Below are 57,671 nucleotides of genomic sequence, written 5' to 3' on the forward strand. Positions count from 1 at the left end.
CTCCTCGGTCCGGCTGTCGCGCACCGACAGCGTCAGCCCGGGCACCAGGAACGCGGTCTGCCGCAGCCGGACGTGGATCTCGTCGAGCGAGACCTCGGCCTCGGGCAGGAAGATCTGCCGGTCGGCCCAGAACCGCACCCGCGTGCCGGTGACCCGCGACCCGAGCGGCCCGCCGTCGCGCAGGCCCGACTTCTTCTTGAACTTGGCCGCCGGGCCCTCGCCGTCGAAGATCCCGGGCACGCCGCGCCGAAAGCTGATCTCGTGGACGCGGCCGTCGCGGTCGACCTCGACGTCGAGCCGGGACGACAGGGCGTTCACCACCGAGGCGCCCACACCGTGGAGGCCGCCGGAGGCGCCGTAGGACCCGCCGCCGAACTTCCCGCCGGCGTGGAGCTTCGTGTAGACCAGCTCGACACCCGGCAGCCCGCTCTTGGGCTCGACGTCGACCGGGATGCCCCGGCCGTCGTCACGCACCTCGATCGACCCGTCTGGATGGAGCTCGACCTCGATGAGGGAGCAGTATCCGGCCAGCGCCTCGTCGACGCAGTTGTCGACGATCTCCCACAGGCAGTGCATGAGCCCGCGGCTGTCGGTCGACCCGATGTACATGCCCGGGCGCTTGCGGACGGCTTCGAGACCTTCCAGAACCGACAGATGACGAGCCGTGTAACCCGTCTCCGCTACCGTCACTCCAGCTCCCACGCTCAACAGTCGAACACGCGTACGCAGCTTAGCGCTAGGCGTGGTTTTACGCCTACCAGCTTGCCAGCTGCCGAGGGGTTCTCGTTACCTGCGGTGTGATCCACGTCACCTTTCGGAACATTCCGCTCTCGGCGTAGTCAGGAGGTGATTGGGAACGCCCTCATCCGGTTAGATGTTGTCCCAAGTGACTGTGACGCCAACATCCCCGGTCAACGGGGTGACCCGAAAGGCGATACGTGACTGGAGCTCTCGCCCCCACCAAGCCGCTGACCGCCCTAGACCGCTGCGACCGATGCGGCGCTCAGGCCTACATTCGCGCGACTCTTCCGGTAGGCGCCGAACTCCTGTTCTGCGCACACCACGGCCGACAGCACGTGGCCGCATTGCGCGACAAGGGCGCTGAGATCCAGGACGAGTCGGCCCGACTCAGTACGACACCCGCCTCCGCCGCTCCCGACGAGCGGTGATCCGGCGGCCGAAATCGACGACGACGGCGTGACCAGGCTCTCCCTGGTCACGCCGCCGTCTTTTCTTCCGTTACGGCCCCGCCCACCCCGGCACCGCCCGCCGCACCGGGAACACCCGCATCCGGCGCCACCCGGCCGCGCCGCTCCCCCGCCGCAACGACGTGCCACTGGCCTGGGGTTTCGGCCCTAGGCTGGGCGGGTGCTGATCCTCCTGCCGCCCTCGGAGGGCAAGGCGGCCTCTGGCCGGGGGCGTCCCGTCGATCTCGACGCGCTGAGCTTCCCCGAGCTGACCTCCGCCCGTGAGAAGGTCCTCGACGCCCTCGTCGAGCTCTGCCACTCCCCCGAGCAGGCCCACCAGGTCCTCGGCCTGCCGCCGGGCCTGGCCGGCGAGATCGCCCGCAACCGGGGCCTGAGATCAGCCAGGACGGTCAAGGTCGCCGACCTCTACACCGGCGTCCTCTACGACGCCCTCAGCCTCGCCACGCTCGACTCCAAGGCGAGGGCCCGCGCCACGAAACGCCTGGTCGTCTTCTCGGGGCTCTGGGGCGTGCTCAGGCTCGGCGACCGGGTCCCGCCCTACCGGCTCTCGATGGGGGTCCGCCTGCCGCCCGTGGGCGGCTTGGCCGCGTTCTGGAAGCCCAGCCTCGCCCCGGTCCTCGACGAGGGCGCGGGGCTGGTGGTCGATCTCCGGTCGTCCACCTACGCGGCGGCCTGGAAGCCCAGGAGGGAGACGGTCGCGGTGCGGGTCCTCCGGCAGGACGGCACCGTCGTCAGCCACATGGCCAAGCTGACCCGGGGTCTGATCGCCCGGTCGCTGGTGGAGAGCCCCGCCCCGGCGAAGGACGCCGGCGAGCTCGCCCACCTGCTGACCAGGCTCGGTCATGCCGTCGAGCTCCACCCGGGCAGGCTCGACGTGGTGCTCAGTTCGTGATGACGTTCAGTTTGCCGCAGGCCCGCTGAAACTGGTTCTCCGGTTCCCCGCCGAGGTGTGACCACGGCAACCTGCTGAACCGGCCGCCCGTCCGGGTGAGATGTCCCCGCGCCGGACGTCGCAGGTCGGACAGGAAGAAGGCGGCCCCGAATGCGTTGTGGGCCTCTATCGATCGGGGGTGGGCCGGGCCGATCCGGCGCTGCGACCACCGGCCCGCCGCGGCGACGATCTCCCGTTGGGCATCGAAGCTGAACCAGCCGCCACGTGACATGGGAGTGCGTTCGGCGGCGACGTTCTCGAAGTGGGCCAGCGGGATCAGGGCCGGCAGTGGGCTGCCTTCGGGCGCGTTGGCGACCACCGTACGGGCGAATTCCATCATCTCGGTCGCGGTGCCGCCCCAGCCGGGCGACAGCGTGATCAGCCGGGCCACGTTGGCCGGATAGAGCGTGGGCCAGCGGCGGGCGCATTCGTACCAGACCGAATCCTTGTCGGTCCGGGGCCGTTCGAGGCCGACGGCGAGCCAGAGCATCGACTCCCACGGGACCGGATCGGCGGGCATCAGCCCGGCGGCGGTCACGAGCGGCTGGCGGGCCGACTCCATGGCGGAGTGGTAGGCCTCCAGCCGGCGGGCCTGCACGGCCCGCGCTTTCACTTCGGGTTTTATTTCGAACGCTTCCTCGATTCTGGTTCTGCCGAGCCACAACCACAAATCGGGATTCGCCTGGTCCCGGGCGATGAGGCTTTCGATGCCGCGGCTCATTCCGACCGCAGCGCGGGAGAGGGCCTCGACCCGCAGGGCACGCACTTCGGGATCGCCCCTGGTGGCGGCCAGCAGGGGGATGGCCGCCTCGACGTTACGGCGCTGAACAGCCAGAACGGCCTCGTCCAGCATGATGTCCGCCCATGGGCGGTCCGGGATCACTCGTGGCCCCCGAGCACGTGCTCGATCCACTTCGATTACTCCCATGGGGCGGCAGCATAGAAGTGACGAGGAGGTCACGCGCAACTATCGTGTTACGCCCACGTAAAAACAGAACGTAAATACGGCCCGGCGCGCAATATCGCACACCGGGCCGTATTTACGGATATCCGTTAATCGAGGTAGTCGCGCAGCACCTGCGAACGGGACGGGTGACGCAACTTCGACATCGTCTTCGACTCGATCTGGCGGATGCGCTCGCGCGTCACGCCGTAGACCTTGCCGATCTCGTCGAGCGTCTTCGGCTGACCGTCGGTCAGGCCGAACCGCATCGAGACGACGCCCGCCTCGCGCTCGGACAGGGTGTCCAGAACGCTGTGGAGCTGCTCCTGGAGCAGCGTGAAGCTGACGGCGTCGGCCGGGACGATGGCCTCGGAGTCTTCGATCAGGTCACCGAACTCGCTGTCGCCCTCCTCGCCGAGGGGGGTGTGCAGCGAGATCGGCTCGCGGCCGTACTTCTGGACCTCGATGACCTTCTCGGGGGTCATGTCGAGCTCGCGCGCCAGCTCCTCAGGGGTGGGCTCGCGGCCCAGGTCCTGGAGCATCTGGCGCTGCACGCGGGCCAGCTTGTTGATCACTTCGACCATGTGGACCGGGATGCGGATGGTCCGCGCCTGGTCGGCCATGGCCCGGGTGATCGCCTGCCGGATCCACCACGTGGCGTAGGTCGAGAACTTGTAGCCCTTGGTGTAGTCGAACTTCTCGACGGCGCGGATCAGACCGAGGTTGCCCTCCTGGATCAGGTCCAGGAACAACATGCCGCGGCCGGTGTAGCGCTTGGCCAGCGAGACCACCAGACGGAGGTTGGCCTCCAGCAGGTGGTTCTTGGCCCGGCGGCCGTCTTCGGCGATCCACTCGAGCTCGGCGCGGACGTCGACGGGGAGCTGGTCACCGTCGGTGCCCAGCTGCTCCTCGGCGAACAGACCCGCCTCGATGCGCTTGGCGAGCTCGACCTCCTGCTCGGCGTTGAGCAGGGGGACCTTGCCGATCTGCTTCAGATAGTCCTTCACCGGGTCGGCGGTGGCGCCGGCGGCGGCGACCTGCGCCACGGGGGCGTCATCGTCGTCGTCGGTGAGGATCAGGACCTCTTCTTCGACCTTGGCCACGACCTCGGCGCCCTTGGGCTCCTCGGTCGTCTCCTCTTCGGAGTCGCCCTCGCCCTCGGACTCGTCGGACTCGACGTCGACCTCGACGTCTTCGATGTCCTCGATGTCGAAGTCTTCGATGTCGACGTCTTCGATGTCGTCGTCGTCTTCGGACAGGTCGGCCGACTTGGGCTTCGGCTCGGCCTTGCCCGCTGGGGTGGTGGCGGGACCCGTGGCCGGTGCGTCGGCCTTGGGCTTCGCGGCGGGGGCGGTCTTCTTCGCGGACGCGGTGGGCTTCGCAGCCGGGGCGGCCTTCTTGGCGGCCGGCTTCTTCGCGGCCGGAGCGGGCGCCGGATCGGTCACCACGGCGGTGACGGTCTCGGGCTGCGACTCCTTGGCGGCGGCGGCCTTGGTGGACGTCTTCTTGACGGGCGCGGCCTTGGCACGGCTCTTCGCGGGGGGCTTCGCCTTCTTCGGCCCCGCGGAGTCTTCGGCGGTGAGCCTGACGATGATGCCCTCTTTGCTGAGGCTACGCAGGATTCCGGCGACTTGCGGTACCGGAATGTCCGCTTCCTCGACGGCCCGGCGGACATCCTCGGCTTCGAGGAAACCCTGCGAGCGCCCACGCTCGAGGAGCTGCTGAATCACTGGCTCGTTCAGCTCCGACGGCTTCGAGCGAGTCGAACTTGCAGGCGACACGAACACCTCTCGAACGAACGCATGGCGAGAATGGACCCAGGTGGTTGCTTCTTTTCCGATGGCGAGGCCGCGCGGAGGGCGACAAACCATTCTGGCACGCCGCGACACCCCGTACGGCCACCTCCGGCCGGTTGCCCTCCACCCTAGGCCGACCGAGACACTGGTGCGTACGGAAGCCGGTCACCGATACCCGAAAGCAACCGTTATGACTGATTCATTCAGTCACTCTTCGTGGCAGCGGGGACATGAACCGCAAGCACCGTGACGTCATCATCCTGTTCATACCCGGACAACATCCGGTCCACCAGGAAATCAAGCAACATATGGGGACTTGTCAAGATCTCCTCAGGGGCCTCGGCGACGACCGCGGAGAGCTCCCGCAGGCCCGCGTCCAAGCCCCGCTTGCGGTTTTCGACGAGACCGTCGGAGTAGAGCACCGCCGTGTGGCCGGGCGGCACGGCGAACCGGAACTGCTTGCGGCTGGTGGCCCAGCCCAGAGGGGTGCCGGGCTGGTCGCTCTCCTGGAGGATCGCGGTGCCCTGCGGGGAGACCAGCAGGGGCGGCGGGTGGCCGGCCAGCGCCAGGGTGCCCTCGCCCGTGGTGGGTTCGACGACCATGTAGGCCAGCGTCGTGACCTGCTCCTCTTCCTCGGTCGCCTCAAAAACGCGGTCGAGGCCGGTGAGCACCGCCGCGGGCGGCGGGTTGGTCAGCGCCAGGGCGCGCATCGCGTTGCGGATGCGGCCCATTCCGGCGGCGGCCTTCACGCCCTTGCCCATGACGTCGCCGACCACGGCGGCCACGCGACCGTCCTGGAGCACGAAGGCGTCGTACCAGTCGCCGCCGACCTGGACGTGGCGCGAGCCCGAGCGGAACCGCTGGGCCAGCACGAGGCCGCGCACGACCGGCAGCCGCTCGGGGAGCAGGCTGCGCTGGAGCGTCTCGGCGGTGCGGTGCTCGCGCTCGAACAGGGTGGCCCGCTCGACGGCCAGCGCGCACTGACCGGCCAGGGCCTCCAGGAACACCCCGTCTTCCTGGGAGATCTTCTGGGGGCGGGTGAAGGAGAAACGGAGCGCTCCCAGAGCGCGTCCGGCGGCCAGCAGCGGCAGGCCCACCCAGGCCCGCTCCTGGGTGTGGGCGAGGAAGCCGTTGATCTGGTCGGTCTCGCCACCGGCGTCGGTGAGCTGGGCGCGCAGGCTGTCGGGCGACTCGGCGAAGACCGGCCGGCGGCTGTTCACGGCCATGGTCATGACGCTGGAGCGCGACAGGGAGATGTCCTCCCCGGGGGCGCCGCCTGCGTCGGGGATCGCGCCGGAGTTGATCACCTTGAGGGTGCCGCGGTCGGGGTCGAGCAGCGCGACGGCGGAGTGGTCGGCGGCCAGGGCGGTGCGGCCGACGTCGATGATGACCTGGACGACCTGCTCGACCGTGAGCGCCTCGGCCAGTATGGCGGTCGCGCCCTGGAGCCGGGCGGTGCGCAGGGCGGCGGCGCCGAGCTGGTCGGTCAGGCGGCCGCGCATCTCCTCGGCCTCACGCTGGGCCGTGACGTCGGAGTTGGCGCCGACCCACTCGACCACGCGGCCGTGGCGGATGATCGGGACGGCCCGGACCTCGAAGTCGCGGTAGCCGCTGGCGCGGGTGCGGACGCGGTAGCTCCACTCGAACATGGTCCGGCCGCGCAGGGCCTCGCGCCAGGCCTCCTCGGCGGCGGGGCGGTCGTCGGGGTGGACGGCGTCGAGCCAGCCGTGGGCGAGGTACTCCTCCAGCCCCTGGCCGGTGATGGCGCGCCACTGCGGGGCGTCTTCGACGACGGCGCCGCTTGGGGAGGTGATCCAGACGAGCTGCTGCTGCGACTCGACGAGCGAGCGGTAACGCTCCTCGCTGCGGCGCAGGTCTTCTTCGGTGGTCTGGCGCTCGGTGACGTCGACGCCGAACAGGGAGGTGCCGATGGCGGCGCCCTCGTCGTCGTGGAGCGGGAAGAACGAGATGGTCCAGTGGCGGGCGTCGCCGTTCTCGGCGCGGGTGCGCAGGCGCTGGTCGGTGACGGGAAGACGGTCGTCGTTGATCCTGCGCAGCGCGGAGTCGATCACAGTGGCCAGGTCGGCCGACAGGATGTCGGCGGGGAGGCGGTCGATATGCCGGTCGACAGCGATCCCGGTCAGCTCGGTAAAGGTCGAGTTGACACGGACAAAACGGCCAGTGGTGTCGAAGAAGGCGAAGGCGTAGGGAGCCTCCGACATGAGGCCCTTGAACAGGGCAGAGTCTGAGATGTCCAAACCCGACTCCCGGGGACGGGGCACGGAGGTTTCGGCGCTCATGGTCGGCACCTCCGTCGCGTGCCAGGGTCTCCCACGAGGCACATCTCCATAACTGTATTGAGTAGCGCAGTTCTGCCCTACATCATCGGCGATGGGCACGCGCGGACGGAAGCCCCGCCCGGCATGCGGTCAACGCATCCTGTCAAAAAAGCGCCACCTCGCGCAGCAAGATCTCACTTACTTTTTGGCGGCCTTCTTCGCTTCCTGCTTGGTCGCCCGCACTTTGGCGAGGCTGCCGGCGTCGACCACGTCGGCGACCGACCGGAACGCCCCCTCCTCGCCGTAAGCCCCCGCGGCCTCGCGCCAGCCCGGCGGCTGCACGCCGAGCTGTTTGCCCAGCAGCGCCAGGAAGATCTGCGCCTTCTGTCTGCCGAACCCGGGAAGGCCCGTCAGGCGGCGCAGCAACTCGGCTCCGCTGCCCGCGTCGGCCCAGACCCGCTCGGCGTCGCCATCGTAGTGGTCCACCAGATGGGCCGCCAGTTGCCTGATCCGCCCGGCCATCGAGCCGGGATAACGGTGCACGGCCGGTTTCGCCGAAAGTATCGCGGCGAAGGCCTCCGGGTCCATCGCGGCGATCTCGTGGGCGTCGAGGTCGTGCCCCATCCGCTCGGTGATCGTGTAGGGCCCCTGGAAGGCCCACTCCATGGGGATCTGCTGATCGAGCAGCATTCCGACGAGCAGGGCCAGACCACTGCGCCCGAGGAGTTCGTCGGCCTCGGGACGCTGTGTTAGCCGGATGTACATGTTTCCAGCTTCGCACGCGTCACCCTGGTGTGTTTGGCTCATGTAACAAAACCACGCGGAGGGTTGACACCAGCGCGGAAAGTTATGGAATGAGAGACGGCACTTTCGCCCGACAACCGGTGCCCCACCGAGCACCGGAATTCCCACATTCAGCGAGGATGCCTGCCTCTATGCCTACTCTCGCCACGAGCTCCACAGCCGCCACTACACGCGCTGGAACACGTGAGGCCGTCGCCGCCCGGCTCGCCGAGGAATTCCTCACCGTCCCTCTGGTCACCGTCGAACGGTGCGTCGACGACGTCTGCGCGTGCACCGAGCACCTCGGCGTCGACGTCACTCCCGTGAGCATCGAGCGCATCGCCCGGGAGCACCTTCTCGCCCTGGTCAACTCCGCTCCTCCGAGCAGGAGATAAATAACGGGGTAGTCACCGGGCCGCGTTACGGTGCCTTTTGGCGTCGTAATGCGAGAAGGTAGAACAGTGAGTCGAAGACGGAGACGAGATCCCCGGGAAAATCCGCCGGACGACGTCTTCGCGGAGATGCTCCTCGCGGCCCGCGAGCTGCTCGCCGTCAGGAGTCCGCTGGACGCCGAGCTCATGGTGTCCGACATGCTGGGCGCCTGGTGGGGGAAGCGGCTCCGCGGCGGCGACGTGGAGCAGATCCTCGGAGAGGGCCTCGTCGACTACGCCGCCAAGGCGGGCACCCCCGCCGCGCTCACGCTGCTGATCTCGGTGGCCTACCTCGGCACCGCCCGGCAGGCCGCCAAGGCCGAGGGGGCCGCGCTGGCTCTCATGGAGTCCGACGTCGCCCGCCCCGGCTGGGCCGACCGCGTCGGCGCGGTCAAGCCGCAGGGCTGCTACGTCTCCCGCGACATCTACGGCGACCAGGACACGGTGGTCAGCACCTTCGCCTACAACGGCGACGACACCCACGCGCTGGTGCTGGTCGTCGACTACAACATGCGCGGCATGGCCCGCGACGCCTGGGTCTCCACGCAGGTCGACAAGCTGCTGGAGCAGGCCGGTCTCGAGGCCGCGGGCAACCCGATGTTGCGGTTCGAGGAGATCGAGCCGCAGCAGGCGCGGGCGCTGCTGGAGTTCGCCATGAAGGCGGCCAGGGAGGAGGCCTACGACCGCAAGGCGCCCAAGGTCGTCAGCGACAGCTACTCCGCCTACCACGCCTTCGCCCGGTCGCGGATCAAGGCGCTGCCCCCCGGACGCAAGCGGCCGGCCCCGGCCCACTCCGAGGCCCCGTACACCAGAGAGCGGCGGGCCATGCTCGGGGCCGAGTTCCTGGCCAGTGACGCGGCCGAGAACCTGAGCGACCCGTCGGCGGCCTCGCGCTGCGCCGACCACATCATCGACTACGGCTGCGACCAGGATTTCGGCCGTCCCCATCGGGTCAGCCCGGCCAAGTGCGAGACGTTCCTGCTCGACTGGCTGCCCCGGAAGATCATGCTGACCCCGGCGCAGCAGGACGCCATGCCCCACGTGCTGGCCGCCTGGGTGCGCTTCGCGGGCTCCCGCATCGGCCTGCCCGACCAGGCGATCAGGGCGACCCTCGACGCGGTGTGGGAGGCGACCGCCCGGTTCGGCACCGCCTACCGCGACCCGACGTCGTTCGGGCTCGACCGCGAGCTGGTCGAGCGGCTGCTGCCCGACGGCGACCTGTCGGCGCTCGCGCGGCGGGCGTTCGTGTTCCCGGTCCTCCAGGGCATGTACGGCGACGTCGAGCTCGACCGCCTCAACCCGGCCGACGAGGCCGACCGGCGGATCCTGCTGGAGATGGACCACGCCGGGGAGCTCTCGCGGCCCGACTTCGCCGAGCACCTGGCCTGGCACGAGGAGATCGCCAAGCGCCTGTGGGACGGCGACCCGCCCCAGATGTGGGAGGCGGCCCAGCGGCTGATCGACCTCGGCCACGACCGCCACGACGTCTTACACGTGCTGATCGAGATCGCCGAGCGCATCGGCGATCACCCCGACGAACTCGCCGCCGCCCTCGACGACATCGCCGACATCCCCGACGAGCCGCCCCTCTAGGCTGGGGATCATGACGATCGACCTGAACGCCGACCTCGGCGAGGGGTTCGGGGCCTGGAAACTGGGCGACGACGACGCTCTCCTGGAGATCGTCACCAGCGCCAACGTGGCCTGCGGCTTCCACGCGGGCGATCCCCTGACGATCCGCCGGGTGTGCGAGGCGGCGGTCGCCCGGAACGTGGCGATCGGCGCCCAGGTCTCCTACCGCGACCTGGCCGGGTTCGGGCGGCGGGAGATGGACGTCCCGGCCGAGGAGCTGCGAGCCGAGGTCCTCTACCAGCTGGCGGCGGTCGACGGCATCGCGCGGGCCGTCGGCGGGCGGGTCTCCTACGTCAAGCCGCATGGAGCGCTCTACAACCGGGTGGTCCGCGATCCCGCGCAGGCCCGCGCCGTGGTCGACGCGGTGACCGACTACGGCCCGCTGCCGGTGCTGACGCTGCCGGGGTCGGTGGTCCACGGGATGGGCGCGCCGACCGTGGCCGAGTGCTTCGCCGACCGGGCCTACACCCCCGAGGGCACCCTGGTGTCCCGGCGCGAACCCGGTTCGGTGCTGCACGATCCCGGCGAGGTGGCGGCGCGGGCGGTCCGGATGGCCGTCGACGGCGTCGTGACCGCGGTCGACGGCTCGCAGGTGCGGGTGGAGGCGCGGTCGATCTGCGTGCACGGCGACACCCCCGGCGCGGTCCGCCTCGCCCGCGCCGTCCGCGACGCGCTCGCCGGCGCGGGCGTGGCCGTCGAGGCGTTCGCGTGATCCGGCGGGTGGGCGAGCACGCCCTGCTCGTCGAGACGGGCTCGCTGGCCGCCTCCCACCGCCTCGACGCCCGCCTGCGGCTGCTCGCCGACGTGGAGGAGGTCGTCCCGGGGCCCGAGACCGTGCTGGTGGTGGGCGGCCGCGCCGACCAGCTGATCCCGCTGATCGAGCAGCTCGACCACACCCCCGTGCACGACCTCGGCGGCGAGACGGTCGAGATCCCGGTCGTGTACGACGGCGCCGACCTCGCCGACGTGGCCTTCCTGGCGGGGATCTCCGTCGAGGAGGTGATCGCCCGCCACACGGGCTCGGAGTTCGTGGCGGGCTGGCTGGGCTTCGCGCCCGGGTTCGCCTATCTGGTCGGGCTCGATCCCTCGCTGCACGTCTCCCGGCTCGACCGGCCCCGGACCGCCGTGCCGGCGGGGGCGGTGGCCGTCGCCGGAGCCTACTCGGCGGTGTATCCCGCCGCCTCACCCGGCGGCTGGCGGCTGCTCGGCCACACGACGCTCCCGGTCTGGGACGTGACCAGCGACTCGCCCGCCCTGCTCAAGCCGGGCACCCGGGTCAGGATGGTCGCCACGTGACCGTGGAGGTGGTCGCCGCCGGGCCCTACGCCACGATCCAGGACTTCGGGCGGCGGGGCTTCGCCCATCTCGGCGTCCCCCGCTCCGGGGCGGCCGACCTGCCGAGTCTGCGGCTGGCCAACCGGCTGGTGGGGAACGCCGAGGACGCCGCCGCGATCGAGCTCACCTTCGGCGGCGCGGTGCTCGGGTTCGGCCGGGGCGCGTGGGTGGCGCTGGCCGGAGCGCCGGTGCGGGCGTCGCGGGGCGGGATGTGGGCGCCGTTCTGGGTGCCCGCGGGAGGGGTGCTGGAGATCGGCGTGCCCTACGAGGGGCTGCGGACCTATGTCGCCGTCCGGGGCGGGATCTGCGTGCCGCCGGTGCTGGGCAGCATGTCGACCGACTCGCTGTCGGGGCTCGGACCGGCGCCGCTGACGGCGGGAACGGTCCTGGCGCTGGGGGAGCCGATGTTCGGGCTGCACGCCGACGTCGCGCCGCAGCGCCCGATCTCGGCCGATCCGACCGTCGGAGTGGTGCGCGGGCCCCGCGACGACTGGTTCACCGACGACGGGTTCGCCACGTTGTGCGCGGGGGCGTACCGGGTGAGTCAGGACAGCAACCGGGTCGGCGCGCGGCTGACCGGGACGGCGCTCCGGCGGGCGCGGACCGGGGAACTGCCGAGTGAGGGCATGGTCGCGGGCGCGATCCAGGTGCCGCCCGACGGGCAGCCCATCGTCTTCCTCGCCGACCATCCGCCGACCGGCGGCTACCCGGTCATCGGCGTGGTCGCCGCGGCCGACCTGCCGAAGGTGGCCCAGCTCCGGCCCGGCGACCAGCTTCGATTCCGGCCGGTCAGATAGGGGTCACCACCACTTTCAGGGGTCTGCCCAGGACGTCGACGACCTTCTCGGCCGCCTGTTCCACGCCGGGCGCCTGCTCCAGCATCGTCGCGGTCAGCACGCCGTCGCGGGCCTCCCAGGTGCCGACCACACGGCCCCGGTGGACCACGACCGGGGAGATCCAGCCGGCCGTCCGGCTGACCGCCGCCTTGGCCGACGCCGGGAGCAGGGGTTCGAGGTCGCGGGGGGCGCCCATCACGTACTGGTCGAAGCCGGGCAGCAGGAAGGTGTCTTCCGAGGGCCGGGTGGCCCTGAGGTCGTCGACGTGTTCGGGGAGCACGAACAGCTTCTCGCCCTCGACGGTGATCGTTTCGGGGGCCAGGTCGGCGAACCATCGGCGCAGGACAGCGCGGCGGGTCAGGCCCCGGAACAACCACCCGTCCAAGGCGGCCATGCTCGCCGGGCCGTGGGCGCCCAGGAAGGCCCGCAGCAGCTCGACGCCGCCCTCTTCGGCGGACATCTCCCCCACCCGGGGCGGCGCCGTGAAGGTCACCTTGCCGCCGCGCGGCGCCCCGTGGCAGAGCTCGCCGAGGAAGCTCAGCGGTTTGAACAGCTGGCCCCAGCCGGAGGCCATCTTCTCGCGCAGGTGCTCGTCGCCGGTTGCCGCGATCACCGCGTCGACCAGCTCTTCCCTGGTCAGCGGCCCGGCGGCGAGCGCCTCGGGCACCGCGCCGATGATGGCCTCGAGCTCGGCGGCCGACACGCCGCTGCCCCGGTGCCAGGAGGGTTTGTCCCAGTAGCGGAGGGTGCCCAGCACCGCCCGGTAGACCGGCCACGACGCGGTCGGCAGCAGGTGCAGCGTGCCCCGGATCGACCACGTCTTGATGAGGGTCTGGTCGGTGAGGAGGGCCTTTTCGATCTCCGGCCCGGCCGGGCGGCCGAGCCGGAGGGAGACCGCCAGCTCGGCCGAGGACGCGACCTGGGCCTGCACCCCGCAGAGCCGCTCGGCCACGGCCACCGCGCCCGGGCCGGGAGTGGTCACGAACTGACGGCCGAGCCGCCAGGCCAGCACTTGGGGCCACGTCAGGTCCATGGCCCGCACGCTATCGGACGGCTACGACACGAATCCGATGTCGGCGTAGTCGAGGTCGCGGAACCCGCGCGCCCCCACGTTTGCGAGGTCGGCGTCGACGGCCACGGTCTGCGGCCGCTGGTAGAGGGGCAGCACGTTGACCTGGCGCCACACCAGCCGGTCGGCCTCGTTGACCAGCTTCAGCGCCTTGGCGGGGTCGAGTTCGGCCATGGCCGCCCGCAGCTTCGTGTCGATCTCGGCGTTGCCGCTGCGGCCCAGGTTGGCGTTCCACGAGATGTCGTCGCCCTGGGAGCGCACGCCGTCGGCGTAGGTGCCGTAGGAGGCCGAGACCGGGAACGGGGTGCCGACGTAGGAGAAGGGCGCGATGTCGTAGTTGCCGGGGATGACGTACTTGGTGAAGAAGTCGTTGCTCGGCACGGTCTCGATGGTCAGCTTGATGCCGAGCTTGGCCAGCATGGCCTGGGTGATCTCGCCCTCCGAGCGGGCCAGCTGGAGGCCCGAGGGGATGACGAAGCGCAGGTCGAGCTGCTTTCCGGCCTTCTGGCGGACCGCGCCGCTCAGCCGCCAGCCGGCCGCGTCGAGCAGCGCGCCGGCGCGGGCGGCGTCGGGGCCGGCCAGTTCGCCGGCGTTGGGGCGGTAGCCCTGCTGGCTGTTCATCAGGAAGTGGTTGTCGAGCAGCGTGACCGGCCAGTTGAGGCCCTTCAGGTCGCTCTTGGCGAGGACCGCGCGGTCGATGCCGAGCGCGACGGCCTGGCGGACCCGGATGTCCGACAGGATCGGGCTCTCGCCGTTGAAGGTGAAGTGGCGGAAGTCGGGACCGGCCGCCTGACGCACCACCGCGCCCTCGGCCGACTTGGCGCGGGACAGGTCGGCCGCCGACGGGCCGATGTCGAACACGTCGAGCTCGCCGTTGGCGAAGGCGGCGACGCGGGCGTCGGATTCGAGGCCCCGGAACACGATCGCGTCGAGCTTGGCGGACTCGCCCCACCACTTCCCGTCACGGTTCAGGGTGATCGTCTTGGCCCGGGTGTCGAACGCGCCGAACCGGAACGGGCCCGCCGTGACCGGGATCTTGCCGACCCAGCCCGCGTTGAAGTTCTGCGGCGAGGCGGTCGCGCTCTTCGGGTAGAGCGGCGCGAACAACGAGCGCCAGTCGCCGAACGGCCGCGCGAAGGTGACCACGACCTGGAAGTCGTTCTTTCCCTTCGCCACCGAGGCGATGTCCTGGTAGCCGGTCACGTTGGCGACGTGGAAGGCCGGGTCCTTGCCGCGCAGCGCCCGCCACTGGGCGTCGTAGTCGGCCCAGGTGATCGGCTGGCCGTTCGACCAGCGGGCCTTGGGGTTGAGGGTGTACGTCACCACCTGCTTCGGCGAGGTCGCCGTCACGTCGGCCGCGGCCACGTAGTCGGGGTCGAGCGCGGGCACCCCGTGTTCGTCGGCGCGGAAGGGGCGGGGCATGAGGGCGTCCATGACGGTCTTGACGTTGGTGTGGTTGCCGTCGATGTGGTTCTGGTTCCACTGGGCCGGATATTCGGTCAGGCCCCAGCGGAGCGTGCCGCCGGTCTTGATCTTCTCGCGCGCGGTCAGGTTGAGGTCGGCCGCGGTGACCGGGGCGGCCTGCTCGCCGGGCGCTCCCGGCTGGGCCGCGCAGGCGGCGGTCGTCAGGGCCAGTAGCAGGGCGCATGCGCGTTTCACGGTGCTTCTCCTGGATGGTGGTGGCAGGCGGCTCCCGAGTCGCCGCTGATCTCGGGTTCCTCGGTGACGCAGCGGGATCTCGGGGCGGCGGGGAGCTCGGCGTACAGGGGACAGCGGGGACGGAAACGGCAGCCGGTGGCGATCGGCGGGTCGTCGTCGCGCAGGGCGGCGGCGCGCAGCAGCGCCTTGGTGTAGGGATGGCCGGGGGCGGTGAAGATCTGGCGGGCCGGGCCGATCTCGGCGATCCGGCCCCGGTACATGACGGCGACGCGGTCGGCGATGCGCCTGATCAGCGGCAGGTCGTGGGCGACGAACAGGTACGACAGGCCGCGTTCGGCGCGCAGGCTCTCCAGCAGGGCGATGATCTCGGCGCGGATGGTCGGGTCGAGGGCCGAGACGGGTTCGTCGAGCACCAGCACGGCGGGGTCGAGCGCGATGGCGCGGGCGATGGCCACCCGCTGGCGCTGGCCGCCCGAGAGGTGGACGGGGTGGCGCGCGGCGTAGGCGACGGGCAGGCCCACCTGCGCCAGCAGCTCGGGCACCCGCCCCGGTGAGCGGCCGTGGGTGATGAGCGGCTCGGCGACGATCGCGCCGACGGTCATGCGCGGGTCGAGCGAGGCCGACGGATCCTGGAAGACGATCTGCAGGTCGCGCCGGACCCGCCGGCGGTCGCGCCGCGACAGGCGGGCGGTGTCGCGGCCGAGCACGGTGACGCTGCCCTGCTGCGGCCGGGCCAGCGCCATGATCTCCATGAGGAGGGTGGTCTTGCCCGACCCCGACTCGCCGACGAGCCCGAGGGTCTCGCCCGAGCGCAGGTCGAAGCTGACCCCGTCGACCGCCTTCACCCCGGGGTGGTGACGGACCAGGTCGCGAACGTCGAGGACGGTCCGCACCGGCCGCGCGGCCGCGGGCCGGTCGTCGGCCTCCATCGCCGCGATCAACGTCTTCGTGTACGCCTCTCTCGGCGCCCGCAGCACCTCCTCGACGGTCCCGGTCTCGACGGTCAGGCCGCCCCGCAGCACGTGCACGCGGTCGGCGGCCCTGGCGACCACCGACAGGTCGTGGGTGATGAGCAGCAGCGCCGCGCCGGTCTCGCGCTGCGCGGTCTTCAGCACGTCGAGGACGTGGGCCTGCACGGTCACGTCGAGGGCGGTCGTCGGCTCGTCGGCGATGAGCAGGTCGGGGTCGTTGGCGATGGCCATCGCGATGAGCGCGCGCTGCCGCATGCCGCCGGAGAACTCGTGGGGATAGGACCGGGCCCGCTGGTGGGGGTCGCGGATGCCGACCAGGTCGAGCAGCTCGACCGCCCGCCGCGCGGCGGCCTTCCGGGGCACCCGCCGGTGGGCCCTGATCGCCTCGGCGATCTGCGCCCCCACGCGGTGGACGGGGGTGAACGCCTGGAGCGGATCCTGGAACACGATGGCCATGGCCCGCCCGCGCAGCGCGGTCAGCCGCTTCTCCCCTGCCGTGGTGAGCTCCTCGCCGTTCAGCCGGATCGACCCGGTCGTGGACGCGGTGCGCGGCAGCAGCCCCATGACGGCCAGCGCGGTGGCCGACTTCCCGGAGCCCGACTCGCCGATGAGCCCGAGGACCTCGCCCCGGGCGACGGAGAAGCTCAGGTCGCGCACGGCGGGCGTGGCCCCGAAGGATATGGACAGGTCGGTGATGTCGATCACGCGCACGCTCGCAGGGCCGGGTCGAACCGGTCGCGCAGGTCGTCGCCGACCAGGTTGACCGCGACGATCAGGGCGATGAGCAGCCCGGCCGCCCACCAGAAGGTCCAGGGGGCGTAGAGGGCGGTCGGCGCGCCGTCGGCGATCAGCGAGCCGAGCGACACGTCGGGCGGCGTCACCCCGAAGCCGAAGTAGGACAACGACGTCTCGGCCAGGATCGCCGCGCCGACGTTCACGGTGGCGTCGGCGACCAGCAACGACGCGAGGTTCGGCACGACGTGGCGCAGCACGATGCGATGGGACGGCACGCCCATGAACCGGGCCGCCTTCACGTAGTCGCGGTCGCGCATCACGATCGTCGCGCCGCGCACCGCCTTGGCCGTCACCATCCACATGAACGCCGTCAGCAGCACGACCAACGCGATCCAGTCGTCGTGCCCCGACGAGACGACGGCCACGACGAGGAACGCCGGGATGACGAGCAGCAGGTCGGTGACCCACATCAGGGTGCGGTCGACCCAGCCGAGGAAGTAGCCGGCGAACGCCCCCACGAGCGCCGCCACGGTCGTCGCCGCGACGGCCACCACGAACCCGATGAGCAGCGACTTGCGCAACCCCAGCAGGGTCAGGACGAGCAGGTCGCCGCCGGAGGCGGTCGTACCGAACGGGTGGTTCGCCGTAGGCGGCTGGAGGAACGCCTCGAAGTCGCGGTCGGCGGCCGTCCAGGGCACCAGGATCGGGCCGAGGACGGCGAGCGCGGCGAGGAAGCTGAGCAGCGCGAGCCCGGCGATGCCGGTGGCCGAGAACATGCGCGGCCGGGCCGCGGGCGGCGTGCCGACCGATGTCGAAATGCCGGGGAAGCGAGACGCGGACGGCCGAAGGCCGGTCGTGGCTCGCGTTGTGAATCTGCCCCAGAGACTCGCGCTCATCGGGCCCTCCCGGGGTTGAGCACCCGCTGGAGCACGTCGGCCGCGACGGCCGACAGCAGCAGCGCAACGGCGGCCACGGCGGTGATCCCGGCGACGGTGTTGACGTCGCTGGTCTGGATCGCGGTGATGAGGCGCTGCCCGAGGCCGGGGCGGCCGAAGACCGTCTCGGTCACCGTCGAGCCGACCAGCAGCGCGCCGAAGGTGAAGGTCAGGTAGGTGGTCGTGGGGATCAGCGCGGTCCGCAGGGCGTGCCGGACGATGACCGTGCGCCGGGGCAGGCCCTTGGCGCGGGCGGTGCGGACGTAGTCGGCGTCGAGCACGTCGAGCATCGCGTTGCGCTGGTAGCGGCTGAAGACCGCCGCGAGCGGCAGGGCGAGGGTGAGCGCGGGCAGGACCAGATGCCGGAGCCGGTCGAGCGCGCCGCCGGCGCCCTCGCCGCTGACCATCAGGAACCGGGCGCCGGTCGCGTCGTTGAACCGGATCGCGCCCAGGATCAGCACGTTGGCCAGCACCACCGCCGGCACCGCCAGCAGCAGGAACACCACCGCGCCCGACACCCGGTCGAACCAGCGGCGGTGGTGGACGGCGGCGAGCGTGCCCACCGTCAGGCCGAGCAGCGCGCCGACCGCCAGCCCGGCCGTGACCAGCCGGAGCGTCACCCCGGCGCGGTCGGCCAGGTCGGCTCCGACGCTGAGGCCGTCCCAGGTGCGGCCGAAGTCGCCGCGCGCCACGCCGGAGATCCAGGTGAGGTAGCGGTCGAGCAGCGGGTCGTGGTCGTTGAGGTTGACCTCGGACAGGGCGGCGTCGACCACGGCGACCGGCGGCGCGGGGGTGCGGCCGGCGTAGTTGGCCCGCGGATCGAGGGTCACGGCGGCCAGCAGCCACGCCAGGCTGGAGGCGACGACGATCAACGCCGTGTAGTTCACCAGTCGCACCATGATTCCCTCCACCACCTCGCGTCACAGAGTAGTGGCAGAGCGTGATCAAATCAGGCGAGCCGAACGCGTGGATCGAGGAACGAATACGCCACGTCGACGAGAATGTTGGCGATCACGATGAACGCGGCGGCCATGATGGCCGCGCCGATGATGACGGGCAGGTCGCCGTCGCGCACCGACCGGATCATGAGCTGCCCGATTCCCTGCAGGCCGAAGACCGATTCGGTGACGACCACGCCGCCGAGGAGGGTCCCGACATCAACGCCGAACTGGGTGATCACCGGCGTCAGGGCGGCCCGCAGGCCGTGCCGGTAGGTGACCGACCGCTCGGGCACGCCCTTGGCTCTCGCGGTACGGATGAAGTCCTCGCCCATCGTGTCGAGCATCGAGCCCCGGGTCAGCCGTACGTAGACCGCCGCCTGGACCACGGCCAGGCAGATCCACGGCATGACCATGGTCGACAGGAACGCCCCCACGTCGATGAACGGGGAGATGTAGGGGCCGGGCTGCAGCCCCGACCCGGGGAACACCGACAGGGCGAGATAGATCATCAGGATGCCGAGCACGAACGTCGGCAACGAGATCCCGGCCAGCACCAGCACGGTCAGCGTGCGGTCGCGCAGGCTGCGCGGTTTGGTCGCCGAGACCACTCCCCCGCCCACCCCCATGATCATCCACAACACGGCCGCGCCGAAGACCAGCCACAACGTGCCGGGAAGGCTCTGCAGGATCAGCGTGGAGACCGGCGTCTGGCTGATGAACGAGGTGCCGAGGTCACCGCGCAGCAGGTTGCCGAGGAAGCCGAAGTACTGCTCGTAGAGCGGCCGGTCGAGCCCGAGGGTGTCCTTGATCTGCTCGACGACCTCGATGGGCGCGCGCGGCCCGGCCAGCCGCCGCGCCACGTTGTCGGCCGGACCGGCGAAGAACAGCAGGAACACCGTGGTGGCCACCAGCCACAACACCACGATCCCGAAGACGATCCGCCGGATGAGAAAGCGCCACACAGGTCACCTCCTGGGGTCGAGCGCGTCGCGGATGCCGTCTCCGAGGAGGTTGAACGCGAGCGTGGTGAGCAGCAGCAGCACGGCCGGGAAGATCAGCAGCCCCGGGGCGACGCGGTAGAAGTCGGTCGAGTCGGCCAGGATGGCTCCCCAGCTCGGGGTGCGGGGGTCGACCCCGAGCCCCAGGAAGCTGAGCGTGGCCTCGAACACGATCGAGGTCGGGATGAGCAACGAGGCGAGCACGGTGACCGGCGCGACCAGGTTCGGCAGCACGTCGATCACCATGATCCGCAACGGCGACGCGCCGAGCGACCTGACGGCCTCGGTGAACTCCCGCTCGCGGAACCCGATCGTCTGCCCTCTGACCACCCGGGCCATGGCGGCGAACGAGAAGAACGCGATGACGAAGATCGTCAGCGGCACCGACGCCCCCACGGCCGCGACCAGCACGATCGCCACCAGCAGATACGGGAAACTCAGCACGACGTCGAGCACCCGCGCGAGCACCCCGTCGACCCACCCGCCGTAGAACCCGGCGAGCAGCCCGACGACGACCCCGAACACCGTGGCGAGGATCGTGGCGCTCAGGCCCACGAGCAACGAGATCCGCGCCCCGTAGGCGAGCCGGACGAACAGATCCCGCCCGAGACTGTCGGCCCCGAGCCAGAAGTCGGCGCCCGGCCCGACGGGCAGTCCTTCGGGCGTCAACGCGGTCGAGGGATACTGCGTCAGCGGATCGTGCCCGGTGATCAGCGCGAACAGCGGCGCGAACAACGCCAGCAACGCGACCAGCACGATCACGACCATCGACGCGACCGCGGCCTTGTCGCGCCGCAACCGCTCCCAGGCCAGCCGCCAGGGCCCCTTGCCGTGGACGACCTCGACCTGGACGGGCTCCGCCTCGAACGCGGCATCGGTGAGACTCACCCGGCCCTCCCCTCGAACCCCGGCCGAGCCACCGGCCACCCGACCTCAGCTGCCGAAATTCCGCGACCTGCGCCGCTGGTGCGACGGGAGACCCCCCACCCACCCGGGGCCGACCCAGCGTCGCCGACGTGGCCGACGGAATCGGTCCGGGCGACCGCCCGCTGTGGAAAACCGCCTACGGACGCCCGCGACGGGCCGTCCGGGCGAGTCTCGCGTTGCCCGCACCGTGGACAGACGTGGTGCGCGTAAGGCGGACGACAGGTGCGGCTCATCGACCCGCCCCTCGGTTCTGCAGACGTTCGCGACCGTGGACCGCCCACCCACCCGGGGCGGGCCCAGCGTCGCCTGCGCGACCGACGGAATCGGCCCAGGCGACCACGCGTTGTGGACAACCGTTCACTGGCCCGGCTCCCGGCTCTGGAGGCGTTCGCCCGGTTCCAGTGGGAAGTGGCAGGCCCACTTGTGGCCGTCTCCCAGGAGGAGCGGCTCCTCGACCACGCAGCGTTCCTGCGCCTTCGGGCAGCGCGGGTGGAAGCGGCAGCCCGTCGGCGGTGAGATCGGTGACGGCACGTCGCCGCGCAGCACCACCCGCTCCCGCTGCCTGTCCGGGTCGGCGACCGAGGCGGCCGACAACAACGCCGCGGTGTACGGGTGGCGGGGGCGTTCGTAGAGTTCCTCGCCCGGGGCGATCTCGACGATCTTGCCCAGGTACATGACGGCCACGCGGTCGCTCACGTAGCGGACGACCGAGAGGTCGTGGGCGATGAAGACGTAGGTCAGGCCGAGTTCGGTCTGCAGGTCCTTGAGCAGGTTGACGACCTGGGCCTGGATGGAGACGTCCAGGGCCGAGACGGGCTCGTCGCAGACGACCAGGCGGGGGTTGAGGGCCAGCGCCCGCGCGATGCCCACCCGTTGCCGCTGGCCGCCGGAGAACTCGGCGGGGAACCGGTTGTAGTGCTCGGGGTTGAGGCCCACGAGCGCCATCAGCTCACGCACGCGTTCGCGCCTGGACGCGGGAGTGCCCTCGCGGTGGATGACCAGCGGGTCGGCGATGATCGAACCGATGCGGCGGCGGGGGTTCAGCGACCCGTACGGGTCCTGGAAGACCATCTGCACGTCGCGCCGCATGTCGCCGTCGAAGGTGATGGTCCCGGAGGTCACGTCGTACAGGCCGGTCATGCAGCGGGCCAGGGTCGACTTGCCGCAGCCCGACTCCCCCACCACGCCGAGCGTCTCCCCCGCCTCGACCGACAGGCTCACGCCGTCGACGGCGTGCACGCGGCCGACCTCGCGCCGGAAGAAGATGCCCGACTTGATCGGGAAGTACTTGCGCACGTCGGAGACGTCGAGGAGGCTCACCGGCCCTCCTCCAGCCAGCAGGCGTCGGGGTGGTCGTCGGGCCCCAGCATCGGCGGCTCCTCGATCGGGCAGCGCGGGATCCGCACGGGACAGCGGGGGTGGAAGGAGCAGCCCGTCGGCGGGCTGAGCAGGCTCGGGGGGCGGCCCTCGATGGGCTTCAGGCGCTCCTTGCCCTGCGGCAACGAGTTGAGCAGGCCCCTCGTGTACGGGTGGCGCGGGTCGTGGAACAGCGCGCGGCGGCCGGCCTTCTCCACCGGCTTGCCGGCGTACATGACCATCACCTCGTCGGCCATGTCGGCGATGACGCCCAGGTCGTGGGTGATGACGATCAGGGCGCAGCCGAGCCGTCCGAGGAGTTCGAGGATCTGGGCGCGGACGGTCGCGTCGAGGGCCGTGGTCGGCTCGTCGGCGATGATCAGTTCGGGGTCGAGCGCCATCGCCATGGCGATCATCACCCGCTGGCGCATGCCGCCGGAGAACTGGTGCGGGTAGTCGCGGGCCCGCGCGCCGGGGATGCCGACCTGTTCGAGCCGCTCGCGGGCCACCGTCCACGCCTGGTCCTTGCTGACCCGGCGGTGGACGAGGACCGCCTCGGCGATCTGCCTGCCGACCGAGTACATCGGGTGCAGGCTCGACAGCGGGTCCTGGAAGACCATGCCGATCCGGGCGCCCCTGATCCGGCGCAGCCGCTCGGCCGGCATGCCGATCAACTGCTCGCCGTCGAACAGGGCCGAGCCCTCGACCCGCGCGCCGGGGATCAGGCCCAGCAGCGCCTGGACGCTGACGCTCTTGCCCGAGCCCGACTCGCCGACGACACCGAGCGTCTGCCCGGCCTCGACCGCGAACGACACGCCGCGCACCGCCCGCAGGTCGCCGTCGGGCGTCGAGAACGTCACGCGCAGGTCCGCGACCTCCAGGAGGCTCATGAGGCCAGCCAGAGCTGCGTGTAGTCGAACTGCTGGGTGAGCGGCGTGTAGAGGGCGTTGCGCACCCGGTCGGAGTGGAAGATCGGCACGTTCTGCGAGGTCAGCGGCACGATCGGCGCGTCGGCCATGATGCGGGCGTTGGTCTGCTTCCACAGTCCCTCGGCCTGGCGGGCGTCGGGGGCGGTCAGCGCCCGGGTGATGAGGTCGTTGACGGCCGGGTCGTTGTAGGCGCCGTAGTTCGTCGAGCCCTCGGTGTAGTTGCGGCCGTCGAACAGCGGCACCACGATCGAGCGGGCGTTGTTGCCGTACCAGTCTGGGATCCAGCCGGGCGCGCCGATGTCCCACTTGCCCTCGCGGCTCTTCTGGACGCTGGACAGGTAGCGGCCGTAGAAGTCGTCGGGGGCGGTCGGGATGAGCTGCGTGGTGATGCCGCACTTGGTCAGGTCGCCGGCGATCGACTGGGCGACCTTCGGGTGGTTGCCGTTGGTGCGGTAGGGGAACTGCAGGTTCAGGTTGACGGCCCCGGCCTCGGCCAGCAGCGCCTTGCACCGGTTCACGTCGCCCCGGCCGCCCGGGGTGGCGTAGGGGCGGACCGTGCTGTCGTACCCGATGGAACCCGGCGGGATCGCCCCGTCGAGCACGGTGTTGATCTTCGAGCCGCCGTAGATCTGGGCGATGGCCGCCTTGTTGACGACGTAGTTGATCGCCTGCCGGACCTTCACGTTCGCCAGGGCGCGGTTGTTGTTGGGGCTCTGCATGTTGAAGGCCAGGAACGGGTTCAGCGTCGAGCCCTCGTAGACCTTGTAGGCCGGGTTGCCGGTCAGGCGCGGAATGGCCGAGGTGGGCACCGGCTGGTCCCACGACAGGTCGGCGACGCCCGCCTCCAGCTGCTGCTGGACGACGTCGGGGCTGTCCTGGCCCAGGGTGACCAGGATGCGGTCGACCCAGCGGTGGCGTACCGGATCACTCGACTGCTTCCACACCGGGTTGTGCTCCAGCATGATCTGCCGGCCCGCGAAATAGGTGGTGATCTGGTAGGGCCCGGCGGAAACGGTGTTCTGCCGGAAGTCCGGCCCGTCGGGCACGTATTTCTCGTATTCGACCGGGGCCGCCGAGGCGAAACCGAGGGCCATGATGTTGAGGAAGTCGCTGGCGGGCGCGGTGAGCTGGATCTTCAGCGTGGTCGCGTCCACCGCCTGAACGCCGGAGATGCGCGTCGCGTTCATGAACTTCGCCATTCCGGCGGCCGTCTTCGGCTGTTTCTGGAACGCGGTGAAGAATTCCTGGAAACCCGCGATGGTCTGGGTGAAATAGGAGATGCCGCCCGACGGCTGCACCGGGTTGGCCAGCCGTTTCAGCCCCCGCTCGAAGTCGGCGGCCACGACCGGGCGCGGCGGGCTGGTGTTCCACATGACGTCGGGCCGGAGCGTGAAGGTGTACGTCTTCCCGTCGTCGCTCACCTTCGGCAGCGCGGCGGCGACGTCGGGCACGACCTTCCCGGCGACCGAGATGTCGCTCCCGGCCGGATAGGTCACCAGCTGGCGGGTCCAGGTGCGGCCGAGGTTGTAGGCGACCACCGTGTAGGACGACGAGGGGTCGAGGTGGTCGACGTCGCCGGAGCCGACGACCCGGAGCATGCCGCCCTTCTGCGGCCCGCTCCCCGTCGCGGTGGTCTGACCGCCCCCACAGGCCGCGAGGACCATGGCGAGGGCCGGGACCAGCAGGCCGGCACGTTTCCTCATGGGACCCCATCATGTGATCACGCCACCGATGGGGCCGCAAAACCCGTGCCAGGTGTCGGTCAGGACAGCTCGTCGACCGCCGACCGCACGTCGTCGCCGGTGATGGTGGTCAGCTCGGCCGAGGTCGCGCTGCCCTGCGCGGCCAGCCGGACGTCGCGCCGCATGGCCGCCCGCTCGTAGAGGGACCGGGCGAACCGCCCGTTGCCCAGGCCGTCGATGAGGCGCTCCTGGCAGACGTAGCCGAACACGTCGTTGAGGTCGCGCGTGGCGGCGGCGTCGAACCGGTCGCCGGCGTCGGCGGCGGTCATCTCGGCGATCTCGGCGAGCTCCGCCGGCGAGTAGCTCGGGAACACGACCCGGCTGTTGAACCGGCTGCCCAGCCCGGGGTTGGTGTTCAGCAGGGCGTCCATCTCCCGCTCGTAGCCCGCCAGGATGATGACGAGCCGGTCGCGGTCGTCTTCGGCCCTCTTCAGAAGGGTCTGTACGGCTTCCGCCCCGAACGCGTCACCCCCCGAGTAGCCGGAGTTGACCAGCCCATACGCCTCGTCGATGAACAACACCCCGCCGAGGGCGCGGTCGACCAGCTCGTTGGTCTTGATCGCGGTCGCGCCCAGGTGTTGCCCCACCAGGTCGGGCCGCGACGCCTCGACCACGTCGGGCCGGGCCAGCAGCCCGAGCGCGGAGAAGATGCGCCCGATGATGCGCGCCACGCTGGTCTTGCCGGTGCCGGGCGGCCCGACGAACACGAAGTGGCGGGTCTGCGACTGGACCGGGAGCCCCTGCTCCTCGCGCATGCGGGCCACCCGCAGCTGCGCGGTGATCGCCCTGACCTGCCGTTTCACCGGTTCGAGCCCGGCCATGCGGTCGAGGTCGGCCAGCGCGTCTTCGAGGGTCGGGGTCGCCTGGTAGCCGCGGAACCGGGCGGTGATCTCGCCGAACGCCTTGGAGACGTCGGAGGCCGTCGTCGTCACCAGGTCTTCGCCCCGGGGCGCTCCCCCGACGCTGATCACCCGCACGTCGCGGGCCTGCGCGGCGGCCTCGACGACGCTGCGCGCGAACCGGGCGTTGCCCAGTTCGTCGACCAGGCCGCGCCGGTGGACGTCGTCGAACAGGCCCAGCAGCACCGGCCGCGCGGCCGGGTCGAGGCGGTCGCCGCGCTTGACCTGGAGCGCCTCGGTGATCTCGAGCAGCTCGGAGGGCTGGTAGCTGGGGAACCTGACGCGGGTGGAGAACCGGCTCGACAGGCCCGGGTTGGAGGCCAGGAAGGCGTTCGTCTCCTTCTCGTATCCGGCCAGGATGATGATGAGCCGCTCGCGGTCGTCTTCGGCCCGCTTCAGCAGCGTCTGCACGGCCTCGTGGCCGAACCGGTCGGTCTGCCCGTCGCCGGAGTTGATGAGCGCGTAGGCCTCGTCGATGAACAGCACCCCGCCGAGGGCGCGGTCGATGAGCTCGTTGGTCTTGATGGCGGTCGCGCCGAGGAACTCGCCGACCAGGTCGGCCCGCTGCGCCTCGACGACGTAGGGGGTCTCGAGCAGGCCGAAGGCGTAGAAGATCGAGGCCAGGCTGCGGGCGACGCTGGTCTTGCCGGTGCCGGGCGGGCCGACGAAGACGAAGTGGCGCATCGGCGCGTCGGAGGTGAGCCCGGCCTCGCGGCGCAGCCGGGCCGCCTCGATGGAGGCCGCTATCGAGCGCACCTGCTCCTTGACGGGTTCGAGGCCGATCATGCCTTCGAGCTGCGCGAGGGCCTGCTCGACCGTGATCTGCGGCGGGCGGCTCTGGTGGTCGGCGTGGGCATAAGGGTGGGGCGGAGCCCCGGCGCGGACCCGCTGCTGGGCGGGCACCTCGGGCGGCGCCTGGCGGGCCTTGGCCTGACGGGCCAGCACGAACCGCCAGACGAGCACGACGGAGGCGGCGCCGTAGGCGCCGTAGAGCGCGGCCGGGTCGCTGACCAGGCGCAGCAGCATGCCGGCGACCGCCGCGGCGGTCAGCGCCAGCGCGGTGGTCAGCCACGGGGGCACCCAGCGGATGAGATGGGCGATGGCCGCCACGATGAAGCCCAGCAGCCACATCGGAATGAGCAGGAGGGTTCCCACGGCCTGGCTGTTGGCCATCTGAAGCGTGAACGTCGAGACCGGCGTCCACACCGCGACCACGATCATCGTCGCCGCTGCTCTGGGGAAATGCAGGGCCAGCACCGTGAACGCCAGGATCGTCAACGTGGCGAAAAAGGTATAGAGCATATCCCAGCCGAGTCCGGCGGCCAGTGCCACCGAAGCGACCAGTAACACGATGAAAACGGCTCTTCGGGCGACCGGAGGAAGAGCGAAATAGCGCTGTCGCGCCTGCTCGAAAGCGTTTCTCGCAGCCACTCGCCCCGTGGGGCGGGCTCGGCCGTCCTCCCGCATCCTGCCTCCCCGGTCCGCCCCCGGTTATACCGCACGGGAAAGACGAATGGGTGGACCTAGCGCGTGCGAGCCTGGTGGCGGCCGGGATATTCCCGGACCAGAACCTCACGCGGGGTGATCCGCAGAACGTCGTTGTCGGCGATGGCCACGCCGCGCACCTCGGCCCAGAACCGGGGGTCGCCGACGAAGACCGCCACCCGGGGATCGCGCTCGACCGCCTCCCACGCGTCGTCTCCGGCGATGACCCGCATCTCCCCCGACGGGCTGACCGACGTGACCGCGCTGACCGCGACCGAACGCGGCCCGCCCGGCCCGGCATAGGAGAGCACCACGCTCCGGGAGAAGGTGGCGGCGTGGCGCACCTCGTCGGTGAGGCCCGAGGAGGGCCCGAGGTCGGCGGGCGGGTGGTCGCGCGGCACGAGCGAGGCCCGGGTCGGCCCCGGCGCGCCCCGCCACCAGGCCGACGCCCCCCTGACGAGGAACGCGAGAGCCACCCCGCCGAGCGCCCCCCACCCCCGACCCGCCGCACCGACTCGGGCGCGCCCCCGCCGGCCACCCCGAGCACGGCCGCCCCGAGCGAAGCCAGCACGGCGACCCCGAGCAACACCAGCGCGACGACCAGCCAGCGATCCCCCCGCAACACCCGCACGGCCCCCGCCCTCCGCAGGGCCACCACGAGCCAGACCGCCAAGCCCGCCAGCACCGGCACCGCGACGACACCGACCACCGCCACCACGGAAGAGACGACCGGCGCGGCGAACACCCCCGACACCGACAACACAGCCGGTGCGGCCAGCGCAACCGACAGCGCCAGCTCAGTCGGTGCGGCGACCGCACCGGATATGGCGGGGGCGGCGAGTATGCCGGGTTCCTCGAAAGGCGCCATCGCGGTGAGGGATGGCCAGGGGAGGGCGGCGGCAAGGGTGATCCACCAGGCGCGGCCGACGATCAGCCAGAGGGTCACGTCGGCGTCGCGGCGGGCGATCGGGTCGCCGGGGACCTTCGCGAACTGGGTCAGGGCTTTCAGCGGGTGGCCGCGCCAGGTTTCGACCAGGAGTCGCAGGATCAGCAGGGCGGGGGCGTTGAACAACACGAAGCCGAGCGCGCCGGCCCACTCTCCCCCGGCCACCGGGGCGAGGAAGGAGCCGGTCAGGGTGATCTCCAGGGCGGGCATCCCGGCCACGCCGATCACGTAGGCGGCCACCGTCATCACCGCGACGGTCACCGAGACACTCAGCCACAGGTCGCGCCCGAGCATGGCCGGGACCAACGGCCACACCGCGACCTTGGCGGCCTGCCGCCAGGTGATCACCGGGACCGCCGCGAGGACGGCCCATCCGGCGATTCTGGCCTCCTGGTGGAGGTCGAAGCCGAGCCCGGCGACGGAGACCGCCGTCAGGGCGATGGCCAGGAGCAGCCGGATCCGGCGCGACCAGGTCTCCAGGGCGCGGCGGGCGCGGCCGGTGTCGCGGGGGTCGGCGTCCCAGGCGGGATCGTGGTGGTCGCGGTGCCGGTCCCAGCGCAGGAGGGTGAGGCCCAGGTTGACGCGGGCCCCCGGCTGGCCGGGGTCGCGGCGCAGCGCCGCGCGGTAGTTCGCGGCGGCGGTGTCGTGGTCGCCCCTGATCAGGGCGAGGTCGCCGGACAGGGCGTGGGGGCCGGGCTCGTCGGGGGCGTAGCGGACGGCGCGGCGGGCCTCCTCCCGGGCGTCGTTCCAGCCGGACGGGAGCCGCCGCAGCGCCCCGGCCAGCCGGAGTCGCGCGGCCCAGGAGCCCGGCGCGAGCCGGACGGCCTCCTGGGCCGACGCGACCGCCTCGGAGTCGCGGCCGAGACGTTCCAGAGCGAGGCTCGCCAGGCGATGCCCCCACTCGCCGTGCGGATCACGATCCACCGCCTGACGAGCGGCCTCCAGCGCCTCTTCGGGCCGGTCGCGGCGTAATCGTGCCGCCGCGACCCCACACCAGGCCCGTGGATCGGCGCGGTCGCTCGGGGGCGGCACCTCGGACGCGGGTTCCCGCCGGGCACGGGAAGGGTGATCCTCGGCATCGCTCCCCACCCCCGAATGATCTGGTGCCGGGCGGGGCGTGGCTAGGGCCCGCAATACACCTCTATCTCTCTAGAGAGGTCTGCCCGGAGTCAAGCGCGGCGACAGCCACTTGACCGCCATCACGTAGCGGTCTTCAAGGTTGGCGTGGGTGCCCTCGAAGAGCTCGAAGAACACGTTCCCGGCGGGCACGCCGGCCTTCTTCACCTCCTCGTGGAAGGCGGTGGCGCCCATATCGATGAAGTATTCGTCGTTTCGTCCGGCGTCGATCCAGATGCTGTGCAGGCCGCGGAGCTCCTCGGCGTGCTTGGCGGCCATCACGACCGGGTCATATTCCAGCCACCTCAACCACACTTCGGGAACCAATCTCCCGAGGTGGTCGAAGGGGATGTCAACCGAACCGCCCGGGTTGGCGGAGTAGGAGGCGGCGTTGCCGTAGAAGAGGATGAGGTGGCTGCCGGGGCAGCGTCCGCCGGTGGCGTGGAAGCGGTCGAGGAACCTCTCCCAGGAGCCGTCGTACTCGTCGCGCAGGATGCGGGCGGCGGGTACGAATTCGCGCGGGTAGAGCACCTCGAACAGGGCGTCGCCCGCGTGGGTGGCCAGGGCGCCGAACAGGTCGGGGCGCAGCATCGGGGTGATCATCGCGCCGTAGCCGCCGCTCGACTTGCCGGTGATCGCGCGGTGTGCGGGCGCGGCGAGGGTGCGGTAGTGCTCGTCGACGAAGGGGACGACCTCGTCGCAGAGGTAGGAGTGGTAGGCCCCGTGGCCGTGGGAGTCGACGAACTGGCTGCCGCCGAGGCGGGTCCAGGCGTCGACGTAGACGACGATCGCGGGCGGGGCCTCGCCGCCGGCGAAGAGCCGGTCGAGCATCTCGGGCACGGTCGGCCGCCACGGCTGGCGGTTGCCCCACATGACGACCTGGCCCGAATAGCCCTGGAGGACGTAGATCGTCGGGTACGCGATCGCGCCGTCGTCGTAGCCCGGCGGGAGGTACACCCACAGGGGGCGTTCGTACGGGTCGCCGAGAGGGTTGTCGCGCAGGACCCCGCTGACCACGGTGACTCGATCGAGGCGTCCGGACATTTCCGCATTCCAGGGCAGCATGCTCATCACACTATGACGGGAATTTCCGGGACACTCGGGCGGAGACCGAGTCTTGGCAACCGCCTGAGTGATCTTCGGTGGATCACCTAAGCTGCGCCTCATGTTCCCGAGGGCCGACCCGAGAGCGGACCGGTGGGCGATCCTCGCGCTGCTGTGCTTCAGCCTGCTCCTGATCGCCGTCGACGCGACCGTCCTGCACATCGCCGTGCCGGCGCTGACCGCCGCGCTCGAACCGACGGGCGTGCAGCTGCTGTGGATCATCGACGTCTACTCGCTGGTGGTCGCGCCGCTGCTGGTCACGTTCGGCACGCTCGGCGACCGGTTCGGGCGGCGCAGGCTGGTGCTGCTCGGCTACGTCGTGTTCGGCCTCGCCTCGCTGGCGGCGGCGTTCGCGGCCACGCCCGAGGCGCTGATCACCGCGCGGGCGTTCCTGGGCGTCGGCGGGGCGATGATCATGCCCGCGACGCTCTCGATCATCCGGCAGGTCTTCACCGACCGGCGCGAACGCGCCGTCGCGCTGGGCGTCTGGAGCGCGGTGGCGGCCGGGGGCGCGGCCCTCGGGCCGGTGCTCGGCGGGGTGCTCGTGGAGCACTTCTGGTGGGGCGCGGTGTTCCTGATCAACGTGCCGCTGCTGGTGGTCGCGCTGCCGCTGGCCGCCCGGCTGATCCCCGACGTCTCCCACCGCCACGGGCACTCGTGGGACTGGCCGAGCGCGCTGCTGTCGGTCGTCGGCGTGCTCGCCGTCGCCTTCGGGCTCAAGGAGGCCGGCTACGGGCACACGGTCGGCCGGGGCGTGGCGGTGCTGATCCTGCTGGGCGGGGTGGCGGTGCTGGCCTGGTTCGTGGCCCGTCAGCGGGCGCTGGCCGCGCCGCTGCTCGACCTCGGGCTGTTCGCCAACCGGGGGTTCGCGACCGGCGTGGCGTGCGTGTTGTTCGCGGTGTTCGCGCTCGTCGGGCTGGAGCTGCTGCTCGCGCAGTACCTGCAGCTCGTGCTCGGGCTGCGGCCGCTCGACGCGGCGCTGCGGATGTTGCCGCTGATGGTGGCGGCGATCTGCGGCGGCCTGGCGGCGGCCCACGTGCTGCAGCGGATCGGGCTGCGGGCCACCATGAGCGGCGGGCTCGCGCTGACGGCGCTCGCGCTCACGCCCACCCTCGGCTGGGGCGTCGAAGACCACCCGCTCACGCTGACGCTCTGCTTCGTCGGCATCGGGTTCGGCATCGAGGTCGCCCTGCTGGCCGCCTCCGACGCCATCATGTCGGCCGCGCCCGAGTCGCGCGCCGGCGGCGCGGCCGCCATCGAGGAGACCGCCTACGAACTGGGCGCGGGCCTCGGCATCGCCGTCCTGGGGACGGTCACCACCATCGTGTACGCCCCCCGGCTCGCCGCCGTCGCCGGAGTGCCCGGGGAACTGCTCGCCGAAGCCCGGGGGTCGCTCGCGGCGGCCGCCCACGTGGCCGCGGAGGTCGGCGGCGCGGCGGGGGCGGCCCTGCTCCAAGTGGCCCGATCGGCGTTCGTGTCGGGGCTGCACGCCGCCGTCGGGGTGAGCGTCGTGTTGCTGCTGGCCAACGCGTTCGTGGTCGCGGTTCTGGTGCGGGGACGGGAACGCCGGGCCGAGAAGGAACGTGTCTCCGTCTGACATATGCGGGTTGGTTCTGGGGCAATTGCCTCGTAAAGCCATCCCATAACCCCCCAGAATGAGTCCCGTGAAGAAAACCTTCATCGACCTCGCCACGCTCGCGGCCCGTATAGGCGTCGGCGGGATCTTCTTCGCCAACGGCTGGGCCAAGCTGCGGGCCGGCCTGGACGCCACCGAGACACAGTTCCTCCAGCTCGACGCGCCCATCCCGTCGTTCTGGGCGGCCTCCACCATGCTCATCGAGCTGCTGGGCGGCACTCTTCTCATCGCCGGGCTGGCCGTGAAGATCGTCGGCGTGCTGCTGTTCGCCGAGGCACTCGCGGTGTTCATCCTGGCCGCCGGCGACACCGGCCTGCCCCTGACGGGCGGCAGCGTGCAGCTCGTCGTGGCGCTGGGCGCCGCGTCGGTGCTGCTGTCGGTGAACGGCGGCGGACGGCTCTCGGTCGACCACATGGTCGTCATCAAGCGCCGCGACGCCGAGGCGGCCGACGAGATCGCGGCCGACATGGAGGCCGACACGGTCATCAACGCGCTGCGTGAACCCAAGCGGAGCGAACCGACGCCCGATGCGCCGGCGCAGTCGAAGCCGTCGCCGGATTCGGAGCGCACCGACGCGCACAAGGGCCCGGTCACCTTCCCGAACCAGCCCGACGAGCCGACCGCGCCGCACGCCAAGCCGAAGCCCGCGCCGCGCAAGCCGCGCCGCGACACCACGACCGAGAGCCGGAGCGAGCCGGCGACCGGCGGCGAACCGGGCGACACGCTGGTCGCCGGCCGCCGGAGCGGCAAGACCGAATAGGCCGTCGCCGAGCGCGGCGCACGCGGCCGCTCGGCGCCGGATGCGGCGCGTGCGGAGGGCGGCGGTCGGCGCCGGGGTAGGCGGAGCCGTAACGGAGAAGAAGGAAATATGACGCTTCCGGTGATCGACGTGCGCCCGCTGCTCGACGGCGGGCCCGCCGACGGGGTGGCCGCCGAGATCGAGGCGGCCTGTGTCGACAGCGGCTTCTTCTACGTCACGGGGCACGGCGTCTCCGCCGATCTGATCGAGGAGCTCGACGACTGCGCGCGGCGGTTCTTCGCGCTGCCCGAGGAGACCAAGCTCCAGATCGCCATGTCGCGCGGCGGCCGGGCCTGGCGGGGCTTCTTCCCGGTCGGCGGCGAGCTGACCTCGGGGCGGCCCGACCTCAAGGAGGGCCTCTACTTCGGGGCCGAGCGGGAGCCCGACGGGCGGCCGCTGCACGGACGCAACCTGTTCCCCGAGGAGATCCCCGAGATGCGCGGCGTGGTGCTGCGTTACCTCGGCGAGGTCGAGCGGGCGGCGCAGGCGGTGCTGAGCGGCGTGGCCCTCAGCCTCGGGCTGCCCCGCGACCACTTCTCGGCGGGGTCGACGGCCGACCCGACCGTGTTGTTCCGGATCTTCCACTATCCGCCCGGCGTCGACGACTCGTGGGGCGTCGGCGAGCACACCGACTACGGGCTGCTCACGCTGCTGCTCCAGGACGCCAACGCCGGGCTGCAGGTGCGCACCTCGGCGGGCTGGGTGGACGCGCCGCCGATCGCCGGGACCTTCGTGTGCAACATCGGCGACATGCTCGACCGGCTCACCGGCGGCCACTACCGCTCGACGCCCCACCGCGTGTTCAACGCGACCGGCCGCGACCGGTTGTCCTTCCCGTTCTTCTTCGACCCGGGCTGGGACAGCGAGCTGCCGCCGCTGCCGCCAACCGCCAAGGGCTTCCGGCGCTGGGACGGCCAGGACCTGCGGGCGTTCACCGGCGCCTACGGCGACTACCTCCTGGGCAAGGTCTCCAAGGTGTTCCCAGAGCTGCGCGACGAGGTCATCTGAACCTTTCACCCGGCCCGGACCGGCCGCAACCTCGCCCGGTGGCCCCGGACCAGGCCGGGACCCGCTTCGCCCGGCCGCATTACCGGCCCGCCGGAACCACCGGGTCGTTGACCTCGGCAGGCGACAAATGGCTGCATTCGCGGTGGCCCGATGTCCCAAGCTGAGGAGAAACGGTGAAAGCTGCCGCGACACTGGCTCGCCGAGTGACGACGCTCGGATCCGTGCTGGCCACCACCGGCGCGCTGGCCCTCGTGGGCCTGGCGCAACCCGCCGCCGCGTCCACCGTCACCATGCAGGGGACGGTGGACTGCACCAGCTCCAACAACTACGGGGACACCCGCGACTGGTATCCCTCGGCGGTGAACCTCTCCACCTCACCGGCCACGTCGGCGCCCGGCCTGGTCGCGGTGCCCGCCACGAAGGCCTTCTCGTTCACCCACCCGCTCCCGGCCGGCGCCACCTCGGCCGGGGTCACCGCCCTGTGCAGCAGCGGCCACTACCCCTACGGCGACTTCACCGGATCGTGGAGCGGCTTCTCCATCCCCGCCGGCACGACGAACGTCGTGGCGGCCTGGGGCTGCTCGGCCCAGCCGGTCAACCCCGGCCCGTGGGTCACCAGTTGCAGTCTGACGTCGGTGTCGTTCAGCTAGAGGAGGCCGTTGCGGGCGATCACCTCGCGGTACCAGTGAGCGCTGGACCGCGGGGTGCGCTCCAGGGTGTCGTAGTCGACCCTGACCAGGCCGAAGCGCTTGTGGTAGCCGCGGGCCCACTCGAAGTTGTCCAGCAGCGACCAGACCAGGTAGCCGCGCAGGTCGGCGCCGCGCTCGACGGCTCTGGCGGCGGCGCGGAAGTGGCCGTCGAGGAAGGCGATCCGGTCCTGGTCGTCGACGGAGTCGGGGTAGGCGGCGCCGTTCTCGGTGATCATCAGCGGCACGCCCGGGTAGTCCGTCGACAGGCGGACCAGCAGGTCTTCGAGGCCCTGCGGGATCACCTCCCAGTTCATCTCGGTCGGCGCGCCGCGCGGCGGGAGCCAGGCGATGCCCTCGCAGCCGGGGTACTCCTCGTGGCCCTTCGACGCCGGGTCGGCCTCCAGGCGGGCGACGGTGTAGTAGTTCACGCCCAGCAGGTCGATGGGCTCGTAGGGCAGGTCGCCCAGGTCGGTGAACTTGGCGATGTGGGCGGCCACGTCGTCGGGGTAGCGGCCGTCCTTCAGCGCCGGGTCGAGGAACAGGCGGTTGGCCAGGCCGTCGGGCAGCGTCGTGACGTCGGGGTCGCCGACCATCGGGGTCAGGTTGAGCGTCAGGCTCACCTCCTGCGCGCCGCCCGCGCGCAGGGCGCGCACGCCCAGCATGTGGGCCGTGAGCAGGTGGTGGGCGGCGGTGAAGGCGGCGGCCGGGTCGGTGACGCCGGGCGCGTGGCGGCCCGAGGCGTGGCCGACGAAGGCGGACACCCACGGCTCGTTCAGGGTGGTCCAGGTCTGGACGCGGTCGCCGAGCCGGGCGTGCATGATCGCGGTGTACTCGGCGAAACGCTCGGGCGTGGCCGGGTCGCGCCAGTCGAGGGTGGCCGGCAGGTCCCAGTGGTAGAGGGTGGCCACCGGCTCGATGTCGTGGGTGAGCAGGGCGTCGACGAGGCGGTCGTAGAAGTCGAGGCCCGCCGGGTTGGGGTCGCCGCTCCCGGTGGGCTGGATGCGCGGCCACGCGATCGAGAAGCGGTAGGCCTTCAGGCCGAGGTCCGCCATGATCGCGACGTCTTCGGGATAACGGTGGTAGTGGTCGCAGGCGACGTCGCCCGTGTGGCCGTCGGCGGTCTTCCCGGGGGTGTGCGAGAAGACGTCCCAGATGGAAGGTCCTCGGCCGTCTTCGGTGACGGCTCCCTCGATCTGGTACGACGCGGTGGCCGCACCCCAGCGGAAGCCCTCCGGAAACGTGATCAACGTGTGCTCTCCCTGATCGTGAGACGTGGTTCCAGCAGGATCGACCCCGCCGGCAGCCCGTCGAGCTTGGCCATCAGCAACCGGACCGCCTCCCGGCCGAGCTCCTCGGCCGGGATGAGGACCGAGGTGAGCCGGGCCCGCTCGGCGATGTCGTCGGGGCAGATCGCGACGACCGACACGTCCTCCGGTACGGCCCGGCCCAGGGCGCGCAGCGCCCCCAGCACGTGGCCGACGGCCGCTTCGTTGTGCACGACCAGCCCGGTCAGCCCCGGGTGGGCGTCGAACAGCAGCTTCACCGCCGAGGCGACCTCGTCGTAGGTCTCCTCGCACGGCACCGCGACCGCGTGGAGCCCGCGGCCGGTCGCCTCCGCCAGGAACCCTGCCCTGGTCCGTTCGGCGAAACCCGTGCCGCGTTCGTAGACCACCTCGGGCGCGCCCAGGAGGGCGATCTCGCGGTGGCCGCGCCCGGCCAGGTGGGCGGCGCAGAGGGCGCCCGCCTGGTTGAAGTCGAGGTCGACGCAGGTCAGGCCCTCGGCGTCGGCGGGGAACCCGATGAGCACACTCGGTTCGGCCAGGTCGCGCAGCAGCGGGACCCGGGTGTCGCGGACCTCGACGTCCATCAGCAGCAGGCCGTCGACCATGGCGCTGGCCGCCACCCGGCGGATGCCGTCGGGGCCCTCGTCGGCGGTCATCAGCAGGACGTCGTGATCGTACTGGCGGGCGGTGGCGACCACCGAGGTGGCGAACTGCATCAGCACCGGCAGGTTCATCCCGGCCCGCAGCGGCAGCACCAGGGCGATCACGTTGGCGCGTTTGCTGGCCAGGGCGCGGGCGCCCGCGTTCGGGTGGTAACCGAGCACCCGGACGCTGTCGAGCACCCGCTGCCGGGTCGTGGCCGAGATGGCCCGCTTGCCGCTCAGCACGTACGACACCGTGGAGACGGCCACCCCGGCGTGCCGGGCGACGTCGGCGATCGTCACCGTCCTCACGCGTGGAACCTCAGCGTGGTCACGGTCACTCCCTCGTTCTCGCACACCAGATAAACATCGCGTACTCCGGTCACCGGCGAAAGGTGCGCCCGGGTCTCGACCGCGTCGAAACGGGAGGCCGTACGCGGCACCGCGAGGGTGGCGGCGACCTCGCCGAGGGGGTCGCCGAGCCGGAGGGTGACCACGCCGCCCTCGTCTCCGGCGGCGGTGACGACGGCCGTCGTCTCCCCCGCGAAGGCCACGTCGCGGAACCGCACCCAGGCCCCCGGCTCGGCCGACCTGACCGCGTCGCCCCGGTCGCGGGCGGCCTCGCACAGGGTCATGCCGTCGTACTCGTCGCAGGCGGCGGCGTCGAGCCGCGCCGGGTCGCGCGGCGGGACGGTCTCCCCCGGCAGGTCGAACCGCGCGCACAACCGGATCGTGCCGCTCGACGGGCCCACCTGGGCCTTGCAGGGGGCCGCCTCGACGACGAAGCGGTCGCGGGTGACGTCCCAGAAGGCGAGGTCGCGCAGCGGCACGGTGACGCCGACCCGGCGCGACTCGCCGGGCGCGAGCCGGACCTTCGCGAACCCGCGCAGCGACCGCACCGGCTGCTTGACCCGGGAGCGGCACTGGTGGGTGTAGAACTGCACGACCTCGACGCCCGCGCGGTCGCCGGTGTTGGTCACGGTCGCCTCCAGGCGCAGCGACTCCTCCCCCGGCACGGCGGTCAGGTCGGCGTAGCCGAACGTGGTGTAGCTCAGGCCGTGGCCGAACGGGTAGAGGGGGCTGCCCCGGAAGTAGAGGTAGGTGGCGTCGGTGGCGATGATGTCGTAGTCGAGCAGGTCGGGCAGCTCGCACGCCGACCGGTACCACGTCTGGGTGAGCCGGCCGCCCGGGTCGGCGTCGCCGAAGAGCACGTCGGCCAGGGCGTGGCCGTACTCCTGGCCGCCGTGCGACGACCACATGATCGCCGGGACGTGTTCCTGGGCCCAGTTCAGCGCGAACGGGTAGCCGCTGGAGACGACCAGCACGGTGCGCGGGTTGGCCGCGTGCACGGCCCTGAGCAGGTCTTCCTGGAGCGGCGGCAGGGCGAGGTCGGCGCGGTCCTCGGTCTCGCGGCCGTTGACCAGCGGGTGGTCGCCGAGCACGACGACGGCCACGTCGGCCTCGGCGGCGAGCCGGGCGGCCCGGCCCGCGCCGCTCTCGACCGTCTCCACGACGAAGACGGCGGCGTTCTCGGGGTCGTCGGCGAGTCCGAGAACGCCCTCGCGTATCCCGACGTAGCGTCCGGTGGAGATGTGGCGGAGGACCACGCCCCTGAAGCGGTCCTCCATCCGGAACGTCTGCCGGACCTCCCAGCCGCTCGGCCCCGGCTGGTCGTTGACGAGCACGCCGTCGTCGTCGACGCCGACGTGCCGGCCGTTGGGCACGCTGCGCAGCGCGACCGCGCCGCCGCCCCAGTCGAACAGGTCGAACTCGGCCGACGGCCCGGTGGTCAGCGGCCCGCCGGTGGTCTCGGCGCTGGCCGAGACGTAGCCCTCCTCGGCGCGCAGCACGATGCGGTCGACGCCCTCGCACCACACGGTCTCGGCCCGTGCGGCCAGGCCCGCGCGGGCGGTGACCTGGTAGGGCAGGGTGCCGCTGTACCAGTCTTCGAGCAGCACGTCGGCCAGCGGGCCGACCACGGCGATCTTCGTGGACGTCAGCGGCAGCAGCCCGTCGTTCTTGAGCAGCGTCATCGACTCGGTGGCGGCCTCGCGGGCCAGCTTCTGGTGCTCGGGCCGGTTCACCACCGCCTCGGTGATCTCCAGGAACGGCTCGACCGGGTCGAACTCGCCCAGCCGGACCCGGATCGACAGGGTGTGCCGGACGGCGGTGTCGACGTCGGCCTCGTCGATCAGGCCGCGCCGCAGCGCCTCCCGGATGTGGCCCAGCGTCGCGGCCGAATCGGCGTCGTCCTGGGTGAAGCTGTCGAGGCCCGCCTTGATGGCGTGGGCGTAGGCCGCGGGCGCGTCGTCGTGGTAGCCCTGGACGCCGAACAGGTTCGCCGGGGCGTAGGCGTCGCTGACCACCAGCAGGTCGTCGCGGGCCCACGTGCGCAGCACGTCGTTGATCAGCGGCGACAGGTGGGCGGGGCGGCCGTTCACCAGGTTGTAGCTGGGCATCACGGCCACCGCCGCGCCCGCCTCCACGGGGGCGCGGAAGGCGCGCAGCTCGTATTCGTGCAGCACGCGCGGCGGGAGGTTGCTGCTGGTCGAACAGCGGTCGGTCTCGTTGTTGTACGCGAGGAAGTGCTTCAGCGTCGGCGCGGTCTTCATGACCCGGCCGTCGCCCTTGAGTCCTGAGGCGTAGGCGGTGCCCAGCACGCCGGTCAGCCACGGGTCCTCGCTGTAGCCCTCTTCGTTGCGGCCCCAGCGCGGGTCGCGTAAGGGGTTCACGACCGGCGCCCACACGTTGCGGCCGGCGCCCGACCGGTCTTTGCGGTGGAAGGCGATCACCTCGTCGGCGGTGGCCGCGCCGACCCTGCGGACCAGCTCGGGGTTCCACGTGCTGGCCAGGCCCACGGCCTGCGGGAACACCGTCGCGGGGCCGAGCCAGGCCAGGCCGTGCAGGGCCTCAGTGCCGGTGCGGAACGGCTCCAGGCCGAGCCGGTCGACGGGGGCCTGGTACTGGTGCAGCAGGCCGATCTTCTCGTCGACGCTGAGCCGGTTGAGCAGGTCGGCGACGCGTTCGGCGACCGGGCGCGCGGGGTCGCGGAAGGGTTCGCTCATGGACACGTCCTCGATCGAAGCGCTTCGAATTACGACGGAGAAGAAGCGCTTGGAGGTCAGGTGTCGAAGCGCTTCGAAATCATTTCGTCGGTGTTAAGTCCGACATATCCGAAGGGTGCCGCTTAACCGGTTCGGGGTCAAGACCCAATGGTTCACTCGGCCCGCAACGTGCCCGCCACGTGGAGCCGGGCGGCCCGGCGTCCGGGCAGCGCCGCCAGCGCCGCCGCGACCGCCAGTCCGGCGGGCGCCGCGAGCACGAGGGTCTCCACGGGGGTCGGCGGCACGTACACGAGCGGGGTGCTCTCGGCGACCAGCCGCCACAACGCCCGGCCGGCCGCCACCCCGAGCGGCACGCCGAACGACAACCCCGTCGCCGTGAGCACGGCGGCCTGGGTGCGGGGGATCCATCGCACCTGCCCCGGCGTCATGCCGAGGGCGCGCAGCACCGCGACGTCGTGCCGCCGGCGCCGTCCGGCCGCGCCGACCGCGTGGGCGAGCGTCGCCACGGCGAGCAGCCCGAGGCAGCCCGCCAGCACGACCGGCAGCACCCGCACGTCGCGGACCTCGGCGAACTGCGGCGGCAACACGGCGGGGATCACGCTCACCCTCGGGCCCGTCACCTCCTGGAGGCGGTGCAGCACCACGCCCGGATCGGCCCCGGGCCGGAGGGCGAGCAGGCCGAGGCCGAGGTCGAACGACCGGGCGAGCCGGTCGTAGCCGCCCTGGGTGAGGATCGCGCCGTCGTCGTAGGTGTTGGACACGCCGACGGGCAGCAGCCCGACGGCCGAGACGCGGAAGTCCCCGGCGCCGTCGGGTCCGGCCAGCCTGACCTGGTCGCCCACTCCCGCGCCCAGCTGGTCGGCGGTCCCGACGGCCAGCAGCACTTCGCCGTCGGTCGCCGGCGCCCTCCCCCGCACCACCTCGGGCGGCACCCGGCCGGCCACCGGAGCGACGCCGTAGGCGACGAAGACCACGTCGCCGGCCGAGACCATCGCGGCGCGGGCGTCCACCACGCCCGACAGACCGGGATCGCGGGCGGCCTTCTCGATCGCCCCCTCCACCCGCTCACCGCTCTGACCGTGGAACAGCATGGCCTGGTGGGTCTGCCCGAAACGGGACGGGTCGCCCGACGCATCGGCCACCCCGGCCGAGAAGGTCAGCGCCGCGACCAGCCCGAAGATCCCGGCCGCCGCGCCGGAGACGGTGCGGCTCAGCGCGTACCGCAGGCCGATGACCACCTGCACCGGGAGGTTCAGCCGGACGACCGCCAGTGCCACGCCGGAGACGGCGGGCGGGCGCGGGGTGCGCCGGGCCCAGGTGAGCACCGCGGCCTCCAGCACGATCAGCAGCGGGACCGCGACGAGGGGTGCGGCCAGGACCGGCACGTCGAGGTCGAATCCGGGCGCGGGTTCGAAGCCGGCGGCGGCGCCGATCGGCGTCCAGAACGAGGCCGCCGCCGCACCGGCCACGCCGAGCACGCTCCCGGCCAGTCCGGCGGCGACCGGGCCGAGCGCGGCGGCGGCCGTCTCCTGCCGTGGGGTCAGCCCGCTCGCCCGCAGCACCCGCAGGTCGGCCTGCGCCGACTCGACGACGCGGGCGACGTGCAGGCCGGTCGACACGGCGGCCACGGCCAGCGCGGCCAGGCCGAAGGCGAGCACGGTGAGCGCCTGGTAGGAGGTGAGCCGGTCGTAGTGGCGGTCGGTCGCGCTAAGGTCGTCCACCTGCATGGGCTGTCCGGTCAGGGCCGCCATCTGGGCGCGCAGCCGGGGCACCCCGGCCGCGCCGTCGGTGAGCCGGGCCAGCGCGATTGTGAAGCCCAGGCCCGAGGTGCCCATGAGGTTGTCGCGGTAGGTGCGGTAGAGCCCCGAGGAGGGGAGCACGACAGCCGGGCCGTCGACGCCGTCGGAGAAACGAGGTGATCGGATGACGCCGACGATCCGCGCGGTGATCCGGGGTCCGTGACCACCCGCGAGCCCGCCTCCGGCGTTCGCCAGGAGATCGGCCTCCTCGGGGGTGTTGAGCTTGATGGTCACCGTGTCGCCGACGGTCTTCCCGTGGAGCACCGTGAACCGGTGCTGGACGACCACCTCGTCGGCCCGTGCCGGATCGGGCAACCGGCCCGCCAGCAGCACCGGCCGTTCGAGGTCGCGCCAGAGCGCCGCGTCGGCCGGCGGCACGCTGAACCAGTTCAGCGGCAGGTCGTCGACGTAGAACGCGGCGATGGCGTAGGGCGCGACCGCCTCGACGCCGGGCAGCGCGCGCACCCGGTCCCAGTCGAGGCCGGGCTCCTGGTTGGAGATCAGCACATGGGCGGGCCGGGTCACCTCGCGCAGCCGGTCGAGGGCGCTCTCGCCGCGCCGCGCGCCCGCCAGCGCGGCCGACACCACGCCCACGCCGGCGGCGACCAGCAGGACCAGGACGCACAGGTCCCGCCGGCGACGGCGGGCCTCGACGCCGAACCAGGCGGTCAGTAATCCCACACCGCCGACTGTGCGCCTCCGGAGGGCCGCCGCGAAGGGTGCTGGCCCCCCTTACAACCCCAGGTCGCTCAGCCCCGGGTGGTCGTCGGGGCGGCGGCCGATCGGCCAGTGGTACTTCCGCTCCGACTCGGCGATCGGGAGGTCGTTGATGGAGGCGTGCCGGAAGGCCATCAGCCCGTCGTCGGCGAACTCCCACTGCTCGTTGCCGTAGGAGCGGTACCACTGGCCGGAGTCGTCGTGGCACTCGTACGCGAACCGCACCGCGATCCGGTTGCCGGTGAACGCCCACAGCTCCTTGATGAGGCGGTATTCGAGCTCCCGGCGCCACTTGCGGGTGAGGAACTCGACGATGGCGTCGCGGCCGGTGAGGAACTCGGCGCGGTTGCGCCAGCGGCTGTCGGGCGAGTAGCCGCGCGACACCCGTTCGGGGTCGCGGGTGTTCCAGGAGTCTTCGGCCAGGCGGACCCGTTCGAGCGCGCTCTCCCTGGTGAAGGGTGGTGTCATGGCGACGACCTACCCGAGATCATCTCGCTTCCAACCGACGGCCGTGCCGCCGCGTCCATATGGACGTGGACCGATATGAGGGTTTCCGGGAGTTCCTCCGCGCCCGGCAGATGGCGCTGATGCGGACCTCCTTCCTGCTGTGCGGCGACGCCCACCAGGCCGAGGAGATGCTGCAGAGCGTGCTCGTGAAGGTGGCCGTGAACTGGCGCGGCATCGCCCGCGACAACCCGGAGGCGTACGTGCGGCGGGCGCTGGTCAACGAGCACATCTCGTGGTGGCGGCGGCAGCGGCGCAACCTCACGTTCACCGGGCCGCCGAGGACGGGCCGCGACCCCGGCGACGAGAGCGTCAGCCGCATCGTGTTGTGGCAGGCGCTGGCCCGGCTGACGCCCCGCCAGCGGGCCGTGCTGGTGCTGCGCTTCTACGAGGACCTCAGCGTCCAGGAGGCCGCCGACCTGCTCGGCTGCTCGCCCGGCACGGTCAAGAGCCAGACCAGCCACGCGCTCGGCCGGCTGCGCGCCCTGGCTCCGGAACTCGCCGACCTGATGGACGGCTCCGACTCTGCCCCTCAGGAGGCGAAGTGATGAACCGGCTGCACGACGAACTGGAACGCATCGCCGCCCACGCCCCCGGCGTCGACCTGACCGACCGCGTGCTGCGCGGGGCGCGGCGCAGACGGACGGGATACGCCTCGGCCTCCGTGATGACGGCGGTGGCCGTCACCGTCGTCGTGGCGATCACTCTGACCGTGATCGGCGCCGGGCCGAAGGCGACGCCGATGCTGGGCGCGCCGGTCGCGTCCCCGGGCAGGGGCGAGCTGCCCGTCAAGGGGGTGGGCCCGGCGGCCTACGCCTACTACGACTGGTGCGGCGAGGAGATCACCTCCGGCACCTCGCGCCTGCACGGGCGCGACTGCCTCCAGTGGCGGCTGGTCACCCGGACGGGCGAGCGCTATCGCGTGCCCGAGGCGAGGAGCGCCTACGCCGGGAAGACCAACGACGACTACCTGCTCAACGCCCCGCCGATGGCCGTCAGCGCGGACGGCCGGAAGATCGCCTACTACAGCGAGAAGGACCGGCGGTTCGCGGTCCGCGATCTGGAGTCGGGCGTGATCCGGCTCGCGCCGCCCGTCGTGGCCGACCCCGACATCCGGCGCGACGCGGCGCAGATCGCGTTGTCGGCCGACGGGCGGTATCTGGCCGTCGGCGTGACGGACGTGCTCAACACGCTGACCGACCTGGAGACCGGCGCGCTCACCGAGATCCCGGCGGGCTGGACGGTGCACGGTGTCGGCGCGGGCGGCGCCCCGGTCGTCGTGGGCGACACCGGCCGCCTCGGCCTGTTCGCCGGCGGAGAGGTGACGCCCTTCACCGGCAGGGCGTGGCACACTCCCGGCCCGGCGAGCCCCGACGGGACGGCCGTCGCCTACCTGAGCCGCGCCTACCCGGAGAACGGCGGCTCCACGGACGCCACCGTCGTCGACGCGGAGATCGCCACCGTGGACGCCGTCACCGGCGAGGCCCGGACCGGCGTCCGGCTGCGGGACGTGCCCGAGGATCTCTTCCCGCTGGCCCTGGGGCCCTGGCTCAACGCGACCGAGGTCACGATGCTCGCCAGGGAGCTCGACGCCCGCCCGGTCAAGGGCGACGGCAACGTCCTCGGCTTCGACACCTGGGCGATCGACGTCACCACGGGCCGGATGCGCAAGCTGGAGACCTACTCCTTCGCGGCCTGGGCGGGCGGGCTCGTGCTGCCCGGTTTCTAGTTGTACGGGTTGTCGTAGAACGCGGAGTTGGTGTGATAGGTGCTGTTCGGCGGGTTGAACTTCACGCCGTCGACGATGATCGACACGTTGCCGATCGTCCCGCCGGTCGCCTCGCCGGTGACGAGGGTGGCCTGGCCCGTGCACTGCGGGATCGTCACCGGGGTGCTGGTGCCCGACAGCGGCGAGCGCCAGGCGCCGTTGACCGAGGCGTAGAGCGTGGGGCGGCTGTAGCTGCCCTGCCAGCACACCGCGATCGAGTAGCGGTACTTGGTGTTCCCGTCGTCGAACGCGATCGAGCCGTAGGCGCCGGAGAGCTTGATGCCCTGGCCGTAGACGTCGAAGTTGACCGGGAGGTCGGCCCCGTAGGCGGCCTGCGCCGGGGCCGCCGGGATTGCGAGCACGGCGAACAGCGCGATGACGATGATGCGCGATAAACGACCCATGGGCCGAATATCCGTACCGGCCGCACCCGCGTCAATACACGTCTTAAAACAAGGCGTGGCTACTTCAGGGTGCAGCCCCTGCGCGCCAGGTCCAGCCGCGATCCCGTGGTCAGGCAGGCGGCGATCCGGTCGACCTGCTGGCCGTAGGACCGGCCCTGCACGGAGGTCACCTCGCCGTGCGGCCCGACCTCGCAGGGGTTGTCGTCGGTGCACCTCCCGCCGGCCTCGTTGTGGGTGTTGTGCACGCCCACGACCGTCGTGCCGTCGGGGGCCAGCAGCGCCGAACCGGACATGCCGTGGCCGGGCGCGCAGTCCTTCGCGGTGGCGTAGCGGATCGCGTCGTCCTGCCGGTAGCCGCCCTCGCGCAGCTGCCCGACGACGGCCTCGGCGGTGCACGACATGCGCCGGGTCGTGTACGCCAGCCTCAGCCGGTCGCCCGCGCGCACCGGGGTGGAGGTGAGCCGGAACACCTTCGCGCCCTTGGCCGCCAGCTGCGCGTAGGTCCGGTTCAGGCGGTAGAGGGCGACGTCGGTGCCGGTCATGGTGGCGTACACCAGCCGGTTGGCGCGGGCGGTGACCTTGGGATACCCCTGGCGGTCGGCGATCGGCGCCACCCGGTCGGCGGGCCGGTCGACCAGCGAGGTGCCGGGCGCGGGCCGCGCGCCCTCCACGCAGTGGCCGTTGGTCAGCAGCAGCGCCGGGTCGCTTGGACGGGAGGCGGCGGTGCGGACGACGGAGCCCACGCAGTCGCCAAGGTTCACGGCCCCCTCCACGTTCGGGATCTTGTCGTCGGGGGGCACGGCGGCGCCGGAGATGATGCCCTTGATCCAGTCGGCGTGCCGGGTGGCGTCGGTGTAGAGCGTCGGGGCCCTGTCGCCGCCGGGCCCGCTGACCACCCCGGCCACCGCCCAGCGGCCGCCCTCGCGGACCAGCACCGGGCCGCCGGAGTCCATGTTGCCCGCGGCGACGCTGCCGTCACGGCTGCCGACGCACAACTCCCCCGTCTGCGCGGCCGACGGGCACGCCGACAGCGGCTGCACCACGGTGTCGGCCTCCCGCAGCTTGGTCGGGAAGCACCTGGGGTTGTCGACGTCGTCGCAGGTCATGCCCCAGCCGACGATGCGGACGGGGGTGCCGGGCCGGGGCGTGGCCGAGGCGATGCGCACCGGCGCGGCTTTGACGGGCGTCCGCAGGTGCATGAGGGCGAGGTCGCGGCCCCAGATGCCGCCCTCGTCCTGGTAGTTGGACAACCGGTAGTAGTGGTCGACCTCGGCGACCTCGCCGCCGGAGGTGGTGCCGAGCGACCCGACCCGGACCTTCCAGCCGCGCGGCACGCCCGCCTTCGCGATGGTCGGGTTCTTGCCGGCGCAGTGGCTCGCGGTGAGCACCCACTGGGGCGCGAGCACCTCGACCCCGCACCCGTGCCCGTCGGGGCGCGGCGGGGCGGGATAGGCGGGCTGGAAGGAGCCCATGAACGAGTAGGCGCGGGGCGACGCGTGGCCGCCCACGATGGCCTGCGCCGGGGAGACTGCCGTCAGGAACGGGGCCAGCACGAGCGCGGCGCCGAACAGGAGGGATCGTTTTCGCATGCGACCCACCCTGGACACGGGAGATGTCCGGTCCGCCGCGACGCCGTGTCGGCGGCCGCTCTGACGTGTATCAGTCCGGCCGCCGTGGGCTCACTCGTCGTCGGGGGCCGCCAGCCGGGTGGTCAGGTCGTTGGCGAACCGTTCGAGCAGCCGGCCGAAGGTCCTCCCTGTACGCCGTGGGCGAGGGCGACACGGTGCACGGGTTCCTCTTCCGCGACCCCGCGGCGCAGCGCGACCTGGTCGCCTCGACCTTCGCCGGCGACGGGTGGGAGGTCCCGCGCCTGGTGGCGGCCATGCGTACCGCCGACGACCTGTTCTTCGACGTCGTCAGCCAGATCAGGATGCCCCGGGGTCGTCCGGCCGGGTCGTGCTCGTCGGCGACGCCGCCGCCGCGCCCTCGTTCCTGACCGGGCAGGGCACCAGCGTCGCGCTCGTCTCGGCGGGCGACGCCGCGTTCTTCCCGAGGACCGCCGAAGCGCTGGCGCGGCGCGACGCGATGGTGCGCGGCCTGACCGCGCTGCCCTCCCACGAACGGCCCGAGCACTCGGCCATCACGCTCGACGAGGTCGCCTAAGCGGGCGCGGGCAACCGGCCCGAGTCGACCGAGTCGAGGACCCGCGCCGCGGCCCCCAGCGCCGCCGCGCCGTAGCCCAGGCCCGAGACGACCAGCCGGCAGCCGCCTCCCCCGGGCGCGAGGGCGCGGGCGAGCATCTCCTGCTCGGCCCGCGCCAGGATCCACGGGGCGAGCTTCACGTAGTAGCCGCCCAGCACGACGACCTCGGGGTTCAGCAGGTTGGCGACGATGCCGACGCCCCGGCCGAGGTTGCCCGCGAGGGTGTCGAGCAGGTCGAGCACGACCGGGTCGCCCGCTTCGGCCCGCTGCACCACCTCGTCGATCTCGGGCTCCAGTTCCGCCGGGGACACCCCGCCCGGGACGGTGCGGTCGAGCAGCGCGCCCAGCCCGGCCACCACCTCCAGGCAGCCGCGCCGGCCGCAGTGACACGGCGGGCCGCCGGGCACGATCTCGATGTGCCCGATCTCGCCGCTGAACCCGGCGCCCCCGCGCCGCAGCCGCCCGTCGAGCACGATGCCGGCGCCGACCCCGATCTCGCCGGTCAGGTAGACCAGGTCGCGGACGCCGGAGTGGGGCCCGAAGCGCAACTCCGCCAGCGCGCCGAGGTTGGCGTCGTTGTCGACCAGCACGGGGAAGCCGGGGTCGCGCAGCGCCTTGGCCAGGTCGCCCGCGAGGTCGACGTCGCGCCAGCCCATGTTGGGCGCCAGGCGTACCGAGCCGGTCAGGTCGACGAGGCCGGGAACGGCGACGGTGAGGCCGAGCACCTGCCGGGCCTCCTTGGTCATGCGGGTCACCACGCGGCGGGCCACGCCGGCGATCCCGGCGACCGCCTGGCCGGAGGAGGCCGAGCCGCCCGGGAAGGCGCGCCGCCACGACAGCAGCGCCTCGCCCTTGAGGTCGACCGCGACGGCCGTCAGGTAGTCGACGTTCACCTCGATGCCGACGGCGGCGTAGGGCGAGCCGTCGAGCACCAGCATGGTGGCCGGGCGGCCCACCCGGTTCTCGGTCAGCCCCGTCTCCCGCAGCAGCCGACGGTCGATCAGGTCGGCCACCAGGCTGGACACCGTCGCCTTGTTGAGGCCGGTCGAGGCGGCGATGTCGGCGCGCGAGCAGGGGGCGTTCTCGCGGACGAACCGCAACACGACGGCGAGGTTGGTGGCCCGCACGTCGGTGAAGTCGGCCGGCTGGGGGCCGGTGCCCGGAGCGCTTCCCTGAGTATTGGTGATCAATTGAGCCCCGTTCCGTGTCGGCCTCATCATGCCGCATAGGCGGCGCCACTTGTGGTGCCCTGCCTTCTGGACTAGTTTGTTTGGTCGTTAGACGAACTAACTCTACCAGGAAGGGGGCGCTCTGTGAGAACCACCACGAGACGGGGATTCCTCGGTCTCGCCGGGCTGACCGTGCTCGCCGCCTGCTCCGCCCCGCCGGGTCCGAAACCCGGCGCCAAGGCCACCGCCGCCGCGATGGACAAACTCGCCGCGCTGGTGCCCAAGTACGTGCCGCGCACGGTGACCACCCCCGACATCCCGGCCGTGGTGCCCGGCTTCGGACGCGACGGATACCTGTCCTATCCGCCGAGCGAGAAGCTGGTCGACCTGGTCAAGGCCGCCCCGGGCAAGGGCGGCGTCTACAAGGCGATGGTGCCCACCTGGAGCCCGCTGCCCGCCCCGCTCGGCGAGAACTCCTACTACGACGCGGTGAACAAGGACCTCGGGGCGACCATCGACTTCAACTACCTCGACGGCATGACCATCAACGACAAGCTGCCGACGCTGCTGGCCGGCGGCGACGTCGTCGACGTCACCACGCTGCCGGGCTGGGCGCTCGCCGCCGTGCCCGACTACGCGCGCGCGGTCGACGGCCTGTTCGAGGACCTCACCCCCTACCTGGCGGGCGACGTCTCCGCGAAGTATCCCGGCCTGTCGGCGATCCCGACCACGGCCTGGCAGTACTCGGTCTTCGGCGGCAAGCTCAAGGCGGTGCCCGCCTGGCCGGCCCCGCAGTTCGGCTGGGTGCTCTTCCACCGCAAGGACCTGTGGGAGGAGCTCGGCCAGGGCGCCCCGAAGAACGCCGATGAACTGCTCGCGATGGGCAAGGCCGTCACCGACGCGTCCAAGGACCGCTGGGCGTTCAGCGACATCTTCCCGATGATGGAGGAGATCTTCCGCGCGCCCAGGAAGTGGCGCAAGGAGGGCGGCACGCTCGTCAACCGCTACGAGACCCCCGAGTACGCCGCCGCCGTCGAGTGGATGCGCAAGGCCGTGGACGCCGGGCTGGTGCACCCCAACGTCCTGTCGGCCAAGTCGGCGGCCGACGACAAGGAGCTCTTCAAGTCGGGCCAGGTGCTGGTGAAGAGCGACGGCTTCTCGTTCTGGACCGAGACGCTCATCCAGGTCGGCAAGGAGCAGCCCGACTTCTGGATGGAGCCGCTGCCCGTCTTCGGGGCCGACGGGGGCAAGCCCGAATACCGGATGAACCAGGATCCGTCGTACACGTTCATCAAGAAGGGCACCCCGAAGGAGAAGGTCGAGGAACTGCTCGCGATCTTCGACTACCTCTCCGCGCCGTTCGGCACCCAGGAGCAGCTGCTGTTCAACAACGGCGTCGAGGGCACCCACTTCACCCGCGACGACAAGGGCGCCCCGCAGGTCACCGAGCTCGGGCCCAAGGAGATCGTGGGCAGCTACGTGTGGCTCGGCGGCCGGGTCGACCCCATCTTCGAGTCGCAGGCCCACCCCGACTACGTGCGGGCCGCGACGGCCTGGTGGAACGCGGCCGTGACGGTGCGGCACCAGGACCCGTTCGACGGCATCCGCGTCGAGGAGCCCGGCGACTTCACCGCGGCGGCCAAGCCGTTCGAGGACAAGGTCGTCGACATCATCCGGGGCCGGCGCGGGCTCGACACCCTCCAGCAGGCCATCACGGAGTGGAAGGCGGGCGGCGGCGACGCGGGCCGCGAGTTCTACATGAAGGTCCTCACGGAGAACGGCCGTGCTTAGAAAGTCCCCGCCGGCGGATGCCCTGACCTCATCCGCCGGCACGGGACGGCTTCCGCTCCGGGCGCGGCTGCGGCGCGACTGGCAACTGCTGGCCATGACGGTCCCGGCCGTCGGGTTGCTGATCGTGTTCCACTACGTGCCGACGCTCGGCAACGTCATCGCCTTCCAGGACTACAGCCCCTACGACGGCATCACCGGCAGCCCCTGGGTCGGCTTCTACAACTTCCAGTGGCTGCTGTCGGACCCCGAGTTCTGGACCGCGCTGCGCAACACCGTCACGATCACGGCCTTCCAGCTCGTGTTCTACTTCCCGGTCCCGATCGCGCTGGCCATCCTGCTCGACAGCGTGTTGTCACGGCGGCTGCGGCTGTTCATCCAGGGCGTCGTCTACATGCCGCACTTCTTCTCGTGGGTGCTGGTCGTGGCGCTGTTCCAGCAGATCCTCGGCGGCGCGGGCCTGCTCGCGCAGACCCTCCGCCAGGCCGGGCACGAGCCGTGGAACGTCATGACCAACCCCGACGCCTTCATCGTGCTGGTCACCGCGCAGTCGGTCTGGAAGGACGCGGGCTGGGGCACGATCATCTTCCTGGCCGCGCTGGCCGCCATCAACACCAACCTGTACGAGGCCGCGGCGGTCGACGGCGCCTCCCGGTGGCGTCGCCTGTGGCACATCACGCTGCCCGGGCTGCGGCCGGTCATCCTGCTGCTGCTGATCCTGCGGCTGGGCGACGCGCTGAACGTCGGCTTCGAGCAGTTCTTCCTCCAGCGCGACGCGGTCGGGGCGGAGGCGGCGGAGGTGCTCGACACGTTCGTCTACTGGCGCACCCTGATGACCGGCGCGTGGAGCTACGGCGCGGCGGCGGGGCTGTTCAAGGGCCTGGTCGGGCTCATCCTCATCGTGGTGGCCAACAAGGTCGCCCACCGGTTCGGCGAGCAGGGAATTTACAAACGATCATGACTACCCGTCCCGTCTGGCAGGAACGGCCGACCGTCTTCGGGCTGACGCTGAAGACCGTCGTGCTCACGCTGATCGTGCTCGCCATGGTCTACCCGATCTACGTCGTGGTGCTGACCAGCCTGTCGACCGCGCGGACCGTCACCGAGGCGGGCGGCCTGGTCACCCTGCCGGGCGAGTTGTCGCTCGACGCCTACCGGGAGTTGTTCGGGGGCGGCGTGGTGACGCGCGCGGTGCTGGTCTCGACCGGGGTGACGGTCGTCGGGACGGTGCTGAGCCTGGGGCTCACGATCTTCGCGGCGTACGGGTTGTCGCGGCCCGGGTCGGTGCTGCACCGGCCGCTGCTGTTCCTGTTCCTGCTGACGTTCCTGTTCACGCCCGGCATGATCCCCAGCTACCTGATCGTGCGGGAGCTCGGGCTGATCGACAGTTACTGGTCGCTGATCCTGCCGACGGCCGTGTCGGCGTTCAACCTGGTCGTCATGCGGGCGTTCTTCATGAACATCCCCGGTGAGGTGCTCGACAGCGCGCGGATCGACGGGGCCTCCGACTTCCGGATCCTGTGGCGGATCGTGTTGCCGATGTCGAAGGGCGTGACGGCCGTCATCGGGTTGTTCTACGCGGTCGGCTACTGGAACGCCTTCTTCAACGCGGTCCTCTACATCAACGACAACGGCAAGTGGCCGCTGCAGCTGATCCTGCGGCAGTACGTGCAGCAGGGCATGAACCTGGTGCCGAACCAGCGGGCCGTCGACACGGTCGCCGGCTACGCCCTGCCGCCCAACCTCGCCATCAAGATGGCCATCATCGTGGTGGCGCTGGTGCCGGTCCTGCTGATCTATCCGTTCGTCCAGCGCCACTTCACGAAGGGCGTGATCATCGGCGCGGTCAAGGGGTAGCCTTCGCCGGGCCTCTGTGCTCCCATCTAGGCCCATGAAGGGCATCTCATCGGTCGTGCTGGCGGCCTGTCTGCTCGCCGCGTGCGCCTCCCCCGAAGCGCCGGCGCCGGGCGGGGTCCGGGTGGTCGCCACCGGGCTCGCCGACCCCTACGAGATGGTGTGGGGGCCCGACGGGTTCCTCTGGGTCACCGAGAAGAGCGGCGGCCGGGTCACCCGCGTCGATCCGAAGAACGGTCGCACGTCCGTGGCGCTCACGGTCGAGGGCGCCCTGCACACCGAGGGCGGCCAGGACGGCGTCCTCGGCCTGGCCCTGCACCCCGGCCTGCTGAAGGGCGACGGCCACGACTGGGTCTACCTCGCCCACACCTACGCCGGGGAACGCCGCCAGACGAAGATCGTCCGATATACCTATGACGCGGCCAAGCAGGCCCTGACCAGCCCCGTCGACGTGCTCACCGGCCTGGTCTCCAGCGTCGACCACCAGTCGGGCAAGTTGCGGTTCGGCCCCGACGGCACGCTCTACTACACGATCGGCGACCAGGGGGCCAACCAGTTCGGCCTCTACTGCGAGACCATCGAGGCGCAGACGCTCCCCACGTCGGCCCAGGTGGAAGCGGGCGACTGGCGCGCCTACCAGGGCAAGGTGCTGCGCCTGCGCCCCGACGGCTCGATCCCGGCCGACAACCCGGAGTTCGGCGGCGTGCGCAGCCACGTCTACGCGGTGGGCTTCCGCAACGCCCAGGGGCTGACCTTCACCTCCTCGGGTCTCCTGTACGGCACCGACCAGGGCCCCAAGACCGACGACGAGGTCAATTTGCTGCGGTCCGGAAAGAACTACGGCTGGCCGCACGTCGCCGGGTACCGCGACGGCAAGGCGTACGTCCACGCCCGGTGGGCCGAGGCGGAGGGCGGCTGCGCGGCTGAAAGGTTCAGCGACTACGAGATTCCGGCGGGCGTTCCGTACACGGAGGAGACCGACTGGGACGACCCGGATTTCGCCCCGCCGCTCGCCACCTTCGACACGGTGGAGGACGGCTTCGACTTCCGCGCCGACCCCGACTGCGACCCCGCGACGGCGTTCGTCTGCTGGCCGACCCTGGCGCTGTCGAGCCTGGAGCCCGGCCCGGCCGGGAGCCTGCTGGCGACCTCGCTCAAGGACGGCGCCGTCTACCGCATCCCCCTCGACCCGGGCGGGGAGAAGGCCGGAAAGGCCGAGCGGATCGCCGACACGGTCAACCGCTACCGCGACACCGCTCTCGACCCCGCGGGCACGACCCTCTACATCGCCACCGACACCGCGGGCCTCACCCGGGGCCCCGACGGCAGGCCGACGCGCGACCTGGCGAATCCGGGGGCGATCCTCGCCTACGAGCTCTGACCGCCCCCGGGGCGGGCTAGTGGCTGAAGCGCTGGACCCGCCGCAGCTTGTTCATCGCGTCGAGGGCCGCGACCTTGTAGCACTCCGACAGGGTCGGGTAGTTGAAGACGGCGTCGACCAGGTAGTCGATGGTGCCGCCGCAGCCCATGACGGCCTGGCCGATGTGCACCAGCTCGGTCGCCTGGGTGCCGAAGACGTGCACGCCGAGGAGGGTGCGGTCTTCGGGGGAGACCAGCAGCTTGAGCATGCCGTGGGTGTCGCCGATGATCTGGCCGCGGGCCAGTTCGCGGTAGCGCGACAGGCCGGTCTCGAACGGGACGTGCGCGTCGGTGAGCTCGTCTTCGGTCGCGCCGACGAAGCTGATCTCGGGGATCGTGTAGATGCCGATCGGCTGCAGGCGGCTCATGTCGGAGACCGGTTCGTCGCACGCGTGGTAGGCCGCCAGACGGCCCTGCTCCATCGACGTGGCGGCCAGGGCGGGGAAGCCGATGACGTCGCCGACGGCGTAGATGTGCGGGACGGCGGTGCGGTAGTGCTCGTCGACCGTGATCCGGCCGCGCGCGTCGGCCTCCAGGCCGGCGGTGTGCAGGGCGAGCGACTCGGTCATGCCCTGGCGGCCGGCCGAGTACATGACCGTGGCGGCCGGGATCTTCTTGCCGCTCTCGAGGATCGTGAGGGCGCCGCGCTCGTGGCGTTCGACGGCGGCGACCGTCTCGCCGAACCGGAACGTGACGGCCAGGTCGCGCAGGTGGTACTTGAGCGCCTCGATGACCTCCAGGTCGCAGAACTCCAGCATGCGGTCGCGGCGTTCGACCACGGTGACCTTGGTGCCGAGGGCGGCGAACATGGAGGCGTACTCGATGCCGATCACGCCGGCGCCGACGACGACCATCGAGTCGGGCACGTGGTCGAGCTGGAGGATGCCGTCGGAGTCGATGATCGTGGAGCCGTCGAACTCGACGCTGTCGGGGCGCGCGGGGCGGGTGCCGGTGGCGACGATGATCTTGTCGGCGGTGACCTTCGTCTCCCGGCCCCGGTCGTCGATCACCGCGATGGTGTGGGGGTCGAGGAACTGGCCGGAGCCGGTCAGCGTGGTGATGCGGTTGCGGGACAGCTGGTTGCGGATCACCTCGACCTCGCGGCCCACGACGTGGGTGGTGCGGGCGGTCAGGTCGGCGATGCCGATCTCTTCCTTGACGCGGTAGTTGCGGCCGTACATCTCGCGCTGGCTGAGGCCGGTCAGGTAGAGCACGGCCTCGCGCATGGTCTTGGAGGGGATCGTGCCGGTGTTGATGCACACCCCGCCGATCATGTTGCGCCGCTCGACGATCGCTACCCGGCGCTCCAGCTTGGCGGCCGCGATGGCGGCCTTCTGCCCACCCGGCCCGGATCCCAGGACGAGTACATCAAAGTCGCTCACACCTAGCAGTGTGGTCGCTGCGACCAGCGACGAGAAGACCTTGACCGGCTTCACCGGACAATTGGCCGGGTTGTGCGGCGGCGGCAACGTGACGGCCACCATACCGGTGCAATCGGGAGACAAGCAGACATCAAGCGGGCTCCGCCAGGATCGGGCCCCATGTGGAAGGACACCCCTCAGTACCTCGGCGAACTGCTCATCTGGGAGATCGAGGACTACCTCATCGCCCAGTCACAACGGCCCGAGCGGGCCAAGGTCGCCTTCATCCGGCTGGCCGACGCGTGGGGCGCCGCCTCGATCGCGGCCGAGCTCGACAACGGCGGCAGCTTCTACTCGGCCGCCAAGCGGGCCGACGCCCTGGGCATGACCCTCCCGGGCGACATGTTCGGTACGGTGACCCGCGAGCAGATGCCGCACGTCTTCGCGGCGGTGCCCGGCACGACGTTCCCGCCGATGCCCGACGGGGACGGGTGGGTCATTGTCCGATTGGTCGCTTTCGAATCCTGATATTTCGGGATTCGGCAGTAGGCTGATCGCCATAATGATCCACCGACGCGTAATCGGAGGATCCACTTGGCAGTGCCACAGCCGCTCCGCGATCCCCGCCGGCTCGGCGGCCACACCCTGGTCGGCGCGTACCCGCCGGGTGATCGGTCCGCCTCGTTCGAGACGGGCGACGGCGCCCTGCTGACGCTGTTCCACACCCGCCTGCCCGACCCCGACGCCTTCCTCGAACGCGTCGACGAACTCCAGCGCGCGGGCGGCTACCCGTGGTTGTCGCTGCTGGACGCCGGCACCTCCGGCGGCGAGCCCTACGTGGTGGTCGAGAAGGTCGACGGCCGCCATCTGGACGACGCCCTCCCGGAGAGCGACGCCCAGCGCCTGGCCATCGCCTCGATGACGGGCCTCGCCGGCCTCCACCGCGAAGGCGTGGCCCACGGCTCGTTCACCCCGTGGTCGGTGATCCTCACCGGCGCGGGCCCCCGGCTCGCCCTCCTCGACCTCGACGCCCTGGTGACGGAGGGGGTCACCAGAAGCACCCGGTCCGCCGCCTCGGCCGCCCCTTCCCCGGCAACCGAGACCGGCGACCCGGATGCCACGGCGCGGGTCGACGGCCGCGGGGCCGCGACGGCCGAGGCCAACGACCCCGACGCGACCGCCCGGGTGGCCGAGCGGGTCGCCACGTGGCCCAAGACCGAGACCGGCCCGGACTCCCCCGCCGACGAGACGCGGCCCGTCGGGTCGCTCGCCTACCTGCCGCCCGAGGCGTTACGTCCCGACCCTCGGCCGCCCGCGCCGCCCGGCGACCTGTTCGCCTGGGCCGCCGTCATGGTCTTCGCCGCCACCGGGCGGCACGCGTTCGAGCGCGACTCCCCCGCCGCCACCATCAACGCCGTCCTCCACGACGATCCCGACCTCGGCGGGATGCCCGAAGGGCTGGCGGGGGTCGTCGCGGCCTGTCTGGCCAAGGACCCCGGGCAGCGGCCGACCGCGCGGGAGGCGCTCGAACGGCTGATCGGCGAGACGCAGCTGACCATCGACCGGGCCACGCTCGACGTGGTCGCCACCCTTCCTCCGGCCGAGCCGGAGGAGACCGAGCCCGCCGTCCCGCCATTGCCGCCCCGCCGGGGGCCCAACTGGGTCGCCGTCACCGCCGCCGCCGTCGCGATCGTGCTGGTCGCCGGGCTGGGCGGCTACCTGCTCGGCGGCACCAAGACCGGCGCGGCGGCCGCCCCGGCGGCCGCGACCGGCGTGCCCTCGACCTCGGTCAGCACGCTGGCCGCCGTCGACGACCCGGCTCCCCCGCCGCCCGCCGTCGGCGGCTTCACCGCTCCCGGGCCGGCCATCACGCTGCGGGAGAACCCCGCCGACCCGGCCCGGCTCACCGGCTACCGCAGGGGCGCCGACACGTGGGTGCGCGCCGAGGGCGACGCCTTCACCGAGCTGCCGGGCGAGGACCTCGAACCGGCCCGCGCACCCGGCGGGAAGTGGCTCGCCGCGGTGGGCCCAGAGACCATCACGTTCACCGGCGCCGGTGAACCCTTCACGGTCACCCCCGGCGTCGCGTACACCCGCCCGACCTGGTCGCGCGACGGGGCGAAGCTGATGCTCACGACCACCTCCGGCGAGGAGGGCCGCCCGGCCGGGTTCGTCGTCGTCGACGTCGCCACCCGGGCCGTCTCCACCGTCGACACCGACGACGAGACGACCGGCGGCGAAGGGCACTTCGCCTGGTTGCCCGACGGTTCGGGCGTCGTGGTCGGCTACCGGACCGAGACCGAGCACGGGATCAGGTTGCGCGACCTCACCGGCGACCTGACCAAGTCCTACCACTGGGTGGGCGAGACCTACGGGCGGCGCATGTTCTCGCCGTCCGGGAAGACGTTCGTGACGTTCTGCCCGAGCGGCGGCACGTACTGCGTCTGGGACACCGCGACCGGGGTGCGGCAGGCGTCGATCGCGCTGTTCTACCCCGACGGCCTCCTGTACGGCTGGTACGACGACGCCCACCTGATCGTCGCCGACCCGCGCGAGGACCCGCACAAGATCGTGGCCATGGACCTGCGCGGCCGGCCGCAGCGGGTGCTGGCCGAGATCCCGCCCAAGGACGACACGACCGACCTGCTCCTCTACTACACGGGGAACTGAACCCTGATGCCTCCCGTCGAGCCGCTCACCCCGCAGGACCCGGCCTCGCTCGGCCCCTATCCCCTGGTGGGCCGTCTGGGCGGGGACGTCTATCTGGCCACCGCGCCCGGCGGCGAACAGGTGGCCGCGCGCAGGCTCGCCCGGCCGCTCGACGCGCCCGGACGCGAGGCGCTGGCCCGCGTCTGGGAGGCCGCGGCCGTCGGCACGCCGCACATCCTGGACACCGGGCGCGACTACATCGTGTCCGAGTACGTGCCGGGGCCCAGCCTGGCCGAGGAGATCGCCGAGCGGGGCGCGCTGGCCGGGCCCGCGCTGCACCGGCTCGCCGTCGCCACGGCGACCGCGCTGGCCTCCCTCCACCGGGCCGGGCTCACCCACGACGCCATCGCGCCCGGACGGGTGCTGCTCGGGCCCGACGGGCCCCGGCTGATCGGGGCCGAACGGCCGGTCACGCCCGCCTGGCGGGCCGACGACGCCCAGGAGCTCTGGCAGGACCCCGACGAGCCGCCGGGCCCCGCCGCCGACGTGTTCGCGTGGGCGGCGGTGATCGCGTTCGCCGCGACCGGGCGGCCGCCGTTCGGGGAGAACCCGACACGCGTCTCGTACGGGGCGGCCGACCTCGGGCCGCTCTCGGGGTCGCTGCGCGACCTGGTCGCCGACTGTCTCGCCGACGAGCCCGCCGCCCGGCCGGGGGCCGAGGAGACGCTGCTCCGGCTGCTCGGCCACGCGGGGGCGCTCGACACGGTGCTGCCCGCCACCGCGCCCCGGGTGGTCGTGGCGCCCGAGGTCGGCGTGAGCCGTACAGTCCCCGAGAAGAGACGGAAGGGCGGCGCGGTCGCCCTCGCGGCGGGCGGGCTGGCGCTGGCGCTGGTGTCCGGCGCGGGAGGGTACCTGCTCGCGCCCGCTCCG

General features: G+C 71.8%; 50 protein-coding genes (2 of these 50 cut by a window edge). 23 read left to right on the plus strand and 27 right to left on the minus strand.

Annotation, left to right across the window (positions count from 1 at the left end; genetic code table 11):
- Positions 1-690, minus strand: the start of a protein-coding gene (locus AW271_RS08945; RefSeq protein WP_245652997.1) for a DNA gyrase/topoisomerase IV subunit B. It extends 1,377 nt beyond the left edge of the window; only the first 690 of its 2,067 coding nucleotides appear in the window; the start codon lies at positions 688-690; its stop codon lies off the left edge, out of view.
- Between the two features lie 248 nt (positions 691-938).
- Here AW271_RS08945 and AW271_RS42275 point away from each other — a divergent pair, with 248 nt between their 5' ends.
- Together AW271_RS42275 and AW271_RS08950 are read left to right on the plus strand one after the other, a co-directional pair.
- Complete coding sequence (locus AW271_RS42275; protein ID WP_083973837.1) at positions 939-1,169, plus strand: DUF7455 domain-containing protein; 231 nt, start codon at positions 939-941, stop codon at positions 1,167-1,169.
- Between the two features lie 199 nt (positions 1,170-1,368).
- A complete protein-coding gene (locus AW271_RS08950) occupies positions 1,369-2,100 on the plus strand; it encodes a YaaA family protein (protein ID WP_062334775.1) in 732 nt (243 codons plus the stop codon).
- On the opposite strand, the gene AW271_RS08955 is transcribed toward AW271_RS08950, so the two are convergent.
- The 4 genes from AW271_RS08955 to AW271_RS08970 all read right to left on the minus strand — a co-directional run bounded on the left by AW271_RS08955 (position 2,090) and on the right by AW271_RS08970 (position 7,922).
- Positions 2,090-3,100, minus strand: coding sequence for a hypothetical protein (locus AW271_RS08955; protein WP_245652998.1), 1,011 nt, complete (start codon positions 3,098-3,100; stop codon positions 2,090-2,092). The genes AW271_RS08950 and AW271_RS08955 overlap by 11 nt on opposite strands.
- A gap of 92 nt (positions 3,101-3,192) precedes the next feature.
- Positions 3,193-4,863: an RNA polymerase sigma factor gene (locus tag AW271_RS08960; RefSeq protein WP_062335299.1), complete on the minus strand. Its 1,671-nt coding sequence runs from the start codon at positions 4,861-4,863 to the stop codon at positions 3,193-3,195.
- Between the two features lie 218 nt (positions 4,864-5,081).
- Positions 5,082-7,178, minus strand: coding sequence for a SpoIIE family protein phosphatase (locus tag AW271_RS08965; protein WP_062334779.1), 2,097 nt, complete (start codon positions 7,176-7,178; stop codon positions 5,082-5,084).
- Positions 7,179-7,355: 177 nt separating this feature from the next.
- Entirely contained in the window at positions 7,356-7,922 is a 567-nt protein-coding gene (locus AW271_RS08970; RefSeq protein WP_062334783.1) for an HhH-GPD-type base excision DNA repair protein, read from the minus strand.
- A 170-nt stretch (positions 7,923-8,092) separates the two neighbouring features.
- Here AW271_RS08970 and AW271_RS08975 point away from each other — a divergent pair, with 170 nt between their 5' ends.
- The 5 genes from AW271_RS08975 to AW271_RS08995 all read left to right on the plus strand — a co-directional run bounded on the left by AW271_RS08975 (position 8,093) and on the right by AW271_RS08995 (position 12,135).
- Positions 8,093-8,335, plus strand: coding sequence for a hypothetical protein (locus AW271_RS08975; RefSeq protein ID WP_062334785.1), 243 nt, complete (start codon positions 8,093-8,095; stop codon positions 8,333-8,335).
- A gap of 126 nt (positions 8,336-8,461) precedes the next feature.
- Positions 8,462-9,964 carry a hypothetical protein gene (locus AW271_RS08980; RefSeq protein ID WP_062334788.1) on the plus strand — a complete coding sequence of 501 codons (1,503 nt, stop codon included), beginning with the start codon at positions 8,462-8,464 and terminating at the stop codon, positions 9,962-9,964.
- Between the two features lie 10 nt (positions 9,965-9,974).
- Positions 9,975-10,715: a LamB/YcsF family protein gene (locus tag AW271_RS08985; protein ID WP_062334791.1), complete on the plus strand. Its 741-nt coding sequence runs from the start codon at positions 9,975-9,977 to the stop codon at positions 10,713-10,715.
- Complete coding sequence (locus AW271_RS08990; protein ID WP_062334794.1) at positions 10,712-11,299, plus strand: 5-oxoprolinase subunit B family protein; 588 nt, start codon at positions 10,712-10,714, stop codon at positions 11,297-11,299. The genes AW271_RS08985 and AW271_RS08990 overlap by 4 nt, the downstream gene beginning before the upstream one ends.
- The gene (locus tag AW271_RS08995; protein ID WP_062334796.1) at positions 11,296-12,135 is read left to right on the plus strand and encodes a 5-oxoprolinase subunit C family protein; all 840 of its coding nucleotides are present in this window, start codon (positions 11,296-11,298) and stop codon (positions 12,133-12,135) included. Before AW271_RS08990 ends, AW271_RS08995 begins: the two co-directional genes overlap by 4 nt.
- Here the strand turns inward: AW271_RS08995 and AW271_RS09000 are convergent.
- The 12 genes from AW271_RS09000 to AW271_RS09055 all read right to left on the minus strand — a co-directional run bounded on the left by AW271_RS09000 (position 12,128) and on the right by AW271_RS09055 (position 27,296).
- Positions 12,128-13,207, minus strand: a complete 1,080-nt coding sequence (locus AW271_RS09000) for a DNA glycosylase AlkZ-like family protein (protein ID WP_062334798.1) — start codon at positions 13,205-13,207, stop codon at positions 12,128-12,130. The genes AW271_RS08995 and AW271_RS09000 overlap by 8 nt on opposite strands.
- Positions 13,208-13,228: 21 nt before the next feature.
- Positions 13,229-14,902, minus strand: coding sequence for an ABC transporter family substrate-binding protein (locus AW271_RS09005; protein ID WP_083976320.1), 1,674 nt, complete (start codon positions 14,900-14,902; stop codon positions 13,229-13,231).
- Entirely contained in the window at positions 14,899-16,584 is a 1,686-nt protein-coding gene (locus tag AW271_RS09010; protein WP_062334802.1) for a dipeptide ABC transporter ATP-binding protein, read from the minus strand. Before AW271_RS09010 ends, AW271_RS09005 begins: the two co-directional genes overlap by 4 nt.
- A complete protein-coding gene (locus AW271_RS09015) occupies positions 16,575-17,384 on the minus strand; it encodes an ABC transporter permease (protein WP_157553987.1) in 810 nt (269 codons plus the stop codon). Before AW271_RS09015 ends, AW271_RS09010 begins: the two co-directional genes overlap by 10 nt.
- 116 nt (positions 17,385-17,500) lie before the next feature.
- Complete coding sequence (locus AW271_RS09020) at positions 17,501-18,442, minus strand: ABC transporter permease (protein ID WP_245652999.1); 942 nt, start codon at positions 18,440-18,442, stop codon at positions 17,501-17,503.
- 50 nt (positions 18,443-18,492) lie between these two features.
- Positions 18,493-19,446 (minus strand): ABC transporter permease, encoded by a 954-nt coding sequence (locus AW271_RS09025; protein WP_062334808.1) that lies wholly within the window; start codon positions 19,444-19,446, stop codon positions 18,493-18,495.
- A 3-nt stretch (positions 19,447-19,449) separates the two neighbouring features.
- Positions 19,450-20,370, minus strand: coding sequence for an ABC transporter permease (locus AW271_RS09030; protein WP_062334810.1), 921 nt, complete (start codon positions 20,368-20,370; stop codon positions 19,450-19,452).
- Positions 20,371-20,766: 396 nt separating this feature from the next.
- The gene (locus AW271_RS09035) at positions 20,767-21,729 is read right to left on the minus strand and encodes an ABC transporter ATP-binding protein (RefSeq protein ID WP_062334813.1); all 963 of its coding nucleotides are present in this window, start codon (positions 21,727-21,729) and stop codon (positions 20,767-20,769) included.
- Positions 21,726-22,655 (minus strand): ABC transporter ATP-binding protein, encoded by a 930-nt coding sequence (locus AW271_RS09040; RefSeq protein WP_062334816.1) that lies wholly within the window; start codon positions 22,653-22,655, stop codon positions 21,726-21,728. Before AW271_RS09040 ends, AW271_RS09035 begins: the two co-directional genes overlap by 4 nt.
- Entirely contained in the window at positions 22,652-24,397 is a 1,746-nt protein-coding gene (locus AW271_RS09045) for an ABC transporter substrate-binding protein (protein WP_062334818.1), read from the minus strand. Before AW271_RS09045 ends, AW271_RS09040 begins: the two co-directional genes overlap by 4 nt.
- Positions 24,398-24,456: 59 nt before the next feature.
- On the minus strand, positions 24,457-26,637 hold the full coding sequence (locus AW271_RS09050) for an AAA family ATPase (RefSeq protein ID WP_439648964.1): 2,181 nt from the start codon (positions 26,635-26,637) through the stop codon (positions 24,457-24,459).
- A gap of 221 nt (positions 26,638-26,858) precedes the next feature.
- Positions 26,859-27,296, minus strand: a complete 438-nt coding sequence (locus AW271_RS09055) for a hypothetical protein (RefSeq protein ID WP_062334823.1) — start codon at positions 27,294-27,296, stop codon at positions 26,859-26,861.
- Between the two features lie 863 nt (positions 27,297-28,159).
- Here AW271_RS09055 and AW271_RS09065 point away from each other — a divergent pair.
- Positions 28,160-28,738: a hypothetical protein gene (locus tag AW271_RS09065; protein WP_062334827.1), complete on the plus strand. Its 579-nt coding sequence runs from the start codon at positions 28,160-28,162 to the stop codon at positions 28,736-28,738.
- Positions 28,739-28,915: 177 nt separating this feature from the next.
- On the opposite strand, the gene AW271_RS09070 is transcribed toward AW271_RS09065, so the two are convergent.
- A complete protein-coding gene (locus tag AW271_RS09070) occupies positions 28,916-29,926 on the minus strand; it encodes an alpha/beta hydrolase (protein ID WP_245653000.1) in 1,011 nt (336 codons plus the stop codon).
- Positions 29,927-30,047: 121 nt separating this feature from the next.
- Between AW271_RS09070 and AW271_RS09075 the strand changes: the two genes are divergently transcribed.
- The 4 genes from AW271_RS09075 to AW271_RS09090 all read left to right on the plus strand — a co-directional run bounded on the left by AW271_RS09075 (position 30,048) and on the right by AW271_RS09090 (position 34,079).
- On the plus strand, positions 30,048-31,583 hold the full coding sequence (locus AW271_RS09075; protein ID WP_062334832.1) for an MFS transporter: 1,536 nt from the start codon (positions 30,048-30,050) through the stop codon (positions 31,581-31,583).
- Between the two features lie 67 nt (positions 31,584-31,650).
- Positions 31,651-32,382: a DoxX family protein gene (locus tag AW271_RS09080; protein WP_062334834.1), complete on the plus strand. Its 732-nt coding sequence runs from the start codon at positions 31,651-31,653 to the stop codon at positions 32,380-32,382.
- Between the two features lie 108 nt (positions 32,383-32,490).
- Complete coding sequence (locus AW271_RS09085; RefSeq protein WP_062334837.1) at positions 32,491-33,429, plus strand: isopenicillin N synthase family dioxygenase; 939 nt, start codon at positions 32,491-32,493, stop codon at positions 33,427-33,429.
- A 203-nt stretch (positions 33,430-33,632) separates the two neighbouring features.
- Positions 33,633-34,079: a hypothetical protein gene (locus tag AW271_RS09090; RefSeq protein WP_062334840.1), complete on the plus strand. Its 447-nt coding sequence runs from the start codon at positions 33,633-33,635 to the stop codon at positions 34,077-34,079.
- Here the strand turns inward: AW271_RS09090 and AW271_RS09095 are convergent.
- From AW271_RS09095 to AW271_RS09115, 5 genes are all read right to left on the minus strand, one after another.
- A complete protein-coding gene (locus AW271_RS09095; RefSeq protein WP_062334842.1) occupies positions 34,076-35,365 on the minus strand; it encodes a GH1 family beta-glucosidase in 1,290 nt (429 codons plus the stop codon). The two genes, AW271_RS09090 and AW271_RS09095, sit on opposite strands and share 4 nt — an antisense overlap.
- Entirely contained in the window at positions 35,362-36,345 is a 984-nt protein-coding gene (locus tag AW271_RS09100) for a LacI family DNA-binding transcriptional regulator (protein WP_218008019.1), read from the minus strand. Before AW271_RS09100 ends, AW271_RS09095 begins: the two co-directional genes overlap by 4 nt.
- A gap of 5 nt (positions 36,346-36,350) precedes the next feature.
- The gene (locus AW271_RS09105; RefSeq protein WP_062334847.1) at positions 36,351-39,107 is read right to left on the minus strand and encodes a glycoside hydrolase family 3 protein; all 2,757 of its coding nucleotides are present in this window, start codon (positions 39,105-39,107) and stop codon (positions 36,351-36,353) included.
- A gap of 152 nt (positions 39,108-39,259) precedes the next feature.
- On the minus strand, positions 39,260-41,587 hold the full coding sequence (locus tag AW271_RS09110) for an ABC transporter permease (RefSeq protein WP_062334849.1): 2,328 nt from the start codon (positions 41,585-41,587) through the stop codon (positions 39,260-39,262).
- A gap of 51 nt (positions 41,588-41,638) precedes the next feature.
- Positions 41,639-42,091 (minus strand): nuclear transport factor 2 family protein, encoded by a 453-nt coding sequence (locus tag AW271_RS09115; RefSeq protein WP_062334851.1) that lies wholly within the window; start codon positions 42,089-42,091, stop codon positions 41,639-41,641.
- A gap of 59 nt (positions 42,092-42,150) precedes the next feature.
- Here AW271_RS09115 and AW271_RS09120 point away from each other — a divergent pair, with 59 nt between their 5' ends.
- Entirely contained in the window at positions 42,151-42,675 is a 525-nt protein-coding gene (locus AW271_RS09120) for a SigE family RNA polymerase sigma factor (RefSeq protein WP_063817918.1), read from the plus strand.
- Complete coding sequence (locus AW271_RS09125; RefSeq protein WP_062334855.1) at positions 42,675-43,856, plus strand: PD40 domain-containing protein; 1,182 nt, start codon at positions 42,675-42,677, stop codon at positions 43,854-43,856. Before AW271_RS09120 ends, AW271_RS09125 begins: the two co-directional genes overlap by 1 nt.
- On the opposite strand, the gene AW271_RS09130 is transcribed toward AW271_RS09125, so the two are convergent.
- Both AW271_RS09130 and AW271_RS09135 read right to left on the minus strand, forming a co-directional pair.
- Positions 43,853-44,299 carry a hypothetical protein gene (locus tag AW271_RS09130; protein WP_062334857.1) on the minus strand — a complete coding sequence of 149 codons (447 nt, stop codon included), beginning with the start codon at positions 44,297-44,299 and terminating at the stop codon, positions 43,853-43,855. The genes AW271_RS09125 and AW271_RS09130 overlap by 4 nt on opposite strands.
- Before the next feature lie 59 nt (positions 44,300-44,358).
- A complete protein-coding gene (locus tag AW271_RS09135; protein WP_062334859.1) occupies positions 44,359-45,888 on the minus strand; it encodes a trypsin-like serine protease in 1,530 nt (509 codons plus the stop codon).
- 176 nt (positions 45,889-46,064) lie between these two features.
- Between AW271_RS09135 and AW271_RS41405 the strand changes: the two genes are divergently transcribed.
- Positions 46,065-46,295, plus strand: coding sequence for a hypothetical protein (locus AW271_RS41405; RefSeq protein WP_062334861.1), 231 nt, complete (start codon positions 46,065-46,067; stop codon positions 46,293-46,295).
- Complete coding sequence (locus AW271_RS41410; protein ID WP_062334864.1) at positions 46,256-46,462, plus strand: hypothetical protein; 207 nt, start codon at positions 46,256-46,258, stop codon at positions 46,460-46,462. Before AW271_RS41405 ends, AW271_RS41410 begins: the two co-directional genes overlap by 40 nt.
- Here AW271_RS41410 and AW271_RS09150 read toward each other — a convergent pair.
- Entirely contained in the window at positions 46,459-47,691 is a 1,233-nt protein-coding gene (locus AW271_RS09150) for an ROK family protein (RefSeq protein ID WP_062334867.1), read from the minus strand. The genes AW271_RS41410 and AW271_RS09150 overlap by 4 nt on opposite strands.
- 123 nt (positions 47,692-47,814) lie before the next feature.
- Here AW271_RS09150 and AW271_RS09155 point away from each other — a divergent pair, with 123 nt between their 5' ends.
- The 4 genes from AW271_RS09155 to AW271_RS09170 are packed head-to-tail and all read left to right on the plus strand — an operon-like array spanning position 47,815 to position 52,693.
- Positions 47,815-49,461 (plus strand): type 2 periplasmic-binding domain-containing protein, encoded by a 1,647-nt coding sequence (locus AW271_RS09155; RefSeq protein WP_062334870.1) that lies wholly within the window; start codon positions 47,815-47,817, stop codon positions 49,459-49,461.
- Complete coding sequence (locus AW271_RS09160; protein WP_062334872.1) at positions 49,454-50,419, plus strand: ABC transporter permease; 966 nt, start codon at positions 49,454-49,456, stop codon at positions 50,417-50,419. The genes AW271_RS09155 and AW271_RS09160 overlap by 8 nt, the downstream gene beginning before the upstream one ends.
- Positions 50,416-51,315, plus strand: coding sequence for a carbohydrate ABC transporter permease (locus AW271_RS09165; RefSeq protein WP_062334874.1), 900 nt, complete (start codon positions 50,416-50,418; stop codon positions 51,313-51,315). The genes AW271_RS09160 and AW271_RS09165 overlap by 4 nt, the downstream gene beginning before the upstream one ends.
- Positions 51,316-51,349: 34 nt before the next feature.
- The gene (locus AW271_RS09170; protein WP_062334876.1) at positions 51,350-52,693 is read left to right on the plus strand and encodes a glucose/sorbosone family PQQ-dependent dehydrogenase; all 1,344 of its coding nucleotides are present in this window, start codon (positions 51,350-51,352) and stop codon (positions 52,691-52,693) included.
- Between the two features lie 16 nt (positions 52,694-52,709).
- Here AW271_RS09170 and sthA read toward each other — a convergent pair whose 3' ends face one another.
- Positions 52,710-54,113 carry a Si-specific NAD(P)(+) transhydrogenase gene (sthA, locus tag AW271_RS09175; RefSeq protein ID WP_062335300.1) on the minus strand — a complete coding sequence of 468 codons (1,404 nt, stop codon included), beginning with the start codon at positions 54,111-54,113 and terminating at the stop codon, positions 52,710-52,712.
- Between the two features lie 159 nt (positions 54,114-54,272).
- On the opposite strand from sthA, the gene AW271_RS09180 reads away from it, so the two are divergent.
- From AW271_RS09180 to AW271_RS40600, 3 genes are all read left to right on the plus strand, one after another.
- Entirely contained in the window at positions 54,273-54,620 is a 348-nt protein-coding gene (locus tag AW271_RS09180) for a peptidylprolyl isomerase (protein WP_062334878.1), read from the plus strand.
- A gap of 72 nt (positions 54,621-54,692) precedes the next feature.
- Positions 54,693-56,762 (plus strand): protein kinase family protein, encoded by a 2,070-nt coding sequence (locus tag AW271_RS09185; protein WP_062334880.1) that lies wholly within the window; start codon positions 54,693-54,695, stop codon positions 56,760-56,762.
- 6 nt (positions 56,763-56,768) lie between these two features.
- On the plus strand, positions 56,769-57,671 hold the start of the coding sequence (locus AW271_RS40600; protein ID WP_062334882.1) for a serine/threonine-protein kinase. 1,008 nt of this gene lie beyond the right edge of the window; the window shows 903 of its 1,911 coding nt (coding positions 1-903); its start codon is at positions 56,769-56,771; its stop codon lies off the right edge, out of view.

Origin of the sequence: Herbidospora sakaeratensis, assembly GCF_001570525.1 — a bacterium.
Taxonomy (GTDB): Bacteria; Actinomycetota; Actinomycetes; order Streptosporangiales; family Streptosporangiaceae; genus Herbidospora; species Herbidospora sakaeratensis.

What these genes read in the sequence shown, in the direction of transcription:
- AW271_RS08985 (WP_062334791.1), top strand. Translation starts at nt 9,975, where the DNA reads ATGACGATCGACCTGAACGCCGACCTCGGCGAGGGGTTCGGGGCCTGG.
- AW271_RS09075 (WP_062334832.1), top strand. Translation starts at nt 30,048, where the DNA reads ATGTTCCCGAGGGCCGACCCGAGAGCGGACCGGTGGGCGATCCTCGCG.
- AW271_RS09130 (WP_062334857.1), bottom strand. Translation starts at nt 44,299, where the DNA reads ATGGGTCGTTTATCGCGCATCATCGTCATCGCGCTGTTCGCCGTGCTC.
- AW271_RS08980 (WP_062334788.1), top strand. Translation starts at nt 8,462, where the DNA reads ATGCTCCTCGCGGCCCGCGAGCTGCTCGCCGTCAGGAGTCCGCTGGAC.
- AW271_RS08975 (WP_062334785.1), top strand. Translation starts at nt 8,093, where the DNA reads ATGCCTACTCTCGCCACGAGCTCCACAGCCGCCACTACACGCGCTGGA.
- AW271_RS09015 (WP_157553987.1), bottom strand. Translation starts at nt 17,384, where the DNA reads ATGTTCTCGGCCACCGGCATCGCCGGGCTCGCGCTGCTCAGCTTCCTC.
- AW271_RS09000 (WP_062334798.1), bottom strand. Translation starts at nt 13,207, where the DNA reads ATGGACCTGACGTGGCCCCAAGTGCTGGCCTGGCGGCTCGGCCGTCAG.
- AW271_RS09165 (WP_062334874.1), top strand. Translation starts at nt 50,416, where the DNA reads ATGACTACCCGTCCCGTCTGGCAGGAACGGCCGACCGTCTTCGGGCTG.
- AW271_RS09180 (WP_062334878.1), top strand. Translation starts at nt 54,273, where the DNA reads ATGTGGAAGGACACCCCTCAGTACCTCGGCGAACTGCTCATCTGGGAG.
- AW271_RS09170 (WP_062334876.1), top strand. Translation starts at nt 51,350, where the DNA reads ATGAAGGGCATCTCATCGGTCGTGCTGGCGGCCTGTCTGCTCGCCGCG.
- AW271_RS09045 (WP_062334818.1), bottom strand. Translation starts at nt 24,397, where the DNA reads ATGAGGAAACGTGCCGGCCTGCTGGTCCCGGCCCTCGCCATGGTCCTC.
- AW271_RS09050 (WP_439648964.1), bottom strand. Translation starts at nt 26,637, where the DNA reads ATGCTCTATACCTTTTTCGCCACGTTGACGATCCTGGCGTTCACGGTG.
- AW271_RS08965 (WP_062334779.1), bottom strand. Translation starts at nt 7,178, where the DNA reads ATGAGCGCCGAAACCTCCGTGCCCCGTCCCCGGGAGTCGGGTTTGGAC.
- AW271_RS09085 (WP_062334837.1), top strand. Translation starts at nt 32,491, where the DNA reads ATGACGCTTCCGGTGATCGACGTGCGCCCGCTGCTCGACGGCGGGCCC.
- AW271_RS09040 (WP_062334816.1), bottom strand. Translation starts at nt 22,655, where the DNA reads ATGAGCCTCCTGGAGGTCGCGGACCTGCGCGTGACGTTCTCGACGCCC.
- AW271_RS09120 (WP_063817918.1), top strand. Translation starts at nt 42,151, where the DNA reads ATGGACGTGGACCGATATGAGGGTTTCCGGGAGTTCCTCCGCGCCCGG.
- AW271_RS09070 (WP_245653000.1), bottom strand. Translation starts at nt 29,926, where the DNA reads ATGTCCGGACGCCTCGATCGAGTCACCGTGGTCAGCGGGGTCCTGCGC.
- AW271_RS09105 (WP_062334847.1), bottom strand. Translation starts at nt 39,107, where the DNA reads ATGAGCGAACCCTTCCGCGACCCCGCGCGCCCGGTCGCCGAACGCGTC.
- AW271_RS08970 (WP_062334783.1), bottom strand. Translation starts at nt 7,922, where the DNA reads ATGTACATCCGGCTAACACAGCGTCCCGAGGCCGACGAACTCCTCGGG.
- AW271_RS09135 (WP_062334859.1), bottom strand. Translation starts at nt 45,888, where the DNA reads ATGCGAAAACGATCCCTCCTGTTCGGCGCCGCGCTCGTGCTGGCCCCG.
- AW271_RS09115 (WP_062334851.1), bottom strand. Translation starts at nt 42,091, where the DNA reads ATGACACCACCCTTCACCAGGGAGAGCGCGCTCGAACGGGTCCGCCTG.
- AW271_RS09020 (WP_245652999.1), bottom strand. Translation starts at nt 18,442, where the DNA reads ATGGTGCGACTGGTGAACTACACGGCGTTGATCGTCGTCGCCTCCAGC.
- AW271_RS09125 (WP_062334855.1), top strand. Translation starts at nt 42,675, where the DNA reads ATGAACCGGCTGCACGACGAACTGGAACGCATCGCCGCCCACGCCCCC.